Here is a 55,655-nt window from a genome sequence, read left to right on the forward strand (position 1 = left end):
CTCCCGCACCGAGAATCGCATGCGATTTCCGGTGCGGGAGATCAGAAGTGGTGCGGCGCTGGCTATTGCGCGCGTAGCTGGGGCCAGAGGGTGTCCCAGGGGGTGGTTCGGTTTGTGAGAAGGGTTGCTAGGTCGGGGGTTAGCGGGTGGGAGTTGGTGAATGCGGCGGTGAGGGGTGGGGGTGGGGTGCCGATGTACAGGACCGCTGTGGCGGATTCGGGTGGGGCGCCGAAGTAGTAGTAGGCGCGATGTGCGCTGTAGGCGCGGGGCAGGCCGGTCGAATCGCGGTGCAGGTCGATGGCGGCCGCGAACGGGTAGCTCTCGGCGACGATGGCCGTGTGCGGCCGGATTTCGGCGGGCAGTTCGCGGTAGGTCGCGGCGACGGCGTCCGAGAGATCGCCGATCATGGTGTCGGACTGGGCGAACGCCTTCGCGGTCAGCATGAGCGTGGTGTCCGGGATGCGTTGCGCCCAGGAGCGCGGATACACCGGAACCGCCGCCGCGCCCATCGCGAGGCCGATGACCAGCGCGACCGCCACCAGCGCGCGGATGACGACCCGCCCGGCCAGCGTCGCCACGACCACCGCGCCCGCGGCGATCGGCAGCGCGTACAAACCGCACGCGTAATAGGAACGGCCCGAACTCACCAGGTAGGCAAGGAAAACCAGGACCAGCGCGGCTCCGGCGAACCGATACGTCCGAAACCGCCTGCTGATCAACACCATCGGCAGGCCGATCAGTAGCAGCGGCAACCCGATCGCCAGACCCGCTCCGGAAGCGCTTTCCCACAGGAACCGGCCCACCCCGGGAAACTCCGCCGCCACCACCTCGGACATATGCGGGTACGGCCACCGATTCTGGCTCTGCCACATCAGATTCGGAATCGTGGCCGCGGCGGCGACCGCCCCGCCCAGCCACAACGCGGGTCGCCCCGCCAAGCGCCGTGGCCCGAATGCCAACGCGCACAGCACGAGTGCCACCCACAGCGCGGGCACCAGGAACTTCGTCTGCAACGAAAACACCGTCACCAGGCCCGCGTAGAGCAACAACCGATCGTCGGGCCGCTCGTCCGCGTTCAACCGGGCCCAGCGGACGACCAGCCAGACGATCGCGGTCCAGAAGGCCGGATCGAGCGAATACGTTGCCAGCCAATGACACAGGATCACCGCCGAGGACACCGCGTACCCGATCGACGCCAGCACCTGCGCGCCGCGGGCACCGCCCAGCTCCCGCGCGATCAACGCGGTGAGCACCGTCCCGGCGACCGCGGCGAGGGTGGCGGGCAGCCGGAGCACGATCAGCGAGTCCGGCGCGAGGTGACTCATCGCCGCCGCCAGCGCGGGCACCAGGGCGGGTTGGTCGAAATACCCCCACGCCAGGTGATCTCGGCCGGCGACCACGAAATACGCCTCGTCGAAGAAGTATCCGTAGTTCCGGCTGGCGATCAGCAAGACCAGCCCGACCACGCCGGCGACCGTGAGCACCGGCCCCCAGGCGATCCCCGGCGGGACCGAGCCGGACTCGGCGGCCGCCGGATCCGCGACACCCGGCGAGTCCGCCGCTGCAGTGGTCATGTCCACCCTCCGTCATAGCTTGCCGAGGTCGTCCGTGAGTGCGGGCAGACCGATTCTGCAACTGGCCCGCACCTCGGCGAATCCGCCGCAGGTCGCGCTCGGACTGCGGCGAAAGGACTACCGGCACCCGCCGCAGGTACGACATCCGCGCGCGCACGGCCTTCCCGGCGGTTCTTTCACCCGCCGGTTGTGGCGATGCGCCGGACGAGGGAACAGTGGCCGAATCTCGTTCTCGCCGGGGTGATTAGGGTCGATACTCGGCTTGTATCGACGAGGGTAGTGATCTATCAGCTACTTTCAATTGGTTAAATGTGGCCGACGATAATTGCTGCAATTTGGATATTTCTCCGGCACAAGTCGCTGTGCGAAGGAAATGTGAAGTCGGTTTCTCGACTTGACAGCATCCGATCAGCTAAAGATAGGGTGCGAGCGCGCAGTACGCGGGGACGTGCTGGCTGACCCAAACCTGATGGTGGTGCTTCGACGTGGCTCGTCGGTCTCTAGAACTGAACAATCCGACGACCCGGCGCGGCATGCGCCCGATTGCGGGCGCCCTCCCGCTGGCCATCGCGGTCGCCTGCGCGGGGGTGGCCGTCGCCGATCCCGGCACCCCGACCCAGCCCGGCGTGACCACCCCGAGCGCCCCGGCCGCGCCCGAGCGTTCGCCGAGCCAGCCCGGTGTCACCACCCCGAACCAGCAGGGCGTTACCGGCCCGAAGCCCGCCCCGGCCGATCCCGCGGACACACAGACCCTCAACTACGCCCGCCCGATGCCGGCCCCGGAACCGGCCCCGCCGATCCAGCCGCAGCAACTGCACGTGCCGCAGCCGGTCGAGCCCGTGGCCCCGATCGCCCCGCCCCCGCGCACGCTCCGCATCGGTGACTTCAGCGCCCCGGCCCCAAACGAGGTGCCCGGCGAACTGCTCGACGGCGTCAACGACGCCGCCGCCGGCGTCGAGGCGGCCATCGCCACCGGCGGCCGTTCGATCGGCATCAACCCGACCCGGTCCGACAAGATCGCCGCCGCGACCGCGGCCGGTGCGGTCGGCGGCGCGGTGGCCGGTGCGGCGATCGCCGGCATCCCGGCCGCCGTGATCGGCGGGGTCGGCGGCGCGGCCATCGGCGCGGGTGTCGGCGCCGGCATCGGTTTCGCGGTCGGTGTCGCGGGCACCGCCGCCGGCGGCGCGATCGCGGCCGCTGCCGCGGGCATCCCGACCGCCGGTGCCGGTGCGCTGCCTGCCGTCGGCGCGGCCTTCGTCGCGGCCTGGCCGATCGCCGCCGCGACCACGGGTGCGGGCGCGGCGATCGGCGCGGGCGTGGGCGCGGCGGCCGGCGCCGCGGTCCTCGGCATCCCGGCCGCGGTGGCCGGCGGAGTCGCGGGTGGCCTGCTGGGTGGCAGCGCAGGCGCGGGTTTCGGCGCTACCGCCTGACCGCGCGGCACCGATGGTGTCGCGCGGCCGATCCCGGGTACCGGCGCTGCGGCTAGCTCGCGTTTTCCGCCGCGCCGGTGAGGAATTCACCGGCGGGCGGGGCGAGCAGGCCGACGTTCGGGTTGTGGCTGAGCTTGGCGATTTCCTGGAACTCGGCGTCGGGCAGCACGGCGGCGATGGCCTTGGCGCCCTTGCGGAGCAGGGCCTCGCTCTTGGCGCCCGCGATGACCAGGGTTTGGGCTTTGACGGCGGCCCAGTCCGCCGGCCGCAGCGGTTCGCCGCGCATGAACTCGCGCATGACGGCCCAGTCGTGCGGGGTCGAGTTCGCGGTGGCGAGCAGGTTCTTCCAGAACGGGGTGAAGCGCATGACGGAGACGAACACGCGCGGGACGCCCATCGCCTTGGTCATATAGAAGCGGACGGTCTCGGCGCGGCGATCGGCCGCGACCAGGTCGTGCAGCGTCTGCTCCAGGTCGGCGGCCGGGACGAAGCCGTCGTGATCGACCACGAACGGCGGCTCGAACGCGACCACCTTGGTGATGCCGAGGATGCGCCCGGATCCGGCGGCGCGCAGCGCGAGCGCCGCGCCGGACGACCAGCCGAACAGCATCGCCGACCCGCCCGCCGCCTCGATCAGGGCGGCGAGGTCGTCGATCTCGCGCTCGACGTCGTAGCCGCCGGTGGCCTCGGTGCTGTCGCCGCGGCCGCGCCGGTCGTAGTTGAGCACGGTGAGGCCGTAATGCTCGTTGAGCGCGGTGGCCAGTTCGACCATCTTGGGGAACCTGCGGTAGCCGAAGGCCCCGCCGATCAGGATCACCGTTCCGGCATGGCCCTCGTGGCGGTCGTACGCGATCACCGTTCCGTCGGCGGAGGTCACGGTCTCCACAACAGTCTCACTTTCGAAGCGGGTGTCGGCCAACGGTCGTTGGTGCCTATGCCTGTTCAGACGGTGCCGGGCGCGTGGATTCATCGGCGGCCGCGGCGGCCGGATCCGCACCCGGAAGTCTGTGATGCTGCTCACTATGCCGTTTTCGGCTGGGGTACGGCCCGGTACGTCGGTGAACGTTATTTACAGACAACCGTCCAGGAGCGGCGATCGATTCCGGCGGCGACGCAGTTGTGCTCGGCCGGTCGCGCCCGCGCGGGAACCGTTCACTCAGAACAGGGTTGGTTCGCCGAACCCCGGTGTGCGTTCGATCTCCAGCAGGTTCTGCTTGGTGGTGACGCCGCCGGGCGCGGAGAAGCCGGTCAGCGCGTTGTCCGCGGCGAGCACCCGGTGACACGGGATGATGAGCGGAATCGGATTGCGGCCCAGGGCTTGTCCGACCGCCTGCGCGGCGCCGGGCTGGCCGATGCGATCGGCCACCTGGCCGTAGGTGAGGGTATGCCCAGGGTCGATGGCGCGGGTCACCGCGTAGACCGCGCGGTGGAATTCCGGAATTCCACTGGTGTCCACGGGGATCCAGCGCAGGTCGTCCAGTTCGCCGGCCAGGTGAGCGCGGATGCCCGTGATGGCCTCGGCGATCGCGCCGGTGGGCGTCTCTTCGCGGACCTCGTCGTCCGGCAGGCCGGTGCGGCGGCGGGTGATCCGCGCGCGGGTCGCGGCCGGGCTGGCCTCGGGGAGCTGGAACCGGATCACGGTCGCTCCGCTCCACGCGATCGCGCAGATGCCGATCGCGGTGTCGAAGAGTGTTGCCTCGGCGGACAGGCAACGGGGGTCGCTCATGCTCTCAGTGTGCACGGTGGGACCGACACGTTTCGATATTCCAGTCCAGTTTTGCTCAACTGGCCTTGCTGTCGAGGGTGCTCGGATCCGTGACCAGTCGCCGCACTCCCTTGGCGGGCCGCCGCGGCGCGGTGACGCCGGGTGCGACGGTTCGCCGGGACCGCCAGGCGTACTGGTCGGGTCGTGTTTCCGCGGGCTGCCCGGTCGGTTCGGCGGGCGCGGTTGCGGTCGGAATCGCCTCGGGCTGCGCGGTTTCCGGCGCCCGGACGACAGCCTGCGCGACCTCCGGCGCGTCGCGGCGCCCGTAGATCGCGGCCAGATCCACGTAACGGCGCTGCTCGTCGTAGTAGGAAGAGGTCCAGTCGGACATCGGGCTGCTCGGATGGAACCGCTCCAGCCGGAACGCCCGCTCGGCGCCCCGCGGTATGGCGCGATAGATCAGGTAGCCGAGGGCGGCGACGATGATCAGGGTGGCAAGTGTGGTCATGAGACCAGCCTGCGCCTCGACTGGCCTTGCTTTAAATATCCACTCCCTCGATACTGGACCTTATGGCGACGAGAGTTATCGGAGCGGGCACCCTGGCTCGCGACCTGGGCCGGTGGCGGAATGTGGATTCCGACGGCGAGGGCGAGCCGGCGCGGCGGTCCGCGCGCCCGGCGTATCTCGCTCTCGCCGAGGGCATCCGGCTGCTGATCCACGACGGCCGCGCCCCGCTCGGCGTCGCGCTGCCCAGCGAGCGCGACCTGGCCGGCACCCTCGGGGTCAGCCGCACGACGATCACCTCGACCTACTCCCTGCTGCGCGAGAACGGTTACCTGATCAGCCGCCAGGGCTCGCGCAGCACCGTCGCGCTGCCCCGGGACGTGCAGCACGACGGCAGCAAGCCGGCCAGGAGCATCCTCGCCATGATGGCCGCCTCCGAGCTGCCGACCATCGACATGACCTATGCCGCGATGGCCGCGCCGCTGGAGATGCAGGAGGCGTATTCGGTTGCGCTGGAAGGTCTTCCGGCCTACCTCGGCACCCACGGCATGGACCCGGTCGGTGTGCTCGCACTGCGCGAGGCGATCGCCCGCCGGTTCACCGAGCGCGGCCTGCCCACCGAACCGGACCAGATCCTGGTCACCCTCGGCGCCCAGCACGGGCTGCGCCTGCTGCTGAACGTGCTCACCGCGCCCGCGGCCAGGGTGCTCATCGACCACCCGACCTACCCGAACGCCATCGAGGCGATCCGCGACGTCGGCGCCCGCCCGGTGCCGGTACCGCTGCGCCCCGAGTCTCCGGACAAGGGCTGGGACCTCGACGGAATCCGCAGTGCCGCAAGGCAAACCGCGGCGACCCTGGCCTACCTGGTGCCCGACTTCAACAATCCGACCGGCCTGCTGCTCGACGCGGACGGCCGGGCGGAACTGGCCGCCATCGCCAGGGAAACCAGGATGACCGTGGTGATCGACGAGTCGATGGCCGATCTGCACCTGGCCGGCGATCCGCAGCAGCCGCCGGTCGCCGCGTTCGCCAAGGGCAACGAGATCGTCACCATCGGCTCGGCCTCGAAGTCGTTCTGGGGCGGCCTGCGCGTCGGCTGGATCCGGACGAACCAGCCGCTGATCACCAAACTGCTCGGCATCCGCTCCACGGTCGACCTCGGCACCCCGGTGATGGACCAGCTGGCCACCTGCCATCTGCTGGCCAACGCCGACGCCATTCTCGACCGCCGGCGCGACCAATTGCGTACTCAGCGGGCCGCATTGGTGGAGGCCGTGGCCGAGGAACTGCCGGATTGGCGGCTCGGTTACGGCGCCGGTGGCATGTCCGTGTGGGCGCAACTGCCCGCACCGGTCTCCACCGCGCTGGCCGCCACCGCGCCCAACCACGGCGTATTGCTCGCTGCCGGGCCGCGATTCGGCGTCCAGGGCGCCTTCGAGCGCTTCATCCGGCTGCCGTTCACCCACCAGGAACCCGAACTCCGCCTGGCGGTCAAGGCGATTGCCGCCGCGTACGAGGCGCTGACCCCGCGTGCCGCGGACCCGCTGCAGCCGCTCACCTGCTACTGAAGTCGTTGCCCCGCAAGGGATGACTACTGCCGTGGGCCGACGCCTCGGAGCAGCGTGTCGATGACGCGTTTCGCGAGCGTGTCCGGGTCGGTGGTGCCATCCAATTCGGTGCTGCCGTGCACGGTTTCGCTGATCAGTGCGAGGTAGACCCGCCGGGCCCAGGTCAGGTCGGCGTCGGCCGCGATGAACCCGTCGGCGCGCGCACGGCCCAGCGCGGCATGGCATTTCGCGTAGACATCCGCCTGTAGCTCGGCCACCTCGGGGTCGGTGCTGTCCACCCGTTCGAGCGCGTACGAAGCCCCGTACTTGATCTCGATGACATTGGCGGTGGCCTGATGCAGCGCGACCAGCGGCGGGGCGGTCAGCGGGCGCGCGGCGTCGACCGCGGCCGCGATGCGCCGCCAGGCGGCCACCGCCATGGTGTGCACCAGGTCGTCCCGATTGGCGAAGCGCCGGTGCACGGTCGTGCGCGCGACCCCGGCCGCCTCGGCGATCTGCTCGAGGGTTGCATTGGGGTTCTCGCTCAGCACCCGTTCGGCCGCGTCCAGGATGGCGCGGACGGTGCGCTCGGCGTCGGCGCGCAGTGGACGTGCGGACGTGGGCGGCATGGGTGCTCCGTTCTGTAGAACTCCCTACACACTACATGTGAGCAGCGTTTTGTCTTTAAGTCGCGACACTGATGTTGCATTTAATTGAGATAGCGCTACTCTGGTGTTGCATCAGATCGAAGGAGTTACGTAATGACCCGCACTGGAAAGACCGCTCTCGTCACCGGCGCCTCGTCCGGTATCGGCGCCGAATTCGCGGCCGCGCTGGCCGCTCGCGGCGATGACCTCGTCCTGGTCGCCCGATCGCTGCCCCGTCTGGAATCGATTGCCGCACAACTGCATCAACAGCACGGAGTGCGCGTCGAGGTCATCGGGCAGGATCTCACCGAGCCGGACGCCGCCGCGCGAGTGGTGGAAGAGCTTGCGGCACGGCAGCTTTCGATCGACGTGCTGATCAACAACGCCGGCTTCGGCAGCGCGGGCCGGTTCGAGGACCTCGACGCCGACCGCGAACACGATCAGCTGATGGTCAATGTCGTCGCGCTGGCCGGGCTCACCCGTCGGCTGATCCCGGCCATGGTGGAGCGGGGCAGCGGGGAGATCGTGAATGTCGCCTCGACTGCGGCCTTCCAGCCGTCCCCGTACTTCGCGACGTACTCCTCCGGCAAGGCGTTCGTGCTGAACTTCAGCCTGTCGCTGTGGAGCGAATACCGCGGCCGGGGCATCAAGGTGCTCGCCGTGTGCCCCGGGCCGACCGAGACGGCGTTCTTCGACACCGTCGGTACCCGGGATGCCGCGCTGGGCCACATGGGCAGTGCCACGCAGGTGGTGCGGTCTACGCTGCGTGCGCTGGAACGCAACAGGGGTTATGTCGTGCCCGGCGTGCAGAACTTCGCCGGCGCGCATCTGGTGCCCCGCCGACCGCGCACCATGGTGGCCCGCATCGCCAAGCTCGTCACCCGGGGCCTGGCCGACGGCGGCCGTCCGATCGAGGCCGAGCCGGTCGCTGCCTGACCCGGCCGGTCACCCGAAAGGCCCCGGGGCGTGCCCGAGGCCCTGGGTGCCGAGAAGTCAGTCGGCCCAGACGGATTCGATCGGCGTCGCCTCGTTGGGCGGCGGGGTCGGAATGCCGTTCGGGGTCCGCGAGAAGCGCGGCGCGGGCGCGTGCTGGGTGATGTTGTCCACCTCGATCAACGACCCGCGGGCCGCGATGTGCTCGTTCTTCGTCGCTTCCTCGAAGGTGAGCACGGGGGAGACGCAGGCGTCGGTGCCGACGAAGATCTCCGCCCACTCGTCCCTGGTCTTGGTCAGGAAGCGTTCGGTGAACAGCTTTTTCAGCGTTTCCTGGCCGGCCGGATCGAGCTGGAAGGGCAGCCCCTCCTGGTCGATGCCGAGGCCGGCCAGCAACTGCGCGTAGAACTGCGGCTCGATCGAGCCGACCGCCATATACTTGCCGTCGGCGGTCTCGTAGGTGTCGTAGAACGACATTCCGGTGTCGAGCAGGTTCACACCGCGTTCGTCGGACCACGCGCCGTACCCGCGCATGCCCCAGATCATGTGCGAAAGCGCAAGCGCGCCATCGACCATCGCCGCGTCCACGACCTGCCCCTTGCCCGAGGTCTGCCGCTCGACCAGCGCGGCCAGCAGGCCGAACACCAGGAACATCGAGCCGCCGCCGAAGTCGCCGACCATGTTCAGCGGCGGCACCGGGCGCTCGCCCTTGCGGCCGATGGCATGCAGCACGCCGGTGATGGAGATGTAGTTGATGTCGTGCCCGGCGCGATCGGCCAGCGGGCCCTCCTGGCCCCACCCGGTCATCCGCCCGTAGACCAGGCGGGGATTACGGGCGAGCGCGTCGTCCGGGCCGAGCCCCATCCGCTCGGTCACGCCCGGCCGGAAGCCCTCGATCAGCACGTCGGCCTTCTCGACCAGCCCGAGCACCTTCTCGATGTCGGCCGGGTCCTTGAGATTGGCCTCGACGATGGTCCGCCCGCGCTGCTGCGGCCGGTCGAACCCGCCCGGGATCTGCCCCGCGCGCTGGATCCGCACCACGTCGGCGCCCAGATCGGCGAGCAGCAGTGCGGCGTGCGGTCCCGGGCCGATACCGGCCAGCTCGATGACCTTGATGCCCGCCAGCGGGCCTTTAGCGGCGGTGGATGGAGTGCTCACGCCCTACCTCGGTTCGTCGTTGATCCAGCAGACCGGCACTGCGGCGGTGCTTCGGGAAGCGGACCGGCCGGTGTATTGACAGTATGACAATAACGCTGCCTCATCCATCGCCCCGGTCGCCGGGGCACCCTGCTCCGGGGTCGTGCGCGGACGCACCCGGTACGACACAATCTCAGCAGCGCACCATTCGCGGGAACGTCCGGCGAGCCCGCGCGGTGAGGTGGAGTCATGCGAGAGACCGACGGGGTCCGGTCGTGAGCGCTGCGGGAGAGGTCGTCGTCGGCCTGGTCATTCTGGTCGGCCTGCTCGGCATCATCGTCCCGATCCTGCCCGGCGTCATCCTGATCTTCGGCGCGATCGCGGTGTGGGCCTTCATGACCGGCGGCGCGACCGCCTGGATCGTGTTCGGCATCAGCACCGCCCTGCTGGTGCTGTCCGGCGTCATCAAATACACCTGGCCCGGCCGGAAGATGAAGGACGCGGGCGTGGCCAACCGCTCGCTCGTGCTCGGCGCGGTCCTCGGCATCGTCGGATTCTTCGTCATCCCCGTGGTCGGCCTGTTCGTCGGCTTCGTGCTCGGCGTCTACCTCGCCGAACTCCACCGCCTGCGCATCGGCCGGCAAGCCTGGCAATCAACCGTGCACGCCCTCAAGGGCGTCGGCCTGTCCATGCTCATCGAACTCCTCGGCGCCCTGCTCGCCACCGGCGTCTGGGTGATCGGCGCGATCGCCGCCTAGGCGATGGCCAGCCGGTCACCGCAGTCGTCGTGTTTCTTGAACAAGGAGAAGGACGAGCGGAAGGACGAGGCCGAGCGCGATGTCCTTAGGTTCGATCACGCCGAGCCGCCAGAGCACCAAACTGCCTGCTACGCAGGCGGTCAGCAGAATCGTCGCCCAGTGTCGCTTCGTCAAGGTAACCAACTGGTCGCGCCGGGACGACCAGCCGAGCCTGGCCAGGGATGTTGTCTTCGTGGCCCCATGGCGCACAACGACGGCGTCGTCGCTCAACCAGTCGATTCGGCTGCTCGACCTGTGGAAGGGCACGGTTCGGGCATCCATCACCGACAATACGAACGGATACACGTCCCAGATGGAGCGGCCAGACGCGCTATCGATATTCGGCCAGTGGCCGTCAGGCAGCTGAGAATCCATGACAGTCCTCAGGACTGCGGCCGTCACCGGCGGGACGCCGTTCGGGTGCCGGAGCATTGCGGAGAGGGCGTAGGGCATCCCGTGGTGCCACACCTGGCTGTGCCACGTGACATCGCGGCCATCCACGTTTCCGGTGATGTTGTAACTCTCCACGCGCGAACCCTCGTCGAATATCGAACTGGAGTTCAAATGTTCGGTGAGCCAGCGAAATCCGTGCTCGACCGCCTCCGCGTGCCGGCGATCCGTGCGCGCTGCCGCTAACTGGCGCAATAGCAGCAGGCAGTACGAGGTGTGGACGACAGTCGGCTCCGACAGGCGGGATTCACCCCATGCGGAGGGAGTTGAACGGGAACGCTGACGCACTAGCCAATCGACCCCGCGGTTGATCGCGGGTTCGAGCGGGCTCGCCTCGTGCAGCGCTTGTAGCGCCAGGCAGGTCAGCCACGTTCGTGGCGGTTGACCGAGGAAGGATCCCCAGCCGCCGCTACCGTCTTGATTTGCCAGGATCCAAGCCACGGCCCGTTCTAGATCCGGAGATGAATCGAGGCACTGCACTTTTGCGTAGCCGAGAAACCTCGTGACTACTGCTGTCGCCTCGAGCAGGGGGTGGCCGAAGCTGGTGTTGACGGCCCACCCGCCATTCCGCAGTCGATCGGGCGCGGTTGACTGTCGCGACCGAAGAAACTGGAGTCCGGCACCGAGCAGCGGTGACTGCACATCGCATCGCGCAAGGGTTTCCAATGCAACAGCAGTCGCCGACGGCCCAGGTGTCGGATCATCCAGTCTGTGGTACCAGCCACCGCTGTTCGACGCCGTCTGCGAATGCGTCGAAACGAGTAGGTCGATGGATCGAGCAATGGTCTGATCGAGCAGTGCCAGATCGAATCCTATTATCACGACGGTACGAACCTGGCTAGCTCTTTCTGGCGAGAACTCGAATGAAGTGACTCGCTGTCGCGCTTTGGTAGCATTCCGATGGCTCGTCGAAGGAGAGCACATCCCAGTCTGCGAGAAGTAGATTCAGAGTGTAATCTCGGGAAAAGAAGTGACGCACATGACCCTTGCGTCTGAACATATTGTCCTCCAACTTATCGCCGAGCCTGAAATACGGGTCCTTTGTGGATTTCACCATGAAAGCCAGAAATCCGCCACGGCGCGTCGAATCGGCGATCTGCTTGAATAGCTGTGCGGTAACAGTATTAGTGAAGTAGTGCAGCGAAAGATGGCAGAAGATCCCGTCGAACTGGTCTATCCCGAATTGCGGGAGTTGCCCGCTGCTCATATCGTGTCGATCGAAAAGTATGTTCACCCCTGCGGATGCGGCATTCTTCTGAGCCTTCTCGATAGCAATTTCGGAAAGATCTGATGCGCACACCTCCGCGCCGTTTTCGGCGAACTTTATCGCGTCACGCCCCTGGCCACAGCCGAGCTCGAGGATGCGCTTCCCGGGCAGCGGATCCAATGCCTCGAGTAGCATGTTGCTTAGTTCCTCTTGCGAACTACCACGACTCTGGATATCGCGTTCCCCGTGCCACTCGTCCCATATGCTGAGCTGGGTGACAACATGTCCCATTGGCATGGACGACATGCTAGGCCTTCTACGCTCAGCCAGTACGTACATCGTTCAAACTGGAGAGATTCCGAATCGTGTCGGCAATTGTGTCGTGATTTTGAAACAGCAGGTAGTCCCACTCTGTCGGTCGTCCGACCTGTGCGGCCACGTGCCGTCGGACCAGTTGTGACACGGCAGGATCCGGTATGTAGCAAACGCTGTCGCCTGGCTCTTGATACATCAGATAACCCCGCTGCTCGACGCCGGATCCGATGAACTCGGCGATCGAGCGGAATGAGGCGCGCGGTATGGTGTCCACCACGGTGTTCAGCGCGTATTTGCCGGGAAGTATCTGCAGATGGGCGTGCGCCACGCAGGCCGAGCGGCGGATTTGCAGTGCACACGCACCGTGCTCGAATACTGTCGCCGGGCCATAATGCGATTCGACCCGGCCGAGCACTTCCAGGGTGAAAGCCGCGAACTCGGTTGCGTTCGCCGAGATGGAGCTGGTGGAGAACCAGTGCTGTTCCGGAACCACAAGGAGGTGACCGGGTGCGAGCGCCCCGAGTGCGGGAATGGCGTATCCGGTTCCCGGCCAGGCGGCCAGTGGCCGATCGTAGCGCGGCAGCTTCATCGGAACGGTTTGCGGTATTTCGCAGAGAAAGCAGTCTGTGGCGGACATGCGAAACCTCGATGGTGAATATCAGGTCGAAATATGAGTCGCGCTCCAAGCGTGGAGCGCGCCCAGGCACTGGCTTCGTGTTCTGGTCACAACTTTTGCATGATAAACCAGCCAACTGCGTTTCTCGTATCCCGTATCGCCTACGTATGCAAAGACTGGGATATTCATTGTGTGTGCATATGCGAGTTCGCACGAGCAGCCGATATAGTTTCTGGCTGGAATCGTCATATCCAGCAAGATTGCGTCAGCCGTGGCCAAAAGGGCCAGGTCGTCCAGAACGATCCGTTCAGCGAATTCGGCCGAGCTCGTACATTCATCACGGGCGGAAAGTTCGGTAGTCGTGAACGGATCGATCATCTCGGCGTCGATGAATCGAAGTTCCGCGCGCACGACCGCTGCCGTTCGCAGGATATCGTCGTGTGTCTCGCCGTCCATCGCTCGGGCGAAGTACACGCGGAACCTCGACTTGCCTGTCTGCGCCCGGCGCGCTGTCCCCGCGCGGATCATGAGTTTATCTAAGAATTTTGCGGACCGGACGGCCGCTAGTGTGCTGCGCACACTAAGGTTCGTGCGATGGGGTGTCGGGTTCGGTGTGTGATTCGATGACAATTGAACCCCCTTCGGTGTATTGAGTGTACCGGTAGGAGAATTCGAATAATGTCAGATATTCGGACGACAGCCGAAAGTCTTTGGGCGACCGATCTACTCGATGACGGGAAACGGGATGGTGTCTGCCGCTTCGGATTTGGGAAGGGCATCGCGGCGGATCGGGAGGGTTGGTTGTTCGGCGTACAACGGCAGCGTGGGGTTCGGGTCGGCCGGTAGGGGGCGGGGGCGGGCGGGGAGGCGGTAGAAGGCGCGGGCGTTGTCTTCCAGGACGGCGAACATGTCGGTGCCGACCACGTCGCAGATGAGGTCGACGTCGGAGTCCCGGAAGGGGCGGCCCGCGCGGGTGCCGGGGAGGTCGGTGCCGAACATCAGGGCCTCGGGGTTGACCGCGTGGATGCGGCGCAGGGTGTCGGGGACGCTCAGCGCGACCCGGCCGAACCCGGTCGCCTTCACTCGCGCGCCGCGATCCACCAGATCGAGCAGATAGGGCAGGCCCTCGTCGGACATGCCGAGATGATCGATGCAGAACACCGGCAGTTTCGAGATGACCGGCTGCAACGACGCGAGCATCTGCCCGTCGATGTACACCTCGACATGCCAGCCGACCAGCTCGTGCGCCCGCAGCGCCTGCAGGGTCATGCCGGTGATGTCGGCGGCGGCGCGCTTGAGGTTGAACCGCAGCCCGCGCACGCCGATCCGGTCCAGCTCGATGATCTCGTCGTCGGTGGCGTCCAGGTCCAGCCGGGTGACCCCGACCCAGCCCTCGCCGAGCTCGGCGAGGGCCGCCCTCAGGTACGTCTGATCGGTGCCCTGGAAGGACCCGCTGACCACGGCTCCGCCGCCGATATCGAAGCGGGACATGCGCTTTCGATAGTCGGCGATGGTGAACGGGCCGGGCAGGTAGCCCTCGTTCTCGAACCGCGGGAACCGCGGATCGAAGATGTGGAGATGGGCATCGAACACCTGTACAGAATGCCTCAGTGCGAGTTTTTCTGCTGTCGTGGAGGTAACAAACCCGGCCGGACTAGACCTTGTGCGGCTCGCTGGCGCGCAGCATGTCCTCGCGCTCGACGACCTTGACCCGCTCGCGGCCCTCGGGCTCGCCGAGCGAGCGCTCGTGCGCGTCCAGGCGGTACCAGCCCTGCCAGGTGGTGAACGGAATGCCCTTGCTCTCCAGGAACTCGGTGACCGCGTCCAGCTCCGGCTTGGCGGCCGGGGTGAAGTTCGCGCTGTCGTCGAGCAGGCAGGCCACGGTCTCGTTGGCGTCGCCCTTGGTGTGGCCGATGAGGCCGACCGGGCCGCGCTTGATCCAGCCGGTGACGTAGGTGGCCGGGACGTAACGGTCGGCGCCGTCGGCGTTCTCGTCGGCGATCACCCGGCCCGCCTCGTTGGGCACGGTGCCTGCCTGGTCGTCGAACGGCAGGTTGGTCAGGTTCTGCGACAGGTAGCCGACGGCACGGTAGACCGCCTGCACGTCCCATTCCTTGAACGTGCCGGTGCCCTTGACGTTGCCGGTGCCGTCGAGCTGGGTGCGCTCGGTGCGCAGGCCGACCACCTTGCCGTCCTCGCCGAGGATCTCCGCGGGCGACTCGAAGAAGTGCAGGAACAGCTTGTGCGGGCGATTGCCGACATCGCGAATCGCCCACTGCTCGAGCGTGTTCGCGATCATGTCGACCTGCTTGGAGTGCCTGCGCGCGGCCTCGGAGCCCTCGTCGTAGTCGATGTCCTCCGGGTCGACGATGACCTCGATGGTCGGCGAATGATCGAGCTCGCGCAGCTCCAGCGGGGTGAACTTGGCCTGCGCCGGGCCGCGGCGGCCGAACACGTGCACCTCGAGCGCCTTGTTCGCCTTGAGGCCCGCGTAGACGTTCGGCGGGATCTCGGTCGGCAGCAGCTCGTCGCCGGTCTTGGCCAGCACGCGGGCCACGTCGAGCGCGACGTTGCCGACGCCGAGCACGGCGACCTTCTCCGCGTCCAGCGGCCAGGTGCGCGGCACGTCCGGGTGCCCGTCGTACCAGGAGACGAAGTCCGCGGCGCCGTAGGAGCCGTCCAGGCCGATGCCGGGGATGCCCAGCGCGCGGTCGGCATTGGCGCCGGTGGAGAAGATCACCGCGTCGTAGAAGGTGCGCAGATCATCGAGGGTGATGTCGGTGCCGTAGTCGATATTGCCGAGCAGGCGGACCTGCGGCTTGTCCAGCACCTTGTGCAGGGCGGTGATGATGCCCTTGATCCGCGGGTGGTCCGGCGCGACGCCGTAGCGGATCAGCCCGAACGGCGCGGGCATGCGCTCGAACAGGTCGATGCTCACCTCGGCATCCGACTTCATCAGGGCGTCGGCGGCATAGATTCCCGCGGGCCCGGCGCCGACGATGGCGATGCGGAGCGGGCGGTCTTCCGCGGTGTGCGCGTCAAGCCCGGAGGAGGCAGCCTGCGTAACCACGGAGGGCTCGCGAACACCGCTATTCGACTCTGCACTCTTGTCGGTCATCTTTTACGCGCACCCTTATGGTCGAGAACAATTAACGGCGTCTTGCTTAGCCTAGGCTAAGTTACGCGCTGGCTGGTTGCACCTGACGGCGCGGACACTGCGGTTGTCGGCTCGTGGCCACCTCAGTCGCGGCTATGACAGCAGGCCGCAGTCTCGCGATTCTATCGGTGACCGCCGATGCCGCCCTCGGCGGTGCGCGAACCGAATGGATGCCACCCTAGGCGTTCTGTCCGGGTTACCCGATCTCGCGGCGTCGATCCGCGCGTGGCGCACCGAGCGTCGCCGCCTGCGGTCCTCCACGCCGGGGGGGGGGCGAGCGCCGGATATCCCCGCCGACCAGGGATCATCGTCGTATGAGCGATCAGGAGTCACCCGCCGAGGACGAAGTCATCACGGTCGATCAGACCGACAAGCGTTCCGTGGCACCGTTCGTCGCCGCGGCCGTCCTCGCGGTCATCGTGCTCGGCGCGATCATCATCGGCGGGGTCATGTCGCCCGCTGAGAAAAATGTCACAGATTCCGACCGGATCGCCGCCGCGGTGCGCAACTTCGTCGAGGGGTCGAACAGCACCGATCTGGTGCCCCCACCTGGCGCGGGCTGTGCCGGCTTCGACCCGAAACGCTCCCCACTCGCCGGGCGTTCCGGCGGCGGAAAGACCGTGGAAATTACCGAACTCGTCGATCCGCAGCGGGACGGCGATCGGGCGAAGGCCACGGTCACCACCAAGGTCGACGGCGTCGAGCAGACTTCCACCTGGAATCTGACCCGCTCCGGCGACAAATGGTTGGTCTGTAATTGAGCATTCTCATACCGTGAGCAGCCATTTGACAGGGTGGCCCTCATCCAGGCAATCTCAGCAGAAGGTCATGAGAACCAGTGTCAAGCCCCGGCAATACTGGTCGGCAACCCTCCTCCGCGGTGGGGTGCTCCGGGTGACGACCTGGCCGCGCGTCAAACCTGAGCGTGGCAAGTGCGGATTCTAGGAGGGTCCAGATGAGTTATGCCGGTGACATCACCCCGCAGCAGGCTTGGGATCTGTTGCGCGACAATCCCGAAGCCGTCCTGGTCGACGTGCGCACCGAGGCCGAATGGAAGTTCGTCGGCGTGCCCGACACCAGCTCGATCGAGCGCCCGACGGTGCTGATCGAGTGGGTCGATTCGACCGGAACGCGCAACGGCGAGTTCACCGAGCAGCTGGTCACCGCGCTCGACGGGCACAACCCGGAGGCTCCGGTGATCTTCCTCTGTCGCTCCGGCCAGCGCTCGATCGGCGCGGCGATCGCCTCGACCCAGGCCGGGTTCGGCACCTCGTACAACGTGCTCGAGGGCTTCGAGGGCCCGCTCGACGCGGACGGACATCGCGGCGGCGCCGGCTGGCGCGCCCTCGGCCTGCCCTGGCGGCAGTCATGAGTAACTGCTGTTCGGTGGACGCGTTGTCGCGGAGCTCTGTCGTCGGGAGGCAGTCGTGATCACAGGTGGTGCGTTCGACAAGCCGCTGCCCGAGGGCGTCGGCCCGGCGACCCTCGGCGTGCGTGGCGGGTTGCGCCGCTCCGGTTTCGAGGAAACCTCCGAGGCGCTGTATCTGACCTCCGGCTTCGTCTACGAGAGCGCGGAGGCCGCCGAGGCCGCGTTCACCGGCGACGTGGAGCATTTCGTCTACTCCCGCTACGGCAACCCGACGGTGGCCATGTTCGAGGAGCGGATGCGGCTGCTCGACGGCGCCGAGGCGTGCTTCGCGACCGCGAGCGGAATGTCCGCGGTCTTCACCGCTTTGGGCGCGCTGCTCGGCGCCGGCGATCGACTCGTGGCCGCGCGCAGCCTGTTCGGGTCCTGCTTCGTGGTGTGCAACGAGATCCTGCCGCGCTGGGGCGTGGAGACCGTCTTCGTCGACGGCGAGGATCTGGACCAGTGGGAACAGGCGCTGTCGGTGCCCACCCAGGCGGTGTTCTTCGAGACGCCGGCCAACCCCATGCAGACCCTGGTCGACGTGCGCCGGGTCACCGAGCTCGCGCATGCCGCGGGCGCGAAGGTGGTGCTGGACAACGTCTTTGCCACCCCATTGCTGCAACGCGGTTTCGAACTGGGTGCCGACGTGGTCGTCTACTCGGGGACCAAGCACATCGACGGCCAGGGCCGGGTGCTCGGCGGCGCCATCCTCGGCGCGCGGGATTACATCGACGGACCGGTGAAAACGCTGATGCGCCATACCGGTCCGGCGCTGAGCCCGTTCAACGCGTGGACGCTGCTCAAGGGTTTGGAGACGATGCCGCTGCGCGTGCGGCATTCGACCGAGTCCGCGTTGCGGATCGCCCGCTTCCTGGAGACCGACAAGTCGGTCAGCTGGGTGAGATACCCGTTCCTGGAATCACATCCGCAGCACGATCTGGCCGCGAGCCAGATGAGTGCCGGCGGCACCGTGGTCACCTTCGAGCTGAACGCGCCTGCGCACGAGGCGAAGAAGCGGGCCTTCGAGGTGCTCAATCGCCTGCGCATCATCGACATCTCGAACAACCTCGGCGACGCCAAGTCGCTGATCACCCACCCCGCCACCACAACTCATCGCGCGATGGGCCCGGAAGGGCGAGCCACCATCGGCCTCTCCGACGGCGTGGTCCGCATCTCGGTCGGCCTGGAGGACGTCGAGGATCTGCTCGCCGACCTCGAACACGCTCTGAGCTAGTCACGAAAAAGGCTCCGCCCGTTCGCATTCGAAACGGGCGGAGCCTTTTTCGCTGGATCAGCCCAGTGCGCGCAGGCGCGGCCCGAGGTCGCGCTGGAACAGGTCGAGGAAGCGGCGCTGGTCGTGGCCGGGGGCGTGGAAGACCAGGTGGTTGAGGCCGGCGTCGAGGTAGGGCTTGATCAGGTCGACGGCCTGGTCCGGGTCGCTGGCGACGATCCAGCGCTTGGCGATCTGCTCGATCGGGAGGGCGTCGGCGGCGGCCTCCATCTCGATCGGGTCGGTGATGCTGTGCTTCTGTTCCGGGGTCAGGCTCAGCGGGGCCCAGAAGCGGGTGTTCTCCAGTGCCAGTTCGGGATCGGTGTCGTAGGAGATCTTGATCTCGATCATCCGGTCGATGTCGTCGACGGTGCGTCCGGCCTTGGCGGCGCCCTCGGCGACGGCCGGCATCAGCTTGTCGGTGTAGAGCTCCATCCCCTTGCCGGAGGTGCAGATGAAGCCGTCACCCGCGCGGCCCGCGTAGCGCGCGACCAGCGGTCCGCCGGCGGCGACGTAGATCGGGATGCCGCCCTTGGGCACGTCGTAGATGGACGCGCCGACGGTGTTGTAGTACTCGCCGGCGAAGTCGACGCGGTCGCCGGTCCACAGCGCGCGCATCAGCTCGACCGACTCGCGCAGCCGCGCGAAGCGCTCCTTGAACTCCGGCCACTCGCCCTTGTAACCGGTGGCGATCTCGTTCAGCGCCTCGCCCGAGCCGACGCCGAGCATGATCCGGTCGGGGTAGAGACAACCCATGGTGGCGAAGGCCTGGGCGATCACCGCCGGGTTGTAGCGGAAGGTGGGGGTGAGCACCGAGGTGCCGAGCTGGATCCGCTTCGTCCGCTCGCCGACCGCGGCCATCCAGGCCAGCGAGAACGGCGCGTGCCCGCCCTTGTGCCGCCACGGCTGGAAGTGATCGCTGACCGTCGCGCTGTCCAGGCCGTGTTCCTCGGCCAGCACCGCGATCTCCACCAGTTCGCGCGGGCCGAACTGTTCCGCCGACGCCTTGTATCCGAGCTTGAGCTCACCCATGTGCGCCACTCCTGTCGCTTCGCTGCACACCTGTGCGGGCATTCCCGCACACCGTTTGTCGGCCGCAGACGCGCTGCGGTCATGCTTGGCTTCAACCGGCGCGAGACCGCGAACGTTCCCGCACCTCGGTGATCATTTGAGCACTGTCCGGCGCTTTTCGCACATACGTCATACGGCCGTCTTCGACCATAGTCAGCGGCTGCCGAGGGCACACAGGGCCGCCCCGTACCTGGCCTACCCCCGCGACGGTTGCTGACCCGCGTACCTCCGCATCGGTACCGGCCGGTCCGAGGACGGACTCCGTGCGGCGGTGTCCCTAGTGGGACAATTGTCGGGTGACTGATGAACCGATCCTGTCCTATCTGACCGACATGGACGGTGTCCTGGTGCACGAGGACCAACTGGTGCCCGGCGCCGACGAGTTCCTCGCCGAGCTGCGCGCCAACGAGACCCCGTTCCTGGTGCTGACCAACAACTCCATCCGCACCCCGCGCGACCTGCAGGCCCGGCTGCGCCACACCGGACTCGACATCCCGGAGGAAGCGATCTGGACGTCCGCCCTGGCCACCGCCACCTTCCTGGACGAGCAGCGCCCGAACGGAACCGCGTACGTGGTCGGCGAATCCGGCCTGACCACGGCGCTGCACGAGATCGGCTACGTGCTCACCGACAGCAACCCCGACTACGTGGTGCTCGGCGAGACGCGCAACTACTCGTTCGAGGCGATCACCACCGCGATCCGCCTGATCGAGCGCGGCGCGAGCTTCATCGCGACCAACCCCGACCCGACCGGCCCGTCCCGCGACGGCTCGCTGCCCGCGACCGGCTCGGTGGCCGCGTTGATCACCCGCGCCACCGGCCGCGACCCGTACTACATCGGCAAGCCGAACCCGCTGATGATGCGCTCGGCGCTGCGCCGGATCGGCGCGCACTCGCAGTCCACGGTGATGATCGGCGACCGGATGGATACCGACGTCATCTCCGGGTTGGAGGCAGGCATGCGCACCATCCTGGTCACCACCGGCATCTCCACCCGCGCCTCGGTCGAGGCGTATCCGTACCGGCCGACGCTGGTGCTGGACTCGGTCGCCGACCTGGTCGGCCGGACCAAGGAGCCGTTCGCCGGCTGATCGCGCCCTACTTCGCCGCGGCGATCCGCTCCGCGGCGATCGCGTCCAGCGCGGTGGACAGCATGGTGAGCAGCTCCACCGTCGTCGCGAGCTGTTCGTAGCCGAGCTCGTCGACCAGCCGCTCGGCCACGATCGCGTGCTGCGGATTGATCCGTCGCACGGCGGCGAGGCCCGCGTCGGTGACCGCGACCAGTTTGGCGCGCCGGTGCGCCGGGTTCGGCCGGTATTCGGCAAGGCCCTTGTCCACCAACAGGTCCGCGATGCGTTGCACGCTCTGCCGGGTGATGCCCATGTCCCTGGCGATGCCGGCCACCGGCAGCGGTTCGGCGAGCACCGCGCCGAGCACCTGCCACCAGGCCGCGGTGAGCCCGGCCGGGGCGGCCAGCTCCTCCGCGATCGCGAGGAACTGGCCGTTCAGCCGGAACGATGTGATGGCGGCCGTCGCGAACAGCTCCTGCTCGTTCCTTGTCACGTGCACCTCCCGGCGATCCGGCCGTTCGACCGGATCGCTGCCCGATTCTTCCTCATCCGGCGTGCGCCACGGACTGTTGCTCCTCGTACTCGGCGAGCACCAGCCAACCCGCCGGATCCGAATGTCCGTAGAGCCGGTACCACCCGTCGAGCACGTGTGGCTCGTACACGCCGAGTCGGCCGAGCGCGGCGCGCGCGAATTCGAACGGCGACGTGCCGCCCGCCGTGATCAGATCGCCGTCGGTCACCGCCGCTTCTTCCATGTAGTTCTCCGCGCCCGCGTATCCGCTGTAGAGCAGGAACTCCCGCACATTGCTCGTGTGCTTGCGGGTGTCGAGCAGGCCTTCCTTCGCGAGCCCGAGCGTCGCGCCGCAGATCGCCGCGACCGGAACGCCGGCTGCGAGGAACTCGCGCGCCGCGGCCGCGAACGGCATCAGCTCCGCGCCTGCCCAGGTGTCCGCGCCGGCCAGGATCAGCATCGCGCTGTCGGCCGGCCTGAGCTCGGCCAGCGTCATATCCGGCACGATCCGCATCCCGCCCAGTGTGGTGATCGGATCTTTGGTCAGCCCAACCGTTTTCGTCTGCCACGTGCCCGGCTCGCGCTGCCAGGTCGTCCGGTTGATGTGCGCCGTGGTGGCGCCGATCTCCCAGTCGGCGAAGGTGTCGTAAACGGCAACGTGCACTGTTCTCTTGGTCATGACAGCATCCTGTCATAATTGACAGCATGCTGTCAATAGTCGCCGTATGCGCGATTAAGCTGGGGGTATGCGGATCTCGGTGGCTGCGGACGAACGCGTCGGCGTGGCACAGGAACTGATCGAGGAGCTGGCCCGGCGCGGACACGAGCCGGTCCCGCACGGTGCGCTCGCGGACGGCGAACGCGACGACTGGGCCTGGGCGAGCGCGGCCGCCGCCCGCGACGTCGCGCAGGGCCGCGCCGAACAGGCGATCGTCTGCTGCTGGACCGGAACCGGCGCGTCGATCGCCGCGAACAAGGTCGACGGCATCCGCGCGGCGCTCTGCGGCGATGCCGCGACGGCGACGGGCGCGCGTCAGTGGAACGACGCGAATGTCCTTGCGCTGAGCCTACGTTCGACCTCCAGCGCGGAACTCCGGGAAATCCTGGACGCCTGGTTCGCCGGTTCGCCGAGCACCGAGGCCGGCGACCGGGCCAACATCGCGCACCTGTCGGCGATCGAACGCGCCGACGAGTCGTGAATCACGCCCGGTGCAGGGCGAAGATGCGCAGGTCGCGGGTGGTGCGGTTCTTGTAGGCGGCGTAGGCGCCGGTGAGCTCGACGAAGCGGGCGAAGATCGCGTCCTTGGCGTCGGCCTCGACCAGGCTGGCCCGTACCGGAAGGCGATGGCCCGCGATGGCGACCGTCGCGGCCGGGGTGGCGAGCAGGTTGGCGGTCCAGGCGGGGTGGCGTTCCTGGCCGAAGTTGCTGCCGATCACATACAGCACGTCGCCGTCGTGCACGTAGAGCAGCGGCTGGGTGCGCGGCTGACCGGACTTGCGGCCGACGGTGGTCAGCAGGATCACCGGCGCGCCGATCGGGCCGAGCACGGTGTACTTGGCGTCGGTGCGCTCGAGCACCGCGCGATCCAGCGGGGTGAGCTTGCGAACGAACCAGGAACCGGGCCTGGTCGCCGCGAACTTGTTCGCCAGTCGAGACAGGGCGTTGGTGCGTGAACCCCACTGCCGGTTGGGAAACTGATCGGCCATGCCCGGACTATAGCGGCCGATCGTTTCCGGCCCGCTGGTGACGACCGTCTCGCGGAGCAGCCCGGTTAGCCGCTTATTCACTAAGCTCTGGGGCATGGCCGATCACGCTCCGTCCACCGTCTATATCGCCTCGCCCGAAGGGGACACCGGGAAGTCGACGGTGGCGCTCGGGGTGTTGCAGATGCTGTGCGCGACCACCGCGCGGGTCGGCGTGTTCCGGCCGATCACCCGGTCGACCACCGAACCCGACTACATCCTCGAGTTGCTGCTCGAGCACAGCACCGCCGACATCGACTACGCGCAGGCCACCGGCGTCACCTACGAGCAGGTGCACGCCGATCCGGACGCCGCGATCAGCGAGATCGTGATGCGCTTCCACGAGGTCGCGAAGGTGTGCGACGCGGTCGTGGTGGTCGGCAGCGATTACACCGATGTCGCCAGCCCCAGCGAGCTGCGCTTCAACGCCCGCATCGCGGTGAATCTCGGCGCGCCCGTGCTGCTGGTGGTGCGCGGCTCCGGCCGCACGCCCGCCGAGGTGAAGCAGCTGGCTGAGCTGTGTGAGAGCGAGCTGGTTCTCGAACACGCGCAACTGGTCGCGATCATCGCCAATCGCTGCGACCCGGACCGCATCGACGACGTCGCCGCCACGTTGCGGGCCTTCCAGGTGCCGACCTGGACGCTGCCCGAGGTGCCGCTGCTGATCTCGCCGACCATGGCCGAACTCTGCAGCGCCATCGACGGCGAAATGTACAGCGGCGACCAGGAATTGCTGCAACGCGAGGCGCTGAAGATCATGGTCGGCGGCATGACCGCCGAACACATTCTGGAGCGGCTGGTCGACGGCGTCGTGGTGATCGCCCCCGGTGACCGCTCCGACGTGCTGCTCAGTGTGGTGAACGCGCATGAGGCCGAGGGCTTTCCGTCGCTGTCCGGCATCATCATGAACGGCGGCATGCTGCCCCATCCCGCGGTCGCCCGGCTGATGAGCGGCCTGAAGCCGAAGCTGCCGATCCTCACCACCGAGCTCGGCACCTACGACACCGCGAGCGCCGCCTACCGCACCCGCGGCCGCATGTCGGCGGGTAGCCCGCGCAAGGTCGACACCGCGCTCGCGCTGATGGAGGAGCACGTCGACGCGGCGGAGTTGTTGCGCCGCATCGAGGTTCCGCTCACCAACGTGGTCACGCCGCAGATGTTCGAGTACCAGCTCATCGAACGCGCCAGGGGCGACCGCAAGCGCATCGTGCTGCCCGAGGGCGACGACGACCGGGTCCTGCGCGCGGCCGGGCGGGTGCTGCAACGCAAGATCGCCGACCTGGTCATCCTCGGCGACGAGTCGTCGATTCGCGCCCGCGCCGCCGAACTCGGCGTCGACATCTCCGCCGCGCAGGTGCTCGATCCCCAAACCTCCGGTCACCTGGACGAATTCGCCGAGGAGTACGCGCAGATGCGCAAGCACAAGGGGATGACCGTCGAGCGCGCCCGCGAAACCATGGCCGACATCTCGTATTTCGGCACGATGATGGTCTACCGGGGGATTGCCGACGGCATGGTCTCCGGCGCCGCGCACACCACGGCGCACACCATCCGGCCGTCGTTCGAGATCATCAAGACGGTGCCCGGCGTCGCCACCGTGTCCAGCGTGTTCCTGATGTGCCTGGCCGATCGGGTGCTCGCCTACGGCGACTGCGCGGTGGTGCCCGATCCGACCTCCGAGCAGCTGGCCGACATCGCCATCTCCTCGGCGGCCACCGCGGCCCGGTTCGGCATCGAGCCGCGGATCGCCATGCTGTCCTACTCCACCGGCGAGTCCGGCAGCGGCGCGGACGTGGACAAGGTGCGGGTGGCGACCAAGCTGGTCCGGGAACGGGCGCCGCAACTGCCGGTGGAGGGTCCGATCCAGTACGACGCGGCGATCGAGCCGACCGTGGCGACGACCAAGCTGCCCGATTCCGAAGTGGCCGGTAAGGCAACGGTATTCGTGTTTCCCGATCTCAATACCGGTAACAACACCTACAAGGCGGTGCAGCGCAGCGCGGGCGCGATCGCCATCGGCCCGGTGCTGCAGGGCCTGCGCAAACCGGTCAACGATCTCTCCCGCGGCGCGTTGGTCGCCGACATCGTCAACACCGTGGCGATCACCGCGATCCAGGCGCAGGGTGAGTGACGGTGTCTATCGCGACACAGCCGGTTCGCGGCGCGGAACAGGTGGTTCGCCCGCGTGGTTGCTGAGGGAGTGCGGGAACACCGCCGAACACGGGAGGCGTGATGATTGAGGCTGCCGACGACCTGGTGCTGGTGATCAATTCCGGCTCGTCGTCGATCAAATACCAACTCCTGGACCCGGAGTCGGGCGCGGTGACCGCGTCCGGCATGGTCGACCGGATCGGCGAGCGCAACGCCGGAATCGAGCATCAGGCCGACGGCGCGACCACCGAGCGGCGCGGCCCCGTCGCCGATCACACCGCGGGCCTGCGGCTGATCTTCGACATGTTCGCCGAGACCGGACACGATCTGGCGGATGCCGGGGTCCGCGCGGTCGGGCATCGGGTGGTGCACGGCGGTGAGGTGTTCTATCGGCCGACGCTGATCGATGACGACGTCGTCGCGGCCATTACCGAACTGTCTTCGCTTGCCCCACTGCATAATCCGGCGAATGTGGCGGGGATCGAGAGCGCGCGCGCACTGCTGCCGGACGTGCCGCAGGTGGCGGTGTTCGACACCGCGTTCTTCCACGGGCTGCCCGACGCCGCCAAGACCTATGCTATAGACGCGAAAGTCGCTGCCGCGCATGGTATTCGGAAGTACGGCTTCCACGGCACCTCGCACGAGTACGTGTCCGGCCAGGTGGCCGAGTTCCTCGGTCGCGATCCGGCCGGCCTGAATCAGATCGTCTTCCACCTGGGTAACGGCGCCTCGGCCTCGGCGATCCGCGGCGGCCGCCCGACCGACACCACCATGGGCCTGACCCCCTTGGAGGGCTTGGTGATGGGCACCCGGTCCGGTGACATCGATCCGGGCATCATCGCGCACCTCGTGCGTTCGGCCGATCTCGACATCGATCAGATCGACACCCTGCTCAACCGCGACTCCGGCATCAAGGGCCTGTCCGGCGTCAACGACTTCCGCGAACTCCAGGGCCTGATCGAAAAGGGCGACGCCGCGGCGAAACTCGCCTACGACGTCTACATTCACCGCCTGCGCCGCTACCTCGGCGCCTACCTGATCGACCTCGGCGGAGTCGACGCCATCACCTTCACCGCGGGCGTCGGGGAGAACAGCCCGCAGGTTCGCGCCGACGCCCTGGCCGAGCTGGCCGAGTTCGGCATCGAGGTCGATCCCGCCGCCAACACCGCGAAATCCCGTGCCGCCCGCCGCATTTCGCCGCCGGACGCGCGGGTGGCGGTGCTGGTCGTGCCGACCAACGAAGAACTGGCCATCGCCAGGGCGGCGCACCGCGTCGCCGCGGCCGGCTGATCCCCGAGATGCGGCAAAGCCCGGTCGGGAGGGAAGGCCGACCGGGCCGGATCTGCCGCTGTGGCAGGCACATCGGGACGGTCCCGCGCACCGCGCGGTCCCCGGAGGGCAGTCCGGCGACCTATCCCGGGAGTGGCGAGGGCATCGCGGTCCCGGTGACATGCGGTGGTCCGGTGCGGGTCTCGATGTGACTGCGCGAACCTGATCCGACAGAGATTCTGCCGAACCCATCGTGAGTATTTCGTGAGTGGTCTACACCCAGGTCTTGGCGCGGATCGAATTGGCCAGGTCGACCAGGGCGTAGCGGTGGTTGCGGCCAGGGGCACTGCGGGCGAGGGCGCGCAGGCCCGCCTCGGTCCCCTCGCGCAGGCAGCGTTCGGTGAAGGGCGCGCCGAACAGCGTTGCGTCGGAACGCTTCGGCGTATTGCCCGCCTGCAACCAGGCCAGCGCGGCGCCGAGCACGAGGACCCGCATCTGGACCGCCCGCCCCTCGCCGGTCGGCAGGCTCGACACCCGGGACGCGGCGACATGCAGGGTGGATTCCTCGAGTTCGGCCACCGGGGCGGCGGTGAGCAACAGCAGCACCGCGGTCATCCTGGCGGTGGTGAAATGCCTCGACGCGGCCGGTACTTCGTCGAGCGCGTGCACCGCGTCGGCCACTCGATCGACCGCGGCCAGTTGTCGCGCGAGCCCGAAGGCCGCGCTCACCACCGCGCGATCGGTGCGCCAGACGGTGTCGTAGAATTTCTCCGCGTAGGCTCGCCACTGCTCCGGATCGGGCGAATCCCACTGTTGCAGTACGAGTTCCGCGGTCGCGGCCAGCGCGAGCTTGGGCCCGATCTCGCCGGGCAGCACCCGCAGCACGTCGTCGAAGCTGGCGAACGCCTGCTCGTACTCCACATCGAGCAGCAGGGCGAGGCCGCGATACCAGCTGACCCGCCAATCGTTTTCGGGTAATCGGGTGAGCAGATGCAGCACCGAGGACGACTCGCCGAGATCGAGCCGGACCCGCGCCTCGGCCAGCCGGAGCTCCAGGTCCAGGGTCTCCGGCGCGTTCTCCGGATCGGTCTCGGCGCGTTCCTTGGCCGCCTGTAACGCCGCCAGCGACTCGGCTGGTTCGGCGTGCACCGTGGTGGCCAGCAGCGGCGCCGACGGGTCCGCCGAGTCGAGCAGCGGAATGGGCAGTGCCGCAACCACATCCCTGGCCTCCAGCTGCTTGCTGCGGGCCCGTCCGTCGGCGTACGCGTCGGTCTGGCGGATCAGTTCCTCGGTGCCGAAGCTGGCCCGCGGCGGGCTGAACACCGTCGACAACTGCGGATGCTCGGTGCCGGTCTCCAGCGCGAGGATCTCCCGCAGCACCCCGGACAGCTGCGCGGACATGGCTCGGGCGGAAGGGAACCGGCGATCCGGGTCCGGATCGGTCGCGCACAGCAGCAGCCGATGGAAGAACTCGTAACGCGCCAGCACGGGGTGGTCCGCGGGGTCCGGGATGCCGTCCAGATAGCGGCCCTGCTCCATCGGCATCTCGAGCGTGAGCACGGCCAGCGTGCGCCCGACGGTATAGATGTCCGACGCGACGGTAGGTCCGGTCTTCGCGATCTCAGGGGCCTGGAATCCTCTGGTGCCGTACAGATTTCCGTACGACTCGATGGTCGCGACCGCGCCGAGATCGATCAGCTTCACCTGATCCTCGGTCACCATGATGTTGTCCGGCTTGAGGTCGTTGTAGGTCAGTCCGATCGAATGCAGATACTCCAGCGCGGGCAGGATCTCCAGCAGGTAGGCGATCGCCTCGGCGACCGGCATCCGGTACGGGCGGGGATAGGAGTTGAGGATCTCGCGCAGCGACCGCCCGCCCACGTACTCCATGACGATGTAGCCGATCGGCGCACCGTCCTGATCGGTGTGCTCGACGAAGTTGTGGATCTTGACGATGCTGGCGTGCGCGACCTCGGCGAGGAACTGGCGCTCGGCGACGGCGACCGCCTGGGCCTCGGCGTCGCCGGTGTGCAGCAGGCCCTTGAGCACCACCCAGCGATCGCTGACATTGCGGTCGATCGCCAGATAGATCCAGCCGAGCCCGCCGTGCGCGATGCACCCCTGCACCTCGTACTGGCCGGACACCACGTCGCCCTCGTGCAGCGACGGCCGGAAATCGTAAGGGGCGCCGCAGGTATCGCAGGTGCCGGTGGACATCGCGGGCCGGATGGCGGTGGCTCGGCCGACCGGATTGCCGCATCGCCAGCAGAACCGTTTGCCTTCGGAGACAACGGGATCGACCAGCACGGCGGCCCGCGGGTCGGCCGGTTCGACCGTCGGGATCGGCACCAGCCCGCCGCCGAGCTTGCGCATCGTGGGCCGGGAGCGGGCCGTGCGCACGCTCCGGCCCGAGGTCCGCATCGTCGCCGCGGAGTCCGGTTCGGAGTCGGTTCGCCAAGCGCCGATGATGGTTTCGGCCGACGCCGCCTGACTGGGCGTCGGCCGGCTACCCAGCGCCAGCTCGGTGTGTACCGGCTCTTCGGACTCGTCGTCCGCCTTACTCGAGGCGGGCCGGCGGCCTTGTGTCAGTTCGGTGCGTGCCGGTTCTCCGGTCTCGTCGTCCGCCTTGCCGGGGGCGGGTCGGCGGCCTCGGGTCAGCTCGGTGTGTGCCGGTTCGACGGTCCCGTCGCCCGGCCTGCGTGAGGCGCGTTGGCGGCCCGGGGTCAGTTCGGTGCGTGCCGGTTCGACGGACTCGTCGTTCGCCTCGCTCGGCGCAGGCCGTCGACCCCGGGATAATTCGGTAGGAACCGGCTCGTCCCCGGCCGCGGGCGCGGCGGCGGCTTCGTCCGCGTCGGGGGTGGCGTCGTCCGCTGTGTTCATCGGCCGTCAATCCACGTAACTCGGGGCGGGCGGACCGGGGGACGGGCCGAGCACGGTCAGCCACTGGCGATAGATGCGATCCCAGGTGCCGTCGTTGCGAATCCGCTCCAGCGTGCTGTTCACGAAGCGCACCAGATCGTCGTCGCCCTTGGGGATGCCGATGCCGTACGGCTCGACGCTGATGCTGTCGCCGACCACCTGCGTGTACGGGTCCTGCGCGGCCAGCCCGGCCAGGATGGAGTCGTCGGTGCTCGCGGCGTCGACCTGGCGCTGCTGCAACACCACCAGGCAGTCGGCCCAGGTCGGCACGGTCAGGATGGTGGCGGCGGGCTGGTCGTGGCGCATGTGGTCCAGCGAGGTGGTGCCGCGCACGATGCACACCCGCTTGCCCGCGAGATCGGCGATGCCGTTGATCCCGGAGTTCTTCATCGCGAGCACCCGCTGGTTGGAGCGCAGGTAGACGGTGGAGAACGTAACCTTCTGGCGCCGTTCACAATTGATCGTCATCGTCTTCACCACGATGTCCACCTCGCGGTTCTGCAGCGCGCGTTCCCGGTCGGCCGAGCCGAGGGTGCGATATTCGATCAGGTCCGGGCTGCCGAGCAGGTCGCGGGCGACCTCCCTGGCGATGTCCGGGTCGAAGCCGACGATGGCGCCGGAGGTCGGATCACGGAAGCTGAACAGGTTGCTGCCCGCGTCCAGCCCGACCACCAGCCGGCCGCGGGCCCGGATCGCGTCGATGGTCGGCCCGCCCGCGGTGCTCGGGCGCAGGCTCGCCGTCGGATCGCCGCACTGCGCGGGCGCGGCCGTCGGCGTCGGCGAATCCGTCAGCACCGGAATGACTTTCGCGGGCAGCGGCGGTTCGGTGTACTTGGCCGTGCTGCTCGGCAGCGACGTCGGCGCGCCGGTGCTACAGCCGCCGACCAGCGCGACGGTGGCGAGTGCGACGGCGACCAGGCAGTGCCGGGCCCTCATCGGTACTCCCGCAGTCGAGGCCACAGGCCAAGCCCGACGCAGGCCGCCGCGACGATGCCGAGCACCAGCGCGCCGGGACCCATGAAGGCGAGCACCTGCGCTGCCTGGGAGATTTTGTCGCGCAATGTGTTCCGTGTCTTGTCGATGCCCTGCTCCAGTGCCTTGTCCAGTGCGTCCACCTGCGCCGCGACATCGGCCGCACCCGGTCCGGTGGCCACCGCCGCCGCGCCGTTGAAGTCGCCGCGGGCCAGCGTGTCGTTCATGCGCTGGTGCGCGACCCGCCAACGGCCCAGTGCCGGAATGGCATTGCGCACGTCGTCGGCGGCGGGCGCGGAACTCGGGTAGCCGCCGAGCAGGTCGGCGAGGCGGGCGATGTTCGCGTCGTAGGTCCGGTCGAAGTCGCCGGTCGCGTCCCGGCTGACCAGCTTCAGCGTTTCCGCCGAACGGGCCTGCTGGGCCAGGATCCGGCTCTCGGTGAGCCGGGAGGCGGGCACCGCGCCGTCGTCGCGGCCGTGGATCATCGAGGTGGCCGACACCGCGCCCGCGATCACGGTCCAGGTCAACAGGATCAGCACCGCCGCCGACGCGAGCAGCAGCCCGGGATTGAGCACCCTGCGCCACCGTTTGGCCAGATCGATCTGGGCCCACACCAGCGCGACCAGCGCGAGGACCACCAGCACGATGGCGGTCCACGGCGGCCGGACGTGATTGCGCTGCGCCTCGGTCACCGCCGCCTGCCGCCGGTTCTGCAGTTCCTCGGCCATCGGCAACACGGTGGTCTGCATCTGGTTGGACGCCTCGCTCAAATAGGCGGCGCCGACCGGGTATCCGCTGCGATTGTTCGCCCGCGCCGTCTCCACCACCCCGGTGTACACCGGCAGGCTGGTGGCGATCCCGGTGCGCAACTGGGTATCGGTGTTGTCGATCCGGCTCGGCGCGGTGCCCGAGGCCCGGCCGGTCTCCGCGACCAGCTCCGCGGCGGCCTCGCCGATCGCCTGGCTGTAGCGATCGCGCACCGCCTGCGGCTCCAGGCCGCCGGAGATGAACGCGGTGCTCGCCGCGGCGTCCGCGATGGACAGCGAGGTGTAGAGGCGATGCGCGGAGTACGCGTCCGGCTCGGTGTCGTCGAGCAGCACGTTCAGCGTCTGCTGCCGGTCGCCGACGGTCGCGCCGGTCACCCAGCCCGCGGCCACGCAGACCGTGATGAGCAGCAGCCCGATCGCGATCAGCCGGCCGGGCGAGGAGGCGGCGAACAGGCGCAGCCGGGCCGGGTCGAACTGCTCGCGCACGAAGGCGGCTCGCAGCGCGCCTGGACTGTCCCGCGCGGCGAGCTCGGCGGTGGGCGAGGGCCGCAGCACCGCCGTCGCCTGCTCGATCCGAGCCATGTCCACCTCCCCAGTCTGGGCCGCATTCGCGGATTTCTCGACGGACCGACCGGATAAACGGTCACCCCGTGTCTGTCGTTGCGGAGTTTATTGTGGTCGTAGCGGTGCCGCGGCGTGTGAAATACCCCTGCTTGGCAGCGGGACGCGGCCCGGCGGCGGCAGATCGAGGATGGGTAGCAGATGCGTGGTGACGGTGACGGGTGGTCGCGCGACCCCGGTGGGTTGCGGCGTTGGGGCCGGTTCGGCGCCGCCGGATTGCTGCTGCGCGCCCCGCTGGCCGGCGGCGGCTCGGCCGTCCTGATGCAGCATCGCGCGCCCTGGAGTCATCAGGGTGGCACCTGGGCGCTGCCGGGCGGAGCCCGCGACAGCCACGAGACCCCGGTGCATGCCGCGGTGCGCGAGGCGTGGGAGGAGGCGGGGATCGATCCCGCCGACGTCCGGGTGCGCGGCGAGCGGGTGACCGCGTCCGCGCCGAGCGGCTGGACCTACACCACCGTGATCGCCGACGCCGTGCTGACCTTGCCGACCATCCGGAACCGGGAGAGCTCCGAGGTCGCGTGGATCCCGGAGGCCGAGGTCGACGCCAGGCTGCTGCATCCGGGTTTCGCGGCCGCCTGGCCCGCGTTGCGTGCCGCGCCCGCCCGGGTCTGTCTGGACGAACTCGCCGAAGACCGGGCCGTCGCCGCCGCACTGCCGCGAACCGTCGATCTGGCGGAGCAGGGCTTCTTCTGGCTGCATGCCGACCCCGATGGGCCCGGCGGCTACGCGCGCATCGTCGGCCAGGAGGCGAGCGCCCCGCCGGCCGAACCCGTTCCGGACAACGGCACGGCGGTGGTCTCGCTCACCCGCGGCCAGGTCCTGTCCTGACCGCGGAATCCGCCCGATCGGCTGCCCGGCCATCGGTTATCCGTTGGCGAGCAGCGCCGTCTTGAGTTGCCGCGCCGCGGCTTCGGGGTCCCGCGCCTCGGTGATCGCCCGCACCACGACGATGCGGTTGGCGCCGGCCGCGAGCACGTCGGGCAGGTTGTCCGCGTCGATCCCGCCGATCGCGAACCAGGCCCTGGTCGGGTGCGCGTCGGCGGTGGAGCGCACCAGCTCGAGGCCGGCCGCCTGCCGTCCCGGCTTGGTCGGGGTCGGGTAGACCGGACCGGTGCAGAAGTAATCGATGTGTTCGTCGATCGCGGCCAGCCCGGCCTGCGCGCGATTGTGCGTGGAGCGTCCGATCACCACGTCCTGGCCGAGGATGCGCCGGGCGTACCAGGGCGGCAGATCGCCCTGCCCGAGGTGCAGCACGTCGGCGCCCGCGGCCAGCGCGATATCCGCGCGGTCGTTCACCGCGACCAGCGCGCCGTGCCTGCGGGCGGCGGCCTTCAGCTCGGCCAGCGCGCCGAGCTCGGCGCGCGCCTCCAGCGGTCCGAACTTCGCCTCACCGGGCGAACCCTTGTCCCGGAGCTGGATGATGTCGACCCCGCCCGCGAACGCCGCTTCGGCGAACTTGGCCAGATCGCCCCTGTCCCGTCTGGCGTCGGTACAGAGATAGAGGCGAGCGGAGGCCAGGCGCTCCCGGGGCGATGCGGGTCGGGCAGGATGGGAGGGTTGCACGTCCTCGACCGTAGCCGCGCTACCGTGGGGAAGCGAACGGCGGCGCCACGCGAACGCCGCGCATCGGAGACAGAGGCAGGTGGAAGAGGATGCGGACGCTGGCCGTCGTTGGTGGCGGCGTCATCGGGCTCGGGGTGGCCTGGCAGGCCGCCGAGGCGGGCTGGTCGGTCACGCTGTTCGACCCGGCGGTCGGCTCCGGCGCCTCGTGGGTAGCCGGCGGCATGCTCGCTCCGCTGTCCGAGGGCTGGCCGGGCGAAGACCGGGTGCTCGCGTTCGGGGCGGCCGCGCTGGCCCGCTGGCCGGAATTCGCCGCGCGGGTCGAGACCGCGACCGGCCAATCGGTGTTCGTGGCCGACGCCACACTGACCGTCGCGCTGGATGCCGCCGACGCCGCGGACCTACGCACGGTCGCCGAGTGGGTGGGCGGCCGCGGTCACGAACTCCAGGTCCTCGATCGGGCGGGCGTCCGCGCGCTGGAACCGAATCTCGCGCGCACGGTCCGCGCCGGACTGCACGCGCCCGCCGAACCCGCGATCGATAATCGGCGCCTGGTCGCCGCGCTCCGCAAGGCCGCGACGGCCGCCGGGGTGCAGATCCGTGCCGAATCCGTAGACGCGCTGGACACTCTCGCCCACGATCAGATCATCCTGTCCGCCGGCGCGGCGTCCGCCCGGCTGTGGCCCGAGCTGCCGGTCCGGCCGATCAAGGGCGAGATCCTGCGCCTGCGCCACCGTCCCGGCGTCACCCCGGCGCCGCAGCGCGTGGTCCGGGCCAGGGTGCACGGCCGGGCCATGTACCTGGTGCCGCGCGCCGACGGAATCGTGGTCGGCGCAACCCAATACGAGGCAGGTTTCGACACCGCGGTGACCGTCGCGGGCGTCCGGGACCTGATCGCCGACGCCGAGGCCGTCTTCCCCGGCATCGGCGAATACGAGCTGGCCGAGGCGAGCGCCGGTTCGCGCCCCGGCACCCCGGACAACCTGCCGTTGCTCGGCAGGCTCAGCGACCGGGTCATCGCGGCGACCGGCAACGGCCGCAACGGCATGCTCACCCTGCCGCTCACCGTCGACGCGGTCCTCGCCCAACTCGCCGGAACACCGTTGCCCGAGGCGGAACCCGCCGACCCGCAACGCTTCACGACGGCCCACCGGCCGTCCCCTTCGTCATCCGCAGGAGGAGTTCGATGACTTCGACATCCGTCCCCATCGGCGTCAGCGTGAACGGCACAGATCACGAATTCGCCGAAACCCTCACCGTCCGAGAGCTGCTCGGCCGCCTGGAACTGCCGACGCAGGGCATCGCGCTCGCGGTGGACGGCGCGGTGTTCCCCAAGTCCCGCTGGGACGAGCCGGTCGGTCGCGGCTGGCAGATCGAGGTGCTGACGGCGGTCCAGGGTGGCTGAGGCACCGCTGCGGATCGCGGACCGCGAGTTCGGTTCTCGACTGATCATGGGCACCGGCGGCGCGGACAACCTGGCCGTGCTGGAGGAGGCGCTGGTCGCCTCGGGCACCGAGCTCACCACCGTGGCCATGCGCCGGGTGGACGCCGCGGGCGGCACCGGCGTGCTGGATCTGTTGAAGCGCTTGAACATCGCGCCGTTGCCCAACACGGCAGGCTGTCGCACCGCGGCCGAGGCGGTGCTCACCGCGCAGCTGGCCCGCGAGGCGCTCGACACCAACTGGGTCAAGCTCGAGGTGGTCGCCGACGAGCGCACCCTGCTGCCCGACCCGATCGAGTTGATCACCGCCGCAGAGCAACTCGTCGACGACGGCTTCGTCGTGCTGCCCTACACCACCGACGATCCGATCCTCGCGCGCAGGCTGGAGGACGCGGGCTGCGTCGCGGTGATGCCGCTCGGTTCGCCGATCGGCACCGGCCTCGGCATCGGCAACCCGCACAACATCGAGATGATCGTCGCCGAGGCCAAGGTCCCGGTGATCCTGGACGCGGGCATCGGCACCGCCAGCGACGCCGCCCTGGCCATGGAACTCGGCTGCTCGGCGGTCCTGCTGGCCACGGCGGTGACCAGGGCCAGGCAACCGGAGTTGATGGCGACCGCCATGGCCGCCGCGGTGCGCGCCGGCTATCTGGCGCGCCAGGCGGGGCGCATCCCGAAACGATTCTGGGCACAGGCTTCCTCACCCGCGCTCTGACCGGTTCGCCGGCCGAAACCGCCGCTCAGCACGTCTATCAGGGTGGCCGCGTCGGTAGTAGGGGTAGCCGTCATCCCTGAGGATGATCGAACACGACACTTTGTAGTGACGCGCGTCGCGGCATTTTCGGGCAGGCTGGTCCCCATGATCGAGCTGAGAGGGCTGACCAAGCACTACGGGCAGACCGTCGCCGTTCAGGATCTATCCTTCACCGTTCGACCCGGACAGGTGACGGGGTTCCTGGGCCCGAACGGAGCCGGTAAGTCGACGACGATGCGCATGATCCTGGGGTTGGACAAGCCGACCGCGGGCACCGCGCTCATCCAGGGCAAGCCATACCGCGAATTGGACCACCCGCTGCGCACCGTCGGCGCGCTGCTCGACGCCAAGTGGGTGCATCCGAACCGTTCGGCGCGCGCTCACCTCGAGTGGATGGCCGCCTCCAACGACATCGCCAAGTCCCGGGTGGAGGAGGTGCTGCGCCTGGTCGGCCTGTCCGAGGTGGCGGGCAAGACCGCGGGCGGCTTCTCGCTCGGCATGTCCCAGCGGCTCGGCCTGGCCGGTGCGCTGCTCGGCGACCCGCAGGTGCTGCTGTTCGACGAGCCGGTCAACGGCCTCGATCCGGAGGGCATCCTGTGGATCCGCCGGTTCATGCAGCGGCTGGCCGCAGAAGGCCGCACCGTGCTGGTCTCCAGCCACCTGCTCTCCGAGATGGCGCAGACCGCCGAGCACCTCGTGGTGATCGGCCGCGGCCAGCTCATCTCCGATACCACCACACAGGAATTCATCGAGCGCGCCTCCGAACAGTCGGTGCGCGTGCGCAGCCCGCAGCTCGACCAGTTGCGCAGCGTGCTCACCTCGAACGGCATGACCGTGCGGGAGGACGGCTCCGGCACCGACGGCCCCGCGCTCGTGGTGGCCGGCGTGCCCAGCGACGCGGTGGGCAAGCTGGCCGGCGCGAACGAGATCACGCTGTTCGAGCTTGCGCCGCAACGTGCTTCGCTGGAGGAGGCGTTCATGCGGATGACCGGGGGCGCGGTGCAGTACCACGGCGAAGGCGTCGATCAGGCGATGGGAGGTGCGCTCTGATGGGCGTGCTGGCAGCAGAACGAATCAAGCTCACCTCGACCAGGTCGCCCTGGTGGTGCTCGGCCATCGTGGTCGCGCTCGCCCTCGGGCTGGCCGCGCTGTTCGCGCTGGTCACCAAGTCCGCGGGGGACAACCCCGGGGAGGGGACGCCGACGCTGGACGTGAGCACCGCGACCGCCGGCGTCGTCGGTTTCGGCGTGATGGTCCTGATGATCATGGCCGCGTTGACCGTGACCAGCGAATACCGCTTCGGCGTGATCCGCACGACGTTCCAGGCGGTGCCCAATCGCACCAAGGTGCTGATCACCAAGACGCTGCTGGTCGGTGTCTTCAGCGCGGTGCTCACCACGATTCTCGCCTTCCTCGCCATCGGGGTGGCCAAGGCCATCGGCGGGTCCGCGCCCGCGGCGAACCTGACCCTGGACGGGCAGTGGCGGGCGGTCTACGGCATCCCGATCTACGCCTTCCTGATGATCGCCGTCGCGATCGGCGTCGGTGTGCTGGTCCGCCAGTCCGCGGCCGCGATCTCGCTGATCGTGTTGTGGTCCTTGCTGATCGAGCCGCTGCTCGGCGCGTTCGGCAGCTTCGGCCGCAACGTGGGACCGTTCCTGCCCTTCCAGAACGCGAGCCACTTCCTCGCCGTCTCGGAGTCCGGCGCCAACTGGCACTGGGGTCCGTGGGGCAGCCTGCTCTACTTCCTCGGCTTCACCGCGATCGTCTACGGCGCCGCGCTGATCATGATCAACCAGCGCGACGCGTAGCGACCCAAGTCGACCCGAGTCGCCTTCCCTCGCCACTCGGGTTCGGGGCGCCGACCTTGTCGGGAGGTCCGCGCGCCCCGTCACCGCCCCGCCACTGCCCGGCGGACGGTGTCACCCTCGGCCCGGTGCGATCCCCTTCGCGCCGGGCCGACGGGCGTTTTCGGGCGCACGGAGCGCGGGCATGCGAGGTCGCATTATTACCGGTCAATGGGCTATGTGAACATCCCGGAAACTGTGAAACAGGTCGCTTCATCCGGGCCGGATGCGCGAGTACAGTTCGACTCAGCAACCAGCTCGTTATCCATCGGCGGCCCCAATGTTGTGCCCGCTCCGTCCGTCGGGAGGTAGCAGGTGGCGATGATCAGTGATCCGCCGACGACAGGTCGGCTGAGATACCCTCTGGGCGTGAGCGAAACACCTTCCGGCGGTGCTGCGCCCGGGTCGGAGCCGGAAGACCGAAACGGCCTCCCGCCCGAGGTCGTGATCCCGCTGGTGCCCGCGGACGGGGACGGACCGATCCGTCGCCCCGGGGCAGGCCTGCGCAAGGGCCAGCTGTCCGCGTTGATGAACGCGGCGAACAACCGCACGGACTTCATCGGCGTGCTCCGCAAGGCGCGCGAGCAGCTGCCCGGTGATCCCTCGTTCGGCGACCCGCTCTCGGTCACCGGGCCGGGTGGTGCGCGCGCGGTGGCCCGCGCCGCGGACAAGCTCGTCGGCGACACCCCGAGCGCGGCCAGGGAGATCGGCTTCGGCGCACTCCAGGTCTGGCAGGCGATGCTGGAACGAGTCGGCCGCGGTAAAGGTAGCGCGGAAGTAACTGTGATGTTCACCGATCTGGTGGCCTTCTCCAGCTGGTCGCTGTCCGCGGGCGACGAGGCGACGCTGGAGTTGCTGCGCCGGGTGGCCAAGGCCATCGAGCCGCCGATCGCCGAGCGGGGCGGTCAGGTGGTCAAGCGGATGGGCGACGGCGTGATGGCCGTGTTCCCGTCGGCCGAGCGGGCCGTGCGCGCCGCGATCAACGCCAAGCGCAACCTGGCCGAGGTCAAGGTGCGCGACTACCGCCCGCAGATGCGGATCGGGCTGCACACCGGCTCGCCGCGGGAGATCGGCGGCGACTGGCTCGGCGTCGACGTCACCATCGCGGCCAGGGTGATGGAGGCGGGCGGCAACGGCAACACCATGCTGTCCGAGGCGACGTTGCGGTCGCTGAAGCCGGAGACCCTCGCCGAACTGGGGCACGCGGTGAAGCCCTACCGGCGCAGCTTCTTCGCCGCGCCGCTGAGCGGGGTCCCCGAGGACCTGCGCATCTTCAAGCTCTCCGAGCTGTGAGTCAGCCGAGTCCCCAGGCCGCGGCGCCGGCGATGGCGAGCGCGGCCAACACCGCCAGCAGGATCGCGAACTTGCGCGCGGTTTTCCAGGTCGAATAGACGCCGCCGAGCAGGAAGCCGGCCAGCGCGAGCAGGATGATCACAGTGACGTCGGTGGACACTGTGCTTATTCTGCAGCGCGTGCGGCGCTGCGTGTTCGCGGCCCCCGAGGTCGCCTCGGCAATTAACAAGCACGCGTGCTTGCTTTTTTCTGACCGGGGTGTGATGCTGGTCCTCGGAACGCGGACTTCACGGGTGCGGCACGCGGCTGTGCCCTGACGGTTCGCCGTTTACAGGAGGCATCCCCGCTGATGAGTGTGCTGGCCGCCGACCCGGACGTGCTCCGGATCGGCAACTGTTCCGGTTTCTACGGTGATCGAATGAGCGCCATGCGCGAGATGCTCGAGGGCGGGCAGCTCGACGTGCTCACCGGCGACTACCTCGCCGAGCTCACCATGCTGATCCTCGGCCGCGACCGAATGAAGGATCCGAGTCTCGGCTACGCCAAGACCTTCGTCAAACAGATCGAGGACTGCCTCGGCCTCGCGCTGGAACGCAACGTGCAGATCGTCACGAACGCGGGCGGTCTCAATCCGGCCGGGCTGGCCGAGCGGCTGCGCAAGGTGGCCGCCGACCTCGGCCTGGACGCGAAGATCGCGCACGTCGAAGGCGACGACTTGGTCGCGCGCGCAGGCGAACTCGGCCTCGGCGCACCGCTGACCGCGAACGCCTACCTCGGCGCGTGGGGCATCGTCGAATGCCTGAACGCGGGCGCGGACATCGTGGTCACCGGCCGGGTCACCGACGCCTCGGTGATCGTCGGCCCGGCGGCGGCCCACTTCGGTTGGGGCCGTACCGATTACGACGCGCTGGCGGGCGCGGTGGTGGCCGGGCACGTGATCGAATGCAGCACCCAGGCCACCGGCGGCAACTACGCGTTCTTCACCGAGCTGCCCGATCTGGGCCGGCCGGGCTTCCCGATCGCCGAAATCCGCAGGGACGGAAGCAGTGTCATCACCAAGCACGCGGGCACCGGCGGCGCGGTCACGGTGGACACCGTCGAAGCGCAGCTCATGTACGAGATCCAGGGCGCCAGGTACGCGGGCCCCGACGTCACCTCGCGGCTGGACTCCATAGCGCTCAGCGCGGACGGACCGGACCGGGTGCTGATCAGCGGCGTCGTCGGCGAGGCGCCACCGGCCGAGCTGAAGGTGTCGCTGAACACCCTCGGCGGCTTCCGCAACGAGATGGAGTTCATCCTCACCGGACTCGACATCGAGGCGAAAGCCGCACTGGCGCAACGACAGCTGGAGTCCTGGCTGCCGGTGAAACCGGCCGAGCTGGACTGGACGCTCGCGCGACTGGACCGGCCGGACGCCGACACCGAGGAGCAGGCCAGCGCGCTGCTGCGCTGCGTGGTGCGCGACCAGGACCCGAACAAGGTCGGCCGCGCGTTCTCCAGCGTGGCCGTCGAACTGGCCTTGGCCAGCTACCCCGGCTGCAGCTTTACCACCATGCCCGGCAACGGTTCGCCCTACGGCGTGTACTCGCCGGGGTTCGTCGAGGCCACCGCGGTGCCGCACGTCGCGGTGCTGCCGGACGGCTCCAGGGTCGACATCGCGCCCGCCGCGGACACGCTGGCGCTCGCCGAGGTCGCCGAACCCGAACTGCCGCAACCGTTGCCGGCCGGCGAAACCCGGCGCGCCCCGCTCGGCGTCATCGCCTTGGCCCGCAGCGGGGACAAGGGCGGCAACGCCAATATCGGGGTCTGGGTGCGCACCGACGAGCAATGGCGTTGGCTGGCAAACACCCTCACCGTCGAGCGGGTCAAGGAGCTGCTGCCCGAGGCGGCCGCGCTGACGGTCACCAGGCACGTGCTGCCCAACCTGCGGGCGGTGAACTTCATCATCGAAGGCCTACTCGGTCAGGGCGTCGCCTATCAGGCGCGCTTCGACCCGCAGGCCAAGGGGCTCGGCGAATGGCTGCGGTCCCGTCATCTCGACATCCCTTTGGAGCTGTTGCCATGACCGTGAGTCCCTGGAACTCCCCTGAACGACGCGAATTGCGGGCCACCGTAAGGGGTTTCGCAGAGCGGGAAGTTCTGCCCCATATGGACGAGTGGGAGCGCGCCGGGGAGATCCCGCGCGAGCTACACAAGCAGGCCGGCGCGCTCGGCCTGCTCGGCATCCAATTCCCCGAGGCCGTGGGCGGTTCCGGCGGTGATGGCATCGACGCGATGATCGTCTGCGAGGAACTGCACCAGGCCGGCGCCTCCGGCGGCCTGTTCGCGTCGCTGTTCACCTGCGGCATCGCGGTGCCGCACATGATCGCCGCGGGCAACCCCGACCACATCGAACGCTGGGTGCGACCGACCCTGGCCGGGGAGAAAATCGGCTCGCTCGCCATCACCGAGCCGGGCGGCGGCTCCGACGTCGGCCACCTCACCACCACCGCCCGCCGCGACGGCGACCACTACATCGTCAACGGCGCCAAGACCTACATCACCTCGGCCTGCCGGGCCGACTACGTGGTCACCGCGGTGCGCACGGGCGGCCCAGGCTCCGGCGGGATCTCGCTGCTCGTGGTGGAGAAGGGCACGCCCGGCTTCACGGTCAGCCGCAAGCTGGACAAGATGGGCTGGCGCGCCTCCGACACCGCCGAACTGTCCTACGTCGACGTGCGGGTACCCGCGGAAAACCTGGTCGGCCAGGAGAACTCGGGCTTCTTCCAGATCGCGGGCGCGTTCGTCAGCGAGCGCGTCGGCCTTGCCGTGCAGGCGTACTCGAGCGCGCAGCGCTGCCTCGACCTCACCCTCGACTGGGTGCGCGGCCGGGAGACCTTCGGTCGCCCGCTGATCAGCAGGCAGGCCGTGCAGAACACGGTCACCGAGATGGCCCGCCGCATCGATGTGGCCAGGGTCTACACCCGAGATGTGGCGCAGCGCAGCGCGAACGGCGAGACCGACCTGATCGCCGAGGTGTGCTTCGCCAAGAACACCGCCGTCGAGGCCGGCGAATGGGTGGCCAATCAGGCCGTGCAGCTGTTCGGCGGGCTCGGCTACATGCGCGAATCCGAGATCGAACGCCAGTACCGCGATATGCGCATCCTCGGCATCGGCGGAGGCACCACCGAGATCCTCACCGGCCTCGCCGCCAAACGATTGGGGTACCAGTCTTGACGACACTACGCAGCACCCTGGACACCGCCGCGCCGGAGTACACCGCGGCGGCCGAGGCCATGACGGCCAAGCTCGCCGAGGTCGAGGGCGAGTTCGCCAAGGCGATCGCCGGCGGCGGTCCGGACAAGCTGGCCCGGCATCGCAAGCGCGGCAAGCTGACCGCGCGCGAGCGGGTCGAGCTGCTGATCGACGAGGACTCCCCGTTTCTCGAGCTGTGCCCGCTGGCCGGCTGGGGCAGCGAATTCCACGTCGGCGCAAGCACTATCGCGGGCATCGGCGTGGTCGAGGGCGTCGAGTGCATGATCGTCGCGCCGGATCCGACCGTGCGCGGCGGCACCTCGAACCCGTGGACGTTGCGAAAGACGTTGCGCATCAACGACATCGTCCGGGAGAACCGGCTGCCGGTGATCTCCCTGGTCGAGTCCGGCGGCGCGGACCTGCCGACGCAGAAGGAAGTCTTCGTCCCCGGCGGCCGCATGTTCCGCGACCTCACCCAGGCCTCGGCCGCGGGCATCCCGACCATCGCGCTGGTCTTCGGCAACTCGACCGCGGGCGGCGCCTACATCCCGGGCATGTCCGATCACGTGGTGATGATCAAGGAACGCTCCAAGGTGTTCCTCGGCGGCCCGCCGCTGGTCAAGATGGCCACCGGCGAGGAGTCCGACGACGAATCGCTCGGCGGCGCGGACATGCACGCCCGCGTCTCCGGCCTGGCCGACTACTACGCGCTCGACGAGCAGGACGCGATCCGGATCGGCCGCTCCATCGTGCGCAGGCTCAACTGGCGCAAGCAGGGCCCCGCCCCGCGCGCCGAGGTGATCGAGCCGCTCTACGACCCCGAGGACCTGCTCGGCATCGTGCCGAACGACCTGAAGATCCCGTTCGACCCGCGCGAGGTGATCGCGCGCATCGTCGACGGCTCCGATTTCGACGAGTTCAAGCCGCTCTACGGCGGCAGCCTGGTCACCGGATGGGCTGAGCTGCACGGGTATCCGATCGGCATCCTGGCCAACGCGCGCGGCGTGCTGTTCTCCGAGGAGTCGCAGAAGGCCACCCAGTTCATCCAGCTGGCGAACAAGTCGAACACGCCATTGCTGTTCCTGCACAACACCACCGGCTACATGGTCGGCAAGGAGTACGAGCAGCGCGGCATCATCAAGCACGGCGCGATGATGATCAACGCGGTGTCCAACTCGAAGGTGCCGCACATCTCGGTGCTGATGGGCGCCTCGTACGGCGCCGGGCACTACGGCATGTGCGGGCGCGCCTTCGACCCGCGCTTCGTCTACGCCTGGCCCAGTGCGAAATCCGCCGTCATGGGCGGCGCGCAGCTGGCCGGCGTCATCTCGATCGTCGGGCGCGCGGCGGCCGAGGCCAAGGGCATGCCGTTCGATGCGGAGGCCGACGCCGGGATGCGCGCCATGATCGAGGCGCAGATCGAGGCCGAGTCGCTGGCCATGTTCATGTCCGGGCGCCTGTTCGACGACGGCGTCATCGATCCGCGCGATACCCGCACCGTGTTGGGAATGTCCTTGTCGGCCATTCACAATGCCCCGATCAAGGGCGCCGATGGCTTCGGCGTCTTCCGAATGTGAGGCAAGTCATGACAGCATCGCGTGGCGATTCGGTGCGGGGCGGTGGCCGACTGGCGGGCGGGCCGATAACCACTGTCCTGGTAGCTAATCGCGGTGAGATCGCGCGCCGGGTGTTCGCCACCTGCCGACGGATGGGGATCGGCACCGTCGCGGTCTACTCCGACGCGGACGCGTCCGCTCCGCACGTCGCGGAAGCCGATGCGGCAGTGCTGCTTCCGGGCAATACGCCCGCGCAGACCTACCTGCGCGGCGAACTGATCATCGAGGCCGCGCTGGCCGCCGGCGCGGACGCGATCCACCCCGGCTACGGATTCCTCTCCGAGAACGCCGATTTCGCGAGGGCGGTGCTGGCCGCCGGTTTGGTGTGGATCGGCCCGCCGGTCGAGGCCATCGAGCAGATGGGCTCCAAGGTCGCCTCGAAGAAGATGATGGACGCGGCCGGCGTCCCCGTGCTCGCCGAGCTCGATCCGGCCGAGGTCACCGAGGCACACCTGCCGGTACTGATCAAGGCGTCCGCGGGCGGCGGTGGTCGCGGCATGCGGGTGGTGCGCGAGCTGGCCGAGCTCGACGAGCAGATCGAGGCCGCGCGCCGGGAGGCCGCGTCCGCGTTCGGCGATCCGACGGTCTTCTGCGAGCGGTACCTGGAAACCGGTCGCCACATCGAGGTTCAGGTGATGGCCGATACGCACGGCACCATCTGGGCGGTCGGCGAGCGCGAATGCTCCATCCAGCGCAGGCATCAGAAGGTGCTGGAGGAGGCCCCCTCGCCGCTGGTCGAGCGCACCGAGGGCATGCGCGAGCGCCTGTTCGAGGCGGCCCGGCTCGCCGCGGGCGCGATCGGTTACACCGGCGCGGGCACGGTGGAATTCCTCGCCGACGAGCGCGGCGAGTTCTTCTTCCTGGAGATGAATACCCGGCTCCAGGTGGAACATCCGGTCACCGAGTGCACCACCGGCCTGGACCTGGTTCGCCTGCAACTCGAGGTGGCCGCGGCGGCGAAGCTGCCCGCCGAATCCCCGGGGCGGTACGGGCATTCGATCGAGGTCCGGCTCTACGCCGAGGACCCGGCGCACGACTGGCAGCCGCAGAGCGGCACCGTCCATCGCCTCGACATCCCCTCGGTGGTCACCGAATTCGATCTGCTCGACCGTCCGGGCGTGCGCCTGGACACCGGCGTGCTGGACGGCTCGGTGGTCGGCGTGCACTACGACCCGATGCTGGCCAAGGTCATCTCCTACGCCGAAACCCGCGGTGAGGCAGCTCGATTGCTCGCCAACGCACTGCACCGGGCGCGGATCCACGGCCTGGTGACCAACCGCGACCTGCTGGTCCGGGTGCTGCGGCACCCGGCGTTCCTGGCCGGTGACACCGACACCGCGTTCTTCGCCACTCACGGATTGGACACGCTGGCCGCGCCTTTGGTGTCCGAGGCCGATGAGGCGTTGTCCATCGTGGCCGCGGCACTGGCCGACGCGGCCGCCAATCGCGGCGCCGCCCGCGTCGGCGGCGGCCTGCCGAGCGGATGGCGCAACCTGCCGTCCCAGTCGACGCACAAGCTGTTCGAGAGCCGCACCAGCGGGATCCACGACGTCGGCTACCGTTTCACCCGCGGCGTCGTCTCGGTGGACGGCCACGACGGACTCGAACTCATCGAAGCGACGCCCGACCGGGTGGTGCTCGCCGTCCCCGGCGAACGCGGCTCGGTCCGTAGGCATTTCGCCGTCGCCAGGTACGCCGATCTGGTGTGCGTCGACTCGCCGCTCGGCCCGGTCAGCGTGCGCAAACTGCCGCGGTTCAGCGATCCGGCCGACCAGGTGGCCACCGGTTCGCTGCTCGCGCCCATGCCCGGCAGCGTGATCCGGCTCGGCGCCGAGGTCGGCAGCCGGGTCGAGCAGGGCCAGCCGATTCTGTGGTTGGAGGCGATGAAGATGGAGCACACCATCGCCGCGCCCGCAGCCGGTGTGCTCAGCGCCGTCAATGTCACCGTCGGCCAGCAGGTCGAAGTCGGTGCCGTCCTCGCCGTAGTCGACCCTGCCGAAGGCACGGAAACCCAGGAGAACAAATGAGTTTCGTCGAAACTGAAGAGCAGATCGCGCTCCGGTCCGCGGTCGCCGCGCTGGCCGCGAAGTACAACTACCGCGATTACGTGCTGCCGAAGGCGCGGGCCAACGAGCCGCTCACCGAACTGTGGGACGAGGCAGGCAAGCTCGGCTTCCTCGGGGTGAACCTGCCGGAGGAATACGGCGGCGGCGGGGCCGGCCTGTACGAGCTGGCGCTGGTCATGGAGGAGCTTTCCGCGCAGGGCGCGGGCCTGCTGCTCATGGTCGTCTCCCCGGCCATCTGCGGCACCATCATCACCAAGTACGGCACCGACGAGCAGAAGCAGCAGTGGCTGCCCAAGCTCGGCGACGGCTCGGCCAAGATGGTCTTCGGCATCACCGAGCCGGACGCGGGCTCCAACTCCCACCAGATCACCACCACCGCGCGCCGCGACGGCGACGACTGGATCCTCAACGGCCGCAAGATCTACATCTCCGGCGTGGACCAGGCCGAGGCGGTGCTCATCGTCTCGCGCACCGAGGACCACAAGACCGGCAAGCTCAAGCCCGCCTTGTTCATCGTGCCGACCGATGCCGAGGGCTTCCACAAGACGCCCCAGGAAATGGACATCATCGAGCCGGACCACCAGTTCACGCTGTTCCTCGACGACGTGCGCCTGCCGTCGAACGCCCTGGTCGGCAAGGAGGACGCGGCGCTGATGCAGCTGTTCGCCGGCCTCAACCCGGAGCGGGTGATGGGCGCCGCGATGGCCATCGGTCTCGGCCGCTACGCCATCGATCGCGCGGTCGAATACGCCAAGGAACGCACCGTGTGGAAGACGCCGATCGGTGCGCACCAAGGCATTTCGCATCCGCTGGCCCAGGTGAAGATCGAGCTGGAGCTGGCCAAGCTGATGATGCGCAAGGCCGCGACGCTCTACGACACGGGCGACGAGATGGGCGCCGCCGAGGCCGCCAACATGGCGAAGTACGCCGCCGCGGAGGCGAGCATCAAGGCGCTCGACCAGGCCATCCAGACGCACGGCGGCGCGGGCCTGACCAGGGAGTACGGCCTGGCCGCGATGCTGGCCGCCGCGCGCATCGGCCGCATCGCGCCGGTCAGCCGCGAGATGGTGCTGAACTTCGTCGCCCAGTACTCGCTCGGCCTGCCGAAGTCCTACTGAGAGGCTGTCGATGACCGACACAGTGACCGGGCCGTTCGTCCGCTACGCGGTGGCGGACGGCTTCGCGACGCTCACGCTCGACTCGCCGCACAACCGGAACGCGTTGTCCTCCAAGCTGGTTGCCGAACTCCTCCAGGGGCTCGACGACGCGGCCGCCGACGACGCGGTGCGCGGCATCGTGCTCGCGCACACCGGCAACACCTTCTGCGCGGGCGCGGACCTGTCCGAGGCGAGCAACGCCGATCCCGCGGTGGCCGCCGACGATCGCACCCGGGTGATGATCGGCGTGCTGCGCCGCCTCATCGCCACGCCGAAGCCGGTGATCGCGCAGATCGACGGCAACGTGCGCGCGGGCGGCATGGGCATCGTCGCCGCCTGTGACCTCGCGGTGGCCGGGCCGAGCAGCAGTTTCGCCCTCACCGAGGTGCGAATCGGGCTGGCCCCGTTCATGATTTCGCTGACTCTGCTGCCGCGGCTCAGCTCGCGCGCGGCGAGCCGGTACTTCCTGACCGGGGAGAAGTTCGGCGCGGACGTCGCCGAGCGGATCGGGCTGATCACCACCGCGGCCGCCGACCCGGTGGCCGAGGTGGCGCGGCTGCGCGCCGAGCTGCGCAAGGGCTCTCCGCAGGGGCTGGCCGAGAGCAAGCGGCTGGTCAACGCGGCCATGCTGGCGGAGTTCGACGTCTCGGCCGAGGAACTCGCCACCCGCTCGGCGAGCTTCTTCGGCACCGCCGAGGTGCGCGAGGGCATGACGGCCTTCCTGCAGCGTCGTCCGGCGAGCTGGGCAGAATAGCCGCATGGCCACACCCCACGAACCCAAGCAGGACCGCAGCCGAGCCACCCGGCAGCGCCTGCTGGAGGCGACCATCGATTGCCTAGCCGAAACCGGCTGGGCGGCAGCGACGGTCGCGGTCGTCGCCGAACGGGCCGGGGTGTCCAGGGGCGCGGCGCAGCATCACTTCCCGACCAGGGAGGAGCTGATCACCGCCGCGCTGGAGTACATGTTCGACAGCAGGACCCAGCAGGCCAAGGACGAGGCGATCGCGGTCGCCGCCCTGGCCGACGGGGTCGGCCGGACCGAGGCCGTGGTGGCCGGCCTGGTCGAGTCCTACACCAGCCCGCTGTTCAAGGCGGCGCTGCAGGTGTGGACGCACGCGGCCGCCGATCCGGCGCTGCGGGAACGAATTGTCCCGCTGGAGGCCAAGTTCGGCCGGATCTCGCACCGGCGCGCGGTGGAGGCGCTCGGCGTGGACGACGCCGACCCGGTCACCCACCATCTGGTGCAGGCCACCCTCGACATGGCACGCGGGCTCGGCCTGGCCGACGTGCTCACCGACGATTCGGCGCGGCGTAAACAGATCGTCCAGCAGTGGGCGGCCACCCTGCACGCCGCGCTCAACGCGCCGCGCGCGGAGTGATTTCGGTCGCGCGGCCTGCTCCGCGCACCGGCGCGTGCGGTGGGTTTGCGGCCGGGCGCTGTCCCTGATCAGGCCGCCGACCGGGGCGACGGAGCGCGCCCGAAGTATGCCCCTACGTCCCTGTTCCGCGCAGCACCGCCGATCGGCGCGCAACAGTCCGTGCGTGCCTTAGGGTCTGCCGTATGGACCATGCGGAGTACGGCGGGCTCGAGCAGTCTCTCGGCCAGCCGATTGCCGGTAGCGCGCCGGCCGAATGGGGTTTCCAGAACCGCACCGACCTGCTCACCCTCGCCGACGGCGACCGGATGGTCCTGCAGCGCTACCGCAATCCCGACGACGCCGAACGCCGCCTGCGGGTGATGCACACCCTGCTCGACCCCGCCGCCAAGCGCGGTATCGCGATTCCGCGCATCCGCCGCTTCGACCTCGACGCCGACCCGGCCTGGATCGTGTTCGACGCCCTGCCCGGCGTCCCGATTCCGGCCAGCGCCGAAATCGGCTTGGCCAGTCCGCAATTCCCGGTCATCGCGCGCGAGATGGGCACGCTGCTCGCCGCGTTCCGCCGCCTGCCCACCGCGGGCCTGCAACTCGACGACCTCTGGGCCAGCCCCACCCGGCTGGTGGAGAGCGCCACCGCCTGGGCGGGCCGGCTGGACCTCGCCGCCGCGCACCGCGCCACCCTGGACCGGATCCTGAAGGCGCTGCCCACCCTCTTCGCCGACCGCCCTGCGGTCCTCGCGCACGGCGACTTCGCCCCGGTCAACATCCTCACCGACGGCGAAATCATCACCGGCCTGCTCGATTTCGAATCCGTCCGGCTCGCCGATCCGCTGTTCGACCCGGCCTGGTGGGCCTGGTCGGTCGGTCTCATCGATCCCGCCATTCCCGCCTGGCCGGACTTCCTGGCGGGCGCGGGTTTCGACCCCGCCGACCCGGACCTGCCGCACCGCGTCGAAACCTTGCAGACCCTGCGCATGCTCGAACTGCTCGCCGAGCAGCCCGACCTCAGCCCCGCGGTCCGCGCTGTGGTGCACGACCGCCTCCTGGCCACGCTCGGCTGAGTAAACCAGGCACTCGGTGCCGGGATGTCACACTCGGGATCGCCGGGTCGTCTTCTCGATGAACGCGGAACACCGCGGCGACACGGAGGAGCAGGAATCATGACGACGACCGCGAAGATCGCAGTGGCCGGGGCGACCGGACGGCTGGGCAAGCACGTGGTGGACGTGCTGACCGAACGGGGGCTCGAGGTGGTGGCCTTCTCCCGCAAGAACGGCGTGGACATCGAGACCGGCGAAGGGCTGGTCGAGGCGCTGGACGGCGTGCAGGTCGTGATCGACGCGTCCAGTACCCCCTCCGCCGACCAGGCCGTCGCGACCGAGTTCTTCACCGCCGCCGCCCGCAACCTGCACGAGGCGGGTCGGAAGGCCGGCGTCGAGCGCCTGGTCGTGGTCTCCATCATCGGCATCGACAACGCCACCGCGGGCTACAACGCCGCCAAGCTGGCGCACGAGCGGCGGCTCGTCGAGGGCCCGCTGCCGGTCCAGATCCTGCGCGCCGCCCAGTTCCACGAACTGGTCGAGGTGATGACCCAGTGGGGCACCCAGGGCGAGGTGGCCTACGTCGCCAAGATGCGCACCCAGCTGGTCGCCGCCCGCACCGTCGCCGAGGCCCTGGTCGATCTCGCGGTCGACCCGGCCCCCGACACCACCGCCGCGCCCTTCCCGGAAATCGCGGGCCCGCGGCCGGAAACCATGGCCGGTGCCGCGACCCTGCTGGCCGCCCATCTGGGCAGCCCGCTCCGGATCGTCGAATCCAGCGACCCCGCCAACCCGGACCGTGCGGCCTTCGAGGACGGCACCCTGCTCGCCGGCCCGCACGCGACGCTCGCCGGCCCGACCTTCGCCGAGTGGGTCGAGGCCACCTACCCGGCGGCGAAGTAGGCCGCACCGTCGAAAGGTCCGCACCGCCAACACATTCGGTGGCGGTGCGGACCTTTCGGTCAGTGCGCGGTGAGGTCGTAGAGGGTGACGCCGTCTACCTCGGTGGCGGTGTAATTCGCCTGCACCCATTCGGCGATTTGCGCACTGGTGGACGGGGTCGCCGAGTCGTGGCCCCGGCCGCCGCCTTCGCGTCCGCTGCCGATGTAGTAGTGGATCTTTCCCTGGGCCACATAATCTTTGAACTGATCGAGGGTAGGGGAGGGATCGCTGCCGTTGAAGCCGCCGACCGGCATCACCGGCAGTTCGGTGGCCAGCTGGAAGCCAGCGGCGCTGTTGGAACCGGTGGCGGCGGCGACCCAGGTGTAGGCGGTGCCGTTCCGCTCCAGCAGGGCGACCACCCGGTCGCTGGGCTTGCTCGCCCCGAGCAGACCACCCGCCCCGAGCATCATTTCGCCGCCGGGGCCCGCGGTCGGCGCGCCGGGCATCGCGCCCGGCGGCGGCATGCCCGGTCCTGGCCGGCCGTTTCCGCCGGGTGTCCGGCCGTCCGCGTGCGGAGCGCCAGGGCCGCCGGGCATGCCGTTCATTCCTTCGGCCCACGGCGGCCGCTGACCGAACATGCCGAACCGTCCCACATTCGGTCCCGCCGACGGGATCGCGCCCGCGTGCGAGGTCGCCAGCGTGTCGACGGCATAGGCGGCCGGACCGGCCAGCCCGGTGAACGCGATGGCCAGCGCGGAGACGATGGCCAGCTTTCGCGGTGCCGGAACGAGCGCGGCGATCGTGGCGAGAATGCCGACGACCAGAATCGTCCACCGCAGCCACGGCACCCACTGCGCGCTGCGGGACAACAACATCCACGCCGTCGCCGTGGTCAGCCCGACGGTGAGCGCGAGCAGCAGCCGGACCCACAGCCGCCGCCGTTCCCGCCACATCTGCACCGCGCCGATCCCGGCCAGCGCGGCGACCGCGGGGGCCAGCGCAACGGTGTAGTACTGGTGGAAGATTCCCGCCATGAAACTGAAGGTCAACCCGGTCACCAACAGCCAACCGCCCCAGATGATCAGCGCCGCCCGCTGCCGATCGGTGCGGGCAGCCTTGCCGCGCAAGAGAATTCCGGCGACCAGGGCGACCAGCGCGGCCGGGATCAGCCAGGCGATCTGACCGCCCTGCGCCGCTTCGAACATCCGGGTGATGCCCGTGCTGCCCCACATGCCGTTGCCGCCTGCGGGCAGATCGCCACCACCTGGCCCGACGCTGCCGCTCTCGTCACCGGTGAGCCGGCCGAGCCCGTTGTATCCGAGGGTGAGCTCGAGGATCGAATTGTTCTGCGACCCACCGATCCACGGCCGGGACGAGGCGGGCCACAGCTCCACCGCCAGCAGCCACCAACCCGCGGCGACCACCATCGCGGCGCCGGCGGCGAGCAGCTGCGCGATCCGTTTGCCGAGCCTCGGCGGACCGGCGATCAGGTAGGCCAGGGCCAGCGGCGGGACGACCAGCAGCACCTGTAATTGTTTGGTGAGAAAGCCGAATCCGACGAACACGCCGGTGAGCACCAGCCACCGCCAGCGGCCGTCTTCGAGCGCCCGCGTCATCGCCCACGCCGCGGCGATCATCAGGAACACCAGCAGCGCGTCCGGGTTGTTGAACCGGAACATCAGCACCGCGACCGGGGTCACCGCGAGTACCAGACCGGCGAGCAACCCGGCGGCAGGCCCGAACGGCCTGCGCACCGTCGCCCACAGCAGGGCCACGCTCGCCACGCCGAGCAGCACCTCGGGCACCAGGATGCTCCAGCTGTTCAGCCCGAATGCCCGTACCGAGAGTTCCATCAGCCACAGCGAGGCGGGTGGTTTGTCCACGGTGATCGAGTTCGCGGCATCCGAGGAACCGAAGAAGAATGCCTTCCAGGACACCGAACCCGCCTGCACCGCAGCGGAATAGAACGAGTTGGCCCAGCCGTTCGAGCTGAGATTGCACAGATACGCGATGCCGGTGCCGAGCAGTAGCACCGCCAATGCCGGGTATTCCCAGCGGTTTTCGCGTTCGGGCGTGGGGGCTGCCGGTGCCGCGGTGGGCGGCGCGAGGGTCGCGGTCATCGGGCGGCTCCCTCGGAATCGTGCGCCGCCGACTCCGACGTGTGCGACGAATCGGACCGCACGGAGGTCGCCGTCCGCCGGGCCGGGCTCGGGCTGTTCCGGAAGACCCAGCGCAACCCGACGAAGCGCAGAATGGTGGCCAGCAGATTGGCCAGCACGAGCACCAGCAGTTCCAGATGCACCGACGCGTCCGGCGCCCAGTGATGCAACGTGAACAGCGACCCGCTGGTCAGCGCAAGCCCGATGCCGAAGATGACCAGTCCTTGGAACTGGTGCGACACCGCCCCGGTCGTCCCGCGCACGCCGAACGTGAATGCCCGGTTGGCCGCCGTGTTGGCCACCGCGGTGACCAGCAGGGCCAGGAAGTTGGCCACCTGTGCATCCGTAAACGATTGCAGCACAACGTAAAGCAGCAGATAAGCCAGGGTGCTCAGCACGCCGACGATGGCGAACCGGACCAGCTGCCCGACCATTCCGAGCGGCACGCCCGGCACGAGCGGCTCGCGGCCGACCGCCCTGCGCAGCTCCTCCAGCGGCAACGCCCCGGTGGCCAGCGCGCGGGTCAGCCTGCCGATGCCGAGCAGGTCCTTGCGCGCGGTGTCGACGATGTCGACCCGGCTGTCCGGATCGTCGATCCAGTCCACCGGCACCTCGTGGATGCGCAGCCCGGCCCGTTCGGCGAGCACCAGCAGCTCGGTGTCGAAGAACCACTCACCATCGCGCACCAGCGGCAGCAGCTCCCGCGCCACCTCGCTGCGCATGGCCTTGAACCCGCACTGGGCGTCCGAAAAGCGCGCTTGCAGTGAGGCTTTGAGCAGCAGGTTGTAGCAGCGGGAGATGATCTCGCGCTTCGGCCCGCGCACCACCCGGGAGGACGAGCTGAGCCGGGTCCCGATCGCCAGATCGGAGTGCCCGGTGATCAGCGGCGCCACCAGCGGCAGCAGCGCGTTCAGGTCGGTGGACAGGTCCACGTCCATGTAGGCGACCACCTGCGCGTCGGAGCGTTCCCACGCCGCCCGCAGCGCCCGCCCGCGTCCCTTGGCGTCCAGGTGCACCACCCGCACGCCGTCCAGCTCCTGCGCGAGCAGCTCGGCCACCTGCAGGGTGGCGTCGGTGCTGGCATTGTCGGCCACCGTGATGCGCGCCGGAAACGGGAACCCCTGGCGCAGGTAGGCGTGCAACCTGCGCACGCACACGCCGAGGTCGGTCTCTTCGTTGTAGACGGGTATCACCACGTCCAGCACCGGCGTACCCGGTGTCTCGGCTAATTCCGCCGCCGCGACGGTCACAGTCTCGGTCATGGGAACTACACTCGACGGCCCGGTTGTCACGGAGCTGGGCCTCAGCTGTGAGGTTCCTGGGGGCGCCCGACCAGGGCCGATCGGTCTCGGCGTCTGCCGCCGTAGCGTACGGTCACCGGTAGCGGGACCGTTCAGGTCCTCCGAGCAAAGGACCACGTTTGTCCGACAAGTCTCCGCGCAGCTCGATGTCGAAGAAGTCCGGGAAGTCACTCAAAGAGAAGCGGACGGACAAGAAGATGAAGTCCGCCACCGAGCAGAGCGTCACCGATCCGAAGAAGCGCTGAACCATCGCTGAGCGAGGCGCGTGGTCGCCTCGCTCAGCGGATCGTTCTGCGATCGGCTCGTTCGGCCGCACCGGAATTCGGGCAAATCAGGCGGGTACCTGCGCCTCCGCATCGACCACCGGTGCCACCGGCTTGCTCCGCCGCATCAGCAACAGCACGACCGCGCCGCCGAGCAGGCCGACGACGCCGCTCACCGCCAGCGTGCCCTGCACGCCCGCCGCGGCGGCGGCACGCACCGCCTCCGTCAGTGCGGACCGCGCCTCGACCGGAACCTGCTGCACCAGCATCGCGGACTGACCACCCCCGACCGCCCGCGCCGTGGCCTGCGCATCCGGCACCGCGCGCGGCTCGAGCACATCCGCCGCTCGCGCGGTGAATACCGAACCCAGCGTGGCGATTCCGAGCGCGAAACTCAGCTGCTGCGCGGTATTGACCGCGCCCGTTGCCATTCCGGCCCGCTGCCACGGAACCGCCGCCATCGCGGCCGAACTCAGCGTCGCGGTGGCCAGTCCGACGCCGAGCCCGACCGCCAGGAAGCCGGGAATCAGTGCGACCCAACCGGCTTCGCCGTGCACCAGCAGCGCGCCGATCACGCCGCCGACGCCGGTCGCGCCGAGTCCGCCCGCGATGATCGGCCCGCGATACTCGCCGTGCAGAAACCGCCCGATGCCGCCCGACACCAGAAACGCCATGACGGACAACGGAAGTCCCACCGCACCGGCTTGGATCGCGGTGAGCCCGAGCACCGATTGCAGCCAGATCTGGGTGTACATCAGCGCGCCGAACGCGGCGAAGAACAACGCGCCCGCCGCGACGAGCACGCCGGCGAACGAGCGGTCGCGCAGCAGCGCCGGATCGAGCATCGGCCGGGCCGCGTTTCGTTCGACCACGAGGAACACCAGCAGCGCCACCGCGGCAGCCGCCAGCAACCACCAGGTGAGCGCGTCCGACCAGCCGCGTTCGTTCGCCCGGATCAGCGCGTAGGTCGCCGCCGCGGCGCTCGCGGTGAACGTCGCCATGCCCGCCACATCGATCCGGCCGCGGTGCGGCCGTTCCCCGTCGGCGAGCACCCATACGCACAGCGCCATCGCCGCCGCGCTGACCGGGAGGTTGACGAAGAAGATCCAGCGCCAGGACGCGAGGTCGGTGAGCACGCCGCCGATGATCGGGCCGATCGCACTGGACGCGCCGGCGACCGCGCCCCAGACGCCGTACGCCGCCCCCTGATCCCGCCCGCTGTAGGAGTGGTTCAGCAGCGCGAAGGTGGTGCACGCCATGGTCGTCGCGCCGATGCCCTGCACCACCCTGGCCGCGATGAGCACGGCCGGATTCGGCGCGATCCCGCAGACCAGCGAGGACGCCGCGAACAGGACCAGACCGGCCAGATAGGTCCGCCGATGCCCGGCCAGGTCGGCGATCGAGCCTGCCCCGAGCATGAGCGCGGCCATGGCCAGGGCGTATCCGTCGACCACCCATTGCAGCGAGCTGAACGACGCGTTCAGGTCGTTGCGCATATCCGGTAGTGCGACGTTCACGATGGTGACGTCGATCAGCAGCATGAAGGTGCCGAGACACACCGTCAGCAGCGGCAGCCATTTACGCAAAGCCGTTGTCCTCTCTGGGAATTCGTGGACGAAAGACGGCGTCGAGTATCCGCAGCGGCGACCGGAACGGTCGCGTGGCTGCGAACAGGGCGTAGATTTCCTCCTTGTGAGCGCCACCGGAATAGGCAAAAACTCCATCCTGGACGGCGTCGACACGCGGATCGTGCAGGCCCTGCAATTGGACCCGCGCGTCGCGTTCACCCGGGTCGCCGCCGACCTGGGTGTCGCGGAACAGACCGTCGCCCGCCGCTACCGGCGATTACGCCGCGACGGCGTGGTCCG

At 69.0% G+C, this 55,655-nt stretch carries 53 protein-coding genes and 1 riboswitch (1 of these 54 running past the window's edge); of the genes, 29 read left to right on the forward strand and 24 right to left on the reverse strand.

Translation table 11 applies throughout. The annotated features are described in order from the left end of the window. Positions 1-62 precede the first annotated feature (62 nt). Positions 63-1,574: a glycosyltransferase family 39 protein gene (locus ACFQ9K_RS18960; protein WP_378724752.1), complete on the reverse strand. Its 1,512-nt coding sequence runs from the start codon at positions 1,572-1,574 to the stop codon at positions 63-65. A gap of 485 nt (positions 1,575-2,059) precedes the next feature. Here ACFQ9K_RS18960 and ACFQ9K_RS18965 point away from each other — a divergent pair, with 485 nt between their 5' ends. Continuing rightward, entirely contained in the window at positions 2,060-3,004 is a 945-nt protein-coding gene (locus ACFQ9K_RS18965; RefSeq protein WP_378983410.1) for a hypothetical protein, read from the forward strand. A gap of 52 nt (positions 3,005-3,056) precedes the next feature. On the opposite strand, the gene ACFQ9K_RS18970 is transcribed toward ACFQ9K_RS18965, so the two are convergent. The 3 genes from ACFQ9K_RS18970 to ACFQ9K_RS18980 all read right to left on the reverse strand — a co-directional run bounded on the left by ACFQ9K_RS18970 (position 3,057) and on the right by ACFQ9K_RS18980 (position 5,217). Next, positions 3,057-3,890 (reverse strand): alpha/beta fold hydrolase, encoded by an 834-nt coding sequence (locus ACFQ9K_RS18970; RefSeq protein ID WP_378724278.1) that lies wholly within the window; start codon positions 3,888-3,890, stop codon positions 3,057-3,059. A gap of 270 nt (positions 3,891-4,160) precedes the next feature. Then, a complete protein-coding gene (locus ACFQ9K_RS18975) occupies positions 4,161-4,730 on the reverse strand; it encodes a methylated-DNA--[protein]-cysteine S-methyltransferase (protein ID WP_378724280.1) in 570 nt (189 codons plus the stop codon). A gap of 55 nt (positions 4,731-4,785) precedes the next feature. After that, positions 4,786-5,217 (reverse strand): hypothetical protein, encoded by a 432-nt coding sequence (locus tag ACFQ9K_RS18980; RefSeq protein WP_378724282.1) that lies wholly within the window; start codon positions 5,215-5,217, stop codon positions 4,786-4,788. Between the two features lie 62 nt (positions 5,218-5,279). Here ACFQ9K_RS18980 and ACFQ9K_RS18985 point away from each other — a divergent pair, with 62 nt between their 5' ends. Beyond that, a complete protein-coding gene (locus ACFQ9K_RS18985; RefSeq protein ID WP_378724283.1) occupies positions 5,280-6,785 on the forward strand; it encodes a PLP-dependent aminotransferase family protein in 1,506 nt (501 codons plus the stop codon). 23 nt (positions 6,786-6,808) lie between these two features. Here ACFQ9K_RS18985 and ACFQ9K_RS18990 read toward each other — a convergent pair whose 3' ends face one another. After that, positions 6,809-7,393: a TetR/AcrR family transcriptional regulator gene (locus tag ACFQ9K_RS18990; protein WP_378724285.1), complete on the reverse strand. Its 585-nt coding sequence runs from the start codon at positions 7,391-7,393 to the stop codon at positions 6,809-6,811. A 132-nt stretch (positions 7,394-7,525) separates the two neighbouring features. Here ACFQ9K_RS18990 and ACFQ9K_RS18995 point away from each other — a divergent pair, with 132 nt between their 5' ends. Next, positions 7,526-8,347, forward strand: coding sequence for an SDR family NAD(P)-dependent oxidoreductase (locus ACFQ9K_RS18995; protein WP_378724287.1), 822 nt, complete (start codon positions 7,526-7,528; stop codon positions 8,345-8,347). 57 nt (positions 8,348-8,404) lie between these two features. On the opposite strand, the gene ACFQ9K_RS19000 is transcribed toward ACFQ9K_RS18995, so the two are convergent. After that, a complete protein-coding gene (locus ACFQ9K_RS19000) occupies positions 8,405-9,502 on the reverse strand; it encodes a CaiB/BaiF CoA transferase family protein (RefSeq protein WP_378724289.1) in 1,098 nt (365 codons plus the stop codon). Positions 9,503-9,756: 254 nt separating this feature from the next. Between ACFQ9K_RS19000 and ACFQ9K_RS19005 the strand changes: the two genes are divergently transcribed. After that, on the forward strand, positions 9,757-10,239 hold the full coding sequence (locus ACFQ9K_RS19005; RefSeq protein ID WP_378724291.1) for a DUF456 domain-containing protein: 483 nt from the start codon (positions 9,757-9,759) through the stop codon (positions 10,237-10,239). A 15-nt stretch (positions 10,240-10,254) separates the two neighbouring features. Here ACFQ9K_RS19005 and ACFQ9K_RS19010 read toward each other — a convergent pair whose 3' ends face one another. The 6 genes from ACFQ9K_RS19010 to ACFQ9K_RS19035 all read right to left on the reverse strand — a co-directional run bounded on the left by ACFQ9K_RS19010 (position 10,255) and on the right by ACFQ9K_RS19035 (position 15,936). Continuing rightward, the gene (locus tag ACFQ9K_RS19010; protein WP_378724293.1) at positions 10,255-11,550 is read right to left on the reverse strand and encodes a prenyltransferase/squalene oxidase repeat-containing protein; all 1,296 of its coding nucleotides are present in this window, start codon (positions 11,548-11,550) and stop codon (positions 10,255-10,257) included. A gap of 16 nt (positions 11,551-11,566) precedes the next feature. Continuing rightward, positions 11,567-12,232 carry a class I SAM-dependent methyltransferase gene (locus tag ACFQ9K_RS19015; protein WP_378724295.1) on the reverse strand — a complete coding sequence of 222 codons (666 nt, stop codon included), beginning with the start codon at positions 12,230-12,232 and terminating at the stop codon, positions 11,567-11,569. Between the two features lie 25 nt (positions 12,233-12,257). Next, on the reverse strand, positions 12,258-12,887 hold the full coding sequence (locus ACFQ9K_RS19020) for a hypothetical protein (RefSeq protein ID WP_378724297.1): 630 nt from the start codon (positions 12,885-12,887) through the stop codon (positions 12,258-12,260). Positions 12,888-12,908: 21 nt separating this feature from the next. After that, entirely contained in the window at positions 12,909-13,394 is a 486-nt protein-coding gene (locus ACFQ9K_RS19025) for a hypothetical protein (protein WP_378724299.1), read from the reverse strand. Between the two features lie 195 nt (positions 13,395-13,589). Continuing rightward, on the reverse strand, positions 13,590-14,459 hold the full coding sequence (locus tag ACFQ9K_RS19030) for an amidohydrolase family protein (RefSeq protein WP_378724301.1): 870 nt from the start codon (positions 14,457-14,459) through the stop codon (positions 13,590-13,592). 61 nt (positions 14,460-14,520) lie between these two features. Further along, positions 14,521-15,936, reverse strand: a complete 1,416-nt coding sequence (locus ACFQ9K_RS19035; protein WP_378724303.1) for an FAD-dependent oxidoreductase — start codon at positions 15,934-15,936, stop codon at positions 14,521-14,523. Positions 15,937-16,337: 401 nt separating this feature from the next. On the opposite strand from ACFQ9K_RS19035, the gene ACFQ9K_RS19040 reads away from it, so the two are divergent. From ACFQ9K_RS19040 to ACFQ9K_RS19050, 3 genes are all read left to right on the forward strand, one after another. Next, positions 16,338-16,784 carry a hypothetical protein gene (locus ACFQ9K_RS19040; protein ID WP_378724305.1) on the forward strand — a complete coding sequence of 149 codons (447 nt, stop codon included), beginning with the start codon at positions 16,338-16,340 and terminating at the stop codon, positions 16,782-16,784. 63 nt (positions 16,785-16,847) lie between these two features. Continuing rightward, positions 16,848-16,964: riboswitch (SAM riboswitch) on the forward strand. Between the two features lie 14 nt (positions 16,965-16,978). Next, positions 16,979-17,395: a rhodanese-like domain-containing protein gene (locus ACFQ9K_RS19045; protein ID WP_378724307.1), complete on the forward strand. Its 417-nt coding sequence runs from the start codon at positions 16,979-16,981 to the stop codon at positions 17,393-17,395. A 55-nt stretch (positions 17,396-17,450) separates the two neighbouring features. Next, the gene (locus ACFQ9K_RS19050) at positions 17,451-18,665 is read left to right on the forward strand and encodes an O-succinylhomoserine sulfhydrylase (protein ID WP_378724309.1); all 1,215 of its coding nucleotides are present in this window, start codon (positions 17,451-17,453) and stop codon (positions 18,663-18,665) included. A 57-nt stretch (positions 18,666-18,722) separates the two neighbouring features. On the opposite strand, the gene fgd is transcribed toward ACFQ9K_RS19050, so the two are convergent. Beyond that, complete coding sequence (gene fgd, locus ACFQ9K_RS19055; RefSeq protein ID WP_378721500.1) at positions 18,723-19,733, reverse strand: glucose-6-phosphate dehydrogenase (coenzyme-F420); 1,011 nt, start codon at positions 19,731-19,733, stop codon at positions 18,723-18,725. A gap of 371 nt (positions 19,734-20,104) precedes the next feature. Here fgd and ACFQ9K_RS19060 point away from each other — a divergent pair, with 371 nt between their 5' ends. After that, on the forward strand, positions 20,105-20,863 hold the full coding sequence (locus ACFQ9K_RS19060; protein WP_150400851.1) for an HAD-IIA family hydrolase: 759 nt from the start codon (positions 20,105-20,107) through the stop codon (positions 20,861-20,863). Between the two features lie 7 nt (positions 20,864-20,870). On the opposite strand, the gene ACFQ9K_RS19065 is transcribed toward ACFQ9K_RS19060, so the two are convergent. Both ACFQ9K_RS19065 and ACFQ9K_RS19070 read right to left on the reverse strand, forming a co-directional pair. Then, positions 20,871-21,335 (reverse strand): MarR family winged helix-turn-helix transcriptional regulator, encoded by a 465-nt coding sequence (locus tag ACFQ9K_RS19065; protein WP_378721499.1) that lies wholly within the window; start codon positions 21,333-21,335, stop codon positions 20,871-20,873. 52 nt (positions 21,336-21,387) lie between these two features. After that, positions 21,388-22,032: a DJ-1/PfpI family protein gene (locus ACFQ9K_RS19070; RefSeq protein WP_378721498.1), complete on the reverse strand. Its 645-nt coding sequence runs from the start codon at positions 22,030-22,032 to the stop codon at positions 21,388-21,390. Positions 22,033-22,099: 67 nt separating this feature from the next. Between ACFQ9K_RS19070 and ACFQ9K_RS19075 the strand changes: the two genes are divergently transcribed. Further along, on the forward strand, positions 22,100-22,552 hold the full coding sequence (locus ACFQ9K_RS19075) for an RpiB/LacA/LacB family sugar-phosphate isomerase (protein ID WP_378721496.1): 453 nt from the start codon (positions 22,100-22,102) through the stop codon (positions 22,550-22,552). Between the two features lies 1 nt (position 22,553). Here the strand turns inward: ACFQ9K_RS19075 and ACFQ9K_RS19080 are convergent, their stop codons facing one another. Further along, positions 22,554-23,060, reverse strand: a complete 507-nt coding sequence (locus tag ACFQ9K_RS19080) for a nitroreductase family deazaflavin-dependent oxidoreductase (RefSeq protein WP_378721495.1) — start codon at positions 23,058-23,060, stop codon at positions 22,554-22,556. Positions 23,061-23,154: 94 nt separating this feature from the next. Between ACFQ9K_RS19080 and pta the strand changes: the two genes are divergently transcribed. Together pta and ACFQ9K_RS19090 are read left to right on the forward strand one after the other, a co-directional pair. After that, the gene (gene pta / locus ACFQ9K_RS19085) at positions 23,155-25,227 is read left to right on the forward strand and encodes a phosphate acetyltransferase (protein ID WP_378721494.1); all 2,073 of its coding nucleotides are present in this window, start codon (positions 23,155-23,157) and stop codon (positions 25,225-25,227) included. 101 nt (positions 25,228-25,328) lie between these two features. Continuing rightward, positions 25,329-26,537, forward strand: coding sequence for an acetate kinase (locus tag ACFQ9K_RS19090; RefSeq protein ID WP_378721493.1), 1,209 nt, complete (start codon positions 25,329-25,331; stop codon positions 26,535-26,537). A 252-nt stretch (positions 26,538-26,789) separates the two neighbouring features. Here ACFQ9K_RS19090 and ACFQ9K_RS19095 read toward each other — a convergent pair whose 3' ends face one another. The 3 genes from ACFQ9K_RS19095 to ACFQ9K_RS19105 are packed head-to-tail and all read right to left on the reverse strand — an operon-like array spanning position 26,790 to position 31,756. Continuing rightward, positions 26,790-29,396: a serine/threonine-protein kinase PknG gene (locus ACFQ9K_RS19095; RefSeq protein ID WP_378721492.1), complete on the reverse strand. Its 2,607-nt coding sequence runs from the start codon at positions 29,394-29,396 to the stop codon at positions 26,790-26,792. Between the two features lie 6 nt (positions 29,397-29,402). Beyond that, a complete protein-coding gene (locus ACFQ9K_RS19100; protein ID WP_378721491.1) occupies positions 29,403-30,371 on the reverse strand; it encodes a glutamate ABC transporter substrate-binding protein in 969 nt (322 codons plus the stop codon). After that, a complete protein-coding gene (locus tag ACFQ9K_RS19105; protein WP_378721490.1) occupies positions 30,368-31,756 on the reverse strand; it encodes a hypothetical protein in 1,389 nt (462 codons plus the stop codon). Before ACFQ9K_RS19105 ends, ACFQ9K_RS19100 begins: the two co-directional genes overlap by 4 nt. 180 nt (positions 31,757-31,936) lie before the next feature. Between ACFQ9K_RS19105 and ACFQ9K_RS19110 the strand changes: the two genes are divergently transcribed. Next, positions 31,937-32,623: an NUDIX domain-containing protein gene (locus tag ACFQ9K_RS19110; RefSeq protein WP_378721489.1), complete on the forward strand. Its 687-nt coding sequence runs from the start codon at positions 31,937-31,939 to the stop codon at positions 32,621-32,623. 36 nt (positions 32,624-32,659) lie between these two features. Here the strand turns inward: ACFQ9K_RS19110 and thiE are convergent, their stop codons facing one another. Next, entirely contained in the window at positions 32,660-33,358 is a 699-nt protein-coding gene (thiE, locus tag ACFQ9K_RS19115; protein ID WP_378721487.1) for a thiamine phosphate synthase, read from the reverse strand. 89 nt (positions 33,359-33,447) lie between these two features. Between thiE and thiO the strand changes: the two genes are divergently transcribed. The 6 genes from thiO (at position 33,448) to ACFQ9K_RS19145 (ending at position 38,690) form a co-directional block, all read left to right on the forward strand. Continuing rightward, positions 33,448-34,545 (forward strand): glycine oxidase ThiO, encoded by a 1,098-nt coding sequence (gene thiO, locus ACFQ9K_RS19120; RefSeq protein ID WP_378721486.1) that lies wholly within the window; start codon positions 33,448-33,450, stop codon positions 34,543-34,545. Continuing rightward, entirely contained in the window at positions 34,542-34,760 is a 219-nt protein-coding gene (gene thiS, locus ACFQ9K_RS19125; RefSeq protein WP_150400045.1) for a sulfur carrier protein ThiS, read from the forward strand. Before thiO ends, thiS begins: the two co-directional genes overlap by 4 nt. Further along, a complete protein-coding gene (locus ACFQ9K_RS19130) occupies positions 34,753-35,511 on the forward strand; it encodes a thiazole synthase (RefSeq protein WP_378721484.1) in 759 nt (252 codons plus the stop codon). Before thiS ends, ACFQ9K_RS19130 begins: the two co-directional genes overlap by 8 nt. A gap of 144 nt (positions 35,512-35,655) precedes the next feature. Then, positions 35,656-36,600, forward strand: coding sequence for an ABC transporter ATP-binding protein (locus tag ACFQ9K_RS19135; RefSeq protein ID WP_378721483.1), 945 nt, complete (start codon positions 35,656-35,658; stop codon positions 36,598-36,600). After that, a complete protein-coding gene (locus tag ACFQ9K_RS19140) occupies positions 36,600-37,361 on the forward strand; it encodes an ABC transporter permease (protein ID WP_378721482.1) in 762 nt (253 codons plus the stop codon). Before ACFQ9K_RS19135 ends, ACFQ9K_RS19140 begins: the two co-directional genes overlap by 1 nt. Before the next feature lie 405 nt (positions 37,362-37,766). Then, positions 37,767-38,690: an adenylate/guanylate cyclase domain-containing protein gene (locus ACFQ9K_RS19145; RefSeq protein ID WP_378721481.1), complete on the forward strand. Its 924-nt coding sequence runs from the start codon at positions 37,767-37,769 to the stop codon at positions 38,688-38,690. 1 nt (position 38,691) lies between these two features. Here ACFQ9K_RS19145 and ACFQ9K_RS19150 read toward each other — a convergent pair whose 3' ends face one another. Beyond that, on the reverse strand, positions 38,692-38,850 hold the full coding sequence (locus ACFQ9K_RS19150; protein WP_378721479.1) for a hypothetical protein: 159 nt from the start codon (positions 38,848-38,850) through the stop codon (positions 38,692-38,694). Between the two features lie 189 nt (positions 38,851-39,039). Between ACFQ9K_RS19150 and ACFQ9K_RS19155 the strand changes: the two genes are divergently transcribed. The 9 genes from ACFQ9K_RS19155 to ACFQ9K_RS19195 all read left to right on the forward strand — a co-directional run bounded on the left by ACFQ9K_RS19155 (position 39,040) and on the right by ACFQ9K_RS19195 (position 50,085). Then, positions 39,040-40,755: an acyclic terpene utilization AtuA family protein gene (locus tag ACFQ9K_RS19155; RefSeq protein WP_378721478.1), complete on the forward strand. Its 1,716-nt coding sequence runs from the start codon at positions 39,040-39,042 to the stop codon at positions 40,753-40,755. A 2-nt stretch (positions 40,756-40,757) separates the two neighbouring features. Beyond that, positions 40,758-41,906, forward strand: a complete 1,149-nt coding sequence (locus ACFQ9K_RS19160; protein ID WP_378721501.1) for an acyl-CoA dehydrogenase family protein — start codon at positions 40,758-40,760, stop codon at positions 41,904-41,906. After that, a complete protein-coding gene (locus ACFQ9K_RS19165) occupies positions 41,903-43,501 on the forward strand; it encodes an acyl-CoA carboxylase subunit beta (RefSeq protein ID WP_378721477.1) in 1,599 nt (532 codons plus the stop codon). The genes ACFQ9K_RS19160 and ACFQ9K_RS19165 overlap by 4 nt, the downstream gene beginning before the upstream one ends. A gap of 8 nt (positions 43,502-43,509) precedes the next feature. Beyond that, positions 43,510-45,567 carry an acetyl/propionyl/methylcrotonyl-CoA carboxylase subunit alpha gene (locus tag ACFQ9K_RS19170; RefSeq protein ID WP_378721476.1) on the forward strand — a complete coding sequence of 686 codons (2,058 nt, stop codon included), beginning with the start codon at positions 43,510-43,512 and terminating at the stop codon, positions 45,565-45,567. Then, a complete protein-coding gene (locus ACFQ9K_RS19175) occupies positions 45,564-46,724 on the forward strand; it encodes an acyl-CoA dehydrogenase family protein (RefSeq protein ID WP_378721475.1) in 1,161 nt (386 codons plus the stop codon). Before ACFQ9K_RS19170 ends, ACFQ9K_RS19175 begins: the two co-directional genes overlap by 4 nt. A 10-nt stretch (positions 46,725-46,734) precedes the next feature. Next, the gene (locus ACFQ9K_RS19180) at positions 46,735-47,517 is read left to right on the forward strand and encodes an enoyl-CoA hydratase family protein (protein WP_378721474.1); all 783 of its coding nucleotides are present in this window, start codon (positions 46,735-46,737) and stop codon (positions 47,515-47,517) included. A gap of 4 nt (positions 47,518-47,521) precedes the next feature. Then, positions 47,522-48,142, forward strand: a complete 621-nt coding sequence (locus ACFQ9K_RS19185; RefSeq protein WP_378721473.1) for a TetR/AcrR family transcriptional regulator — start codon at positions 47,522-47,524, stop codon at positions 48,140-48,142. 182 nt (positions 48,143-48,324) lie between these two features. Beyond that, on the forward strand, positions 48,325-49,203 hold the full coding sequence (locus ACFQ9K_RS19190) for a phosphotransferase family protein (RefSeq protein WP_378721472.1): 879 nt from the start codon (positions 48,325-48,327) through the stop codon (positions 49,201-49,203). Between the two features lie 99 nt (positions 49,204-49,302). Next, on the forward strand, positions 49,303-50,085 hold the full coding sequence (locus ACFQ9K_RS19195) for an SDR family oxidoreductase (protein WP_378721471.1): 783 nt from the start codon (positions 49,303-49,305) through the stop codon (positions 50,083-50,085). 59 nt (positions 50,086-50,144) lie between these two features. On the opposite strand, the gene ACFQ9K_RS19200 is transcribed toward ACFQ9K_RS19195, so the two are convergent. After that, complete coding sequence (locus tag ACFQ9K_RS19200; protein WP_378722859.1) at positions 50,145-52,184, reverse strand: glycosyltransferase family 39 protein; 2,040 nt, start codon at positions 52,182-52,184, stop codon at positions 50,145-50,147. Continuing rightward, positions 52,181-53,485 carry a glycosyltransferase gene (locus ACFQ9K_RS19205; protein WP_378722860.1) on the reverse strand — a complete coding sequence of 435 codons (1,305 nt, stop codon included), beginning with the start codon at positions 53,483-53,485 and terminating at the stop codon, positions 52,181-52,183. Before ACFQ9K_RS19205 ends, ACFQ9K_RS19200 begins: the two co-directional genes overlap by 4 nt. 158 nt (positions 53,486-53,643) lie before the next feature. On the opposite strand from ACFQ9K_RS19205, the gene ACFQ9K_RS19210 reads away from it, so the two are divergent. Continuing rightward, positions 53,644-53,769, forward strand: coding sequence for a hypothetical protein (locus ACFQ9K_RS19210; RefSeq protein ID WP_378722861.1), 126 nt, complete (start codon positions 53,644-53,646; stop codon positions 53,767-53,769). A gap of 86 nt (positions 53,770-53,855) precedes the next feature. On the opposite strand, the gene ACFQ9K_RS19215 is transcribed toward ACFQ9K_RS19210, so the two are convergent. After that, on the reverse strand, positions 53,856-55,373 hold the full coding sequence (locus tag ACFQ9K_RS19215; RefSeq protein WP_378722862.1) for an MFS transporter: 1,518 nt from the start codon (positions 55,371-55,373) through the stop codon (positions 53,856-53,858). Positions 55,374-55,479: 106 nt separating this feature from the next. On the opposite strand from ACFQ9K_RS19215, the gene ACFQ9K_RS19220 reads away from it, so the two are divergent. Next, positions 55,480-55,655, forward strand: partial view of an Lrp/AsnC family transcriptional regulator gene (locus ACFQ9K_RS19220; RefSeq protein ID WP_378722864.1) — the start only. It continues 862 nt past the right edge of the window; only the first 176 of its 1,038 coding nucleotides appear in the window; its start codon is at positions 55,480-55,482; the stop codon falls past the right edge of the window.

The sequence above is a fragment of the Nocardia sp. NPDC056564 genome, assembly GCF_042793755.1.
In the GTDB taxonomy this organism is placed as follows: domain Bacteria; phylum Actinomycetota; class Actinomycetes; order Mycobacteriales; family Mycobacteriaceae; genus Nocardia.

Excerpts from the sequence above, each read along its gene's own strand:
- ACFQ9K_RS18990 (WP_378724285.1), bottom strand. The coding sequence starts at position 7,393 with ATGCCGCCCACGTCCGCACGTCCACTGCGCGCCGACGCCGAGCGCACC.
- ACFQ9K_RS19200 (WP_378722859.1), bottom strand. The coding sequence starts at position 52,184 with ATGACCGCGACCCTCGCGCCGCCCACCGCGGCACCGGCAGCCCCCACG.
- pta (WP_378721494.1), top strand. The coding sequence starts at position 23,155 with ATGGCCGATCACGCTCCGTCCACCGTCTATATCGCCTCGCCCGAAGGG.
- ACFQ9K_RS19180 (WP_378721474.1), top strand. The coding sequence starts at position 46,735 with ATGACCGACACAGTGACCGGGCCGTTCGTCCGCTACGCGGTGGCGGAC.
- ACFQ9K_RS19100 (WP_378721491.1), bottom strand. The coding sequence starts at position 30,371 with ATGAGGGCCCGGCACTGCCTGGTCGCCGTCGCACTCGCCACCGTCGCG.
- ACFQ9K_RS19140 (WP_378721482.1), top strand. The coding sequence starts at position 36,600 with ATGGGCGTGCTGGCAGCAGAACGAATCAAGCTCACCTCGACCAGGTCG.
- ACFQ9K_RS19170 (WP_378721476.1), top strand. The coding sequence starts at position 43,510 with ATGACAGCATCGCGTGGCGATTCGGTGCGGGGCGGTGGCCGACTGGCG.
- ACFQ9K_RS19155 (WP_378721478.1), top strand. The coding sequence starts at position 39,040 with ATGAGTGTGCTGGCCGCCGACCCGGACGTGCTCCGGATCGGCAACTGT.
- ACFQ9K_RS19195 (WP_378721471.1), top strand. The coding sequence starts at position 49,303 with ATGACGACGACCGCGAAGATCGCAGTGGCCGGGGCGACCGGACGGCTG.
- ACFQ9K_RS19070 (WP_378721498.1), bottom strand. The coding sequence starts at position 22,032 with ATGACCAAGAGAACAGTGCACGTTGCCGTTTACGACACCTTCGCCGAC.
- ACFQ9K_RS19020 (WP_378724297.1), bottom strand. The coding sequence starts at position 12,887 with ATGTCCGCCACAGACTGCTTTCTCTGCGAAATACCGCAAACCGTTCCG.
- ACFQ9K_RS19025 (WP_378724299.1), bottom strand. The coding sequence starts at position 13,394 with ATGATCCGCGCGGGGACAGCGCGCCGGGCGCAGACAGGCAAGTCGAGG.
- ACFQ9K_RS19080 (WP_378721495.1), bottom strand. The coding sequence starts at position 23,060 with ATGGCCGATCAGTTTCCCAACCGGCAGTGGGGTTCACGCACCAACGCC.
- ACFQ9K_RS18985 (WP_378724283.1), top strand. The coding sequence starts at position 5,280 with ATGGCGACGAGAGTTATCGGAGCGGGCACCCTGGCTCGCGACCTGGGC.
- ACFQ9K_RS18995 (WP_378724287.1), top strand. The coding sequence starts at position 7,526 with ATGACCCGCACTGGAAAGACCGCTCTCGTCACCGGCGCCTCGTCCGGT.
- ACFQ9K_RS18980 (WP_378724282.1), bottom strand. The coding sequence starts at position 5,217 with ATGACCACACTTGCCACCCTGATCATCGTCGCCGCCCTCGGCTACCTG.
- ACFQ9K_RS19045 (WP_378724307.1), top strand. The coding sequence starts at position 16,979 with ATGAGTTATGCCGGTGACATCACCCCGCAGCAGGCTTGGGATCTGTTG.
- ACFQ9K_RS18975 (WP_378724280.1), bottom strand. The coding sequence starts at position 4,730 with ATGAGCGACCCCCGTTGCCTGTCCGCCGAGGCAACACTCTTCGACACC.
- ACFQ9K_RS19090 (WP_378721493.1), top strand. The coding sequence starts at position 25,329 with ATGATTGAGGCTGCCGACGACCTGGTGCTGGTGATCAATTCCGGCTCG.
- ACFQ9K_RS19075 (WP_378721496.1), top strand. The coding sequence starts at position 22,100 with ATGCGGATCTCGGTGGCTGCGGACGAACGCGTCGGCGTGGCACAGGAA.
- ACFQ9K_RS19135 (WP_378721483.1), top strand. The coding sequence starts at position 35,656 with ATGATCGAGCTGAGAGGGCTGACCAAGCACTACGGGCAGACCGTCGCC.
- ACFQ9K_RS19175 (WP_378721475.1), top strand. The coding sequence starts at position 45,564 with ATGAGTTTCGTCGAAACTGAAGAGCAGATCGCGCTCCGGTCCGCGGTC.
- ACFQ9K_RS19190 (WP_378721472.1), top strand. The coding sequence starts at position 48,325 with ATGGACCATGCGGAGTACGGCGGGCTCGAGCAGTCTCTCGGCCAGCCG.
- thiS (WP_150400045.1), top strand. The coding sequence starts at position 34,542 with ATGACTTCGACATCCGTCCCCATCGGCGTCAGCGTGAACGGCACAGAT.
- ACFQ9K_RS18960 (WP_378724752.1), bottom strand. The coding sequence starts at position 1,574 with ATGACCACTGCAGCGGCGGACTCGCCGGGTGTCGCGGATCCGGCGGCC.
- fgd (WP_378721500.1), bottom strand. The coding sequence starts at position 19,733 with ATGGGTGAGCTCAAGCTCGGATACAAGGCGTCGGCGGAACAGTTCGGC.
- ACFQ9K_RS19040 (WP_378724305.1), top strand. The coding sequence starts at position 16,338 with ATGAGCGATCAGGAGTCACCCGCCGAGGACGAAGTCATCACGGTCGAT.
- ACFQ9K_RS19015 (WP_378724295.1), bottom strand. The coding sequence starts at position 12,232 with ATGCCAATGGGACATGTTGTCACCCAGCTCAGCATATGGGACGAGTGG.
- ACFQ9K_RS19060 (WP_150400851.1), top strand. The coding sequence starts at position 20,105 with ATGGACGGTGTCCTGGTGCACGAGGACCAACTGGTGCCCGGCGCCGAC.
- ACFQ9K_RS19185 (WP_378721473.1), top strand. The coding sequence starts at position 47,522 with ATGGCCACACCCCACGAACCCAAGCAGGACCGCAGCCGAGCCACCCGG.
- ACFQ9K_RS19105 (WP_378721490.1), bottom strand. The coding sequence starts at position 31,756 with ATGGCTCGGATCGAGCAGGCGACGGCGGTGCTGCGGCCCTCGCCCACC.
- ACFQ9K_RS19110 (WP_378721489.1), top strand. The coding sequence starts at position 31,937 with ATGCGTGGTGACGGTGACGGGTGGTCGCGCGACCCCGGTGGGTTGCGG.
- ACFQ9K_RS19205 (WP_378722860.1), bottom strand. The coding sequence starts at position 53,485 with ATGACCGAGACTGTGACCGTCGCGGCGGCGGAATTAGCCGAGACACCG.
- ACFQ9K_RS19095 (WP_378721492.1), bottom strand. The coding sequence starts at position 29,396 with ATGAACACAGCGGACGACGCCACCCCCGACGCGGACGAAGCCGCCGCC.
- thiO (WP_378721486.1), top strand. The coding sequence starts at position 33,448 with ATGCGGACGCTGGCCGTCGTTGGTGGCGGCGTCATCGGGCTCGGGGTG.